The 57,671-nt window shown below is 69.4% G+C and carries 45 protein-coding genes and 1 pseudogene (1 of these 46 running past the window's edge); 13 read left to right on the forward strand and 33 right to left on the reverse strand.

The features are described 5' to 3' along the window. Positions 1-161 precede the first annotated feature (161 nt). The 7 genes from nagZ to MNY62_RS13785 form a co-directional block, all read right to left on the reverse strand. Positions 162-1,256, reverse strand: coding sequence for a beta-N-acetylhexosaminidase (nagZ, locus tag MNY62_RS13755; RefSeq protein ID WP_242344748.1), 1,095 nt, complete (start codon positions 1,254-1,256; stop codon positions 162-164). A 101-nt stretch (positions 1,257-1,357) separates the two neighbouring features. After that, entirely contained in the window at positions 1,358-3,511 is a 2,154-nt protein-coding gene (locus MNY62_RS13760; protein ID WP_242344749.1) for a BatA domain-containing protein, read from the reverse strand. Further along, on the reverse strand, positions 3,508-4,413 hold the full coding sequence (locus MNY62_RS13765; RefSeq protein ID WP_242344750.1) for a DUF58 domain-containing protein: 906 nt from the start codon (positions 4,411-4,413) through the stop codon (positions 3,508-3,510). Before MNY62_RS13765 ends, MNY62_RS13760 begins: the two co-directional genes overlap by 4 nt. Continuing rightward, positions 4,406-4,834, reverse strand: a complete 429-nt coding sequence (locus MNY62_RS13770; RefSeq protein WP_242344751.1) for a GIY-YIG nuclease family protein — start codon at positions 4,832-4,834, stop codon at positions 4,406-4,408. Before MNY62_RS13770 ends, MNY62_RS13765 begins: the two co-directional genes overlap by 8 nt. 77 nt (positions 4,835-4,911) lie before the next feature. Further along, on the reverse strand, positions 4,912-5,937 hold the full coding sequence (locus MNY62_RS13775) for an AAA family ATPase (protein ID WP_242344752.1): 1,026 nt from the start codon (positions 5,935-5,937) through the stop codon (positions 4,912-4,914). Positions 5,938-5,961: 24 nt separating this feature from the next. Then, a complete protein-coding gene (locus MNY62_RS13780; RefSeq protein WP_242344753.1) occupies positions 5,962-7,572 on the reverse strand; it encodes a tetratricopeptide repeat protein in 1,611 nt (536 codons plus the stop codon). Continuing rightward, positions 7,569-10,844, reverse strand: coding sequence for a DUF4175 family protein (locus tag MNY62_RS13785; protein WP_242344754.1), 3,276 nt, complete (start codon positions 10,842-10,844; stop codon positions 7,569-7,571). Before MNY62_RS13785 ends, MNY62_RS13780 begins: the two co-directional genes overlap by 4 nt. A gap of 190 nt (positions 10,845-11,034) precedes the next feature. Here MNY62_RS13785 and MNY62_RS13790 point away from each other — a divergent pair, with 190 nt between their 5' ends. From MNY62_RS13790 to MNY62_RS13800, 3 genes are read left to right on the forward strand one after another with little or no spacing between them, the layout of a single operon-like run. Next, positions 11,035-11,646: a sigma-70 family RNA polymerase sigma factor gene (locus MNY62_RS13790; protein WP_242344755.1), complete on the forward strand. Its 612-nt coding sequence runs from the start codon at positions 11,035-11,037 to the stop codon at positions 11,644-11,646. Next, on the forward strand, positions 11,643-12,119 hold the full coding sequence (locus MNY62_RS13795; RefSeq protein ID WP_242344756.1) for a zf-HC2 domain-containing protein: 477 nt from the start codon (positions 11,643-11,645) through the stop codon (positions 12,117-12,119). The genes MNY62_RS13790 and MNY62_RS13795 overlap by 4 nt, the downstream gene beginning before the upstream one ends. 20 nt (positions 12,120-12,139) lie before the next feature. Next, complete coding sequence (locus MNY62_RS13800) at positions 12,140-12,580, forward strand: hypothetical protein (RefSeq protein ID WP_242344757.1); 441 nt, start codon at positions 12,140-12,142, stop codon at positions 12,578-12,580. A 51-nt stretch (positions 12,581-12,631) separates the two neighbouring features. On the opposite strand, the gene MNY62_RS13805 is transcribed toward MNY62_RS13800, so the two are convergent. Continuing rightward, the gene (locus tag MNY62_RS13805) at positions 12,632-14,140 is read right to left on the reverse strand and encodes a glycosyltransferase family 4 protein (RefSeq protein WP_242344758.1); all 1,509 of its coding nucleotides are present in this window, start codon (positions 14,138-14,140) and stop codon (positions 12,632-12,634) included. An 826-nt stretch (positions 14,141-14,966) separates the two neighbouring features. On the opposite strand from MNY62_RS13805, the gene MNY62_RS13810 reads away from it, so the two are divergent. Continuing rightward, positions 14,967-16,622: an SLBB domain-containing protein gene (locus MNY62_RS13810; protein WP_242344759.1), complete on the forward strand. Its 1,656-nt coding sequence runs from the start codon at positions 14,967-14,969 to the stop codon at positions 16,620-16,622. 8 nt (positions 16,623-16,630) lie between these two features. Continuing rightward, a complete protein-coding gene (locus MNY62_RS13815) occupies positions 16,631-17,830 on the forward strand; it encodes a GumC domain-containing protein (protein ID WP_242344760.1) in 1,200 nt (399 codons plus the stop codon). 232 nt (positions 17,831-18,062) lie between these two features. Here the strand turns inward: MNY62_RS13815 and MNY62_RS25745 are convergent. The 11 genes and pseudogenes from MNY62_RS25745 to MNY62_RS13865 form a co-directional block, all read right to left on the reverse strand. Beyond that, a pseudogene (locus tag MNY62_RS25745) lies at positions 18,063-18,971 on the reverse strand (DUF1972 domain-containing protein); the annotation flags it as partial. Positions 18,972-18,981: 10 nt separating this feature from the next. Further along, positions 18,982-19,842: a glycosyltransferase family 2 protein gene (locus MNY62_RS13820; RefSeq protein WP_279426582.1), complete on the reverse strand. Its 861-nt coding sequence runs from the start codon at positions 19,840-19,842 to the stop codon at positions 18,982-18,984. Then, complete coding sequence (locus tag MNY62_RS13825) at positions 19,790-20,887, reverse strand: EpsG family protein (protein WP_242344762.1); 1,098 nt, start codon at positions 20,885-20,887, stop codon at positions 19,790-19,792. The genes MNY62_RS13820 and MNY62_RS13825 overlap by 53 nt, the downstream gene beginning before the upstream one ends. 36 nt (positions 20,888-20,923) lie before the next feature. Further along, a complete protein-coding gene (locus MNY62_RS13830) occupies positions 20,924-22,057 on the reverse strand; it encodes a glycosyltransferase WbsX family protein (RefSeq protein WP_242344763.1) in 1,134 nt (377 codons plus the stop codon). Further along, positions 22,054-23,373: a flippase gene (locus MNY62_RS13835; protein WP_242344764.1), complete on the reverse strand. Its 1,320-nt coding sequence runs from the start codon at positions 23,371-23,373 to the stop codon at positions 22,054-22,056. Before MNY62_RS13835 ends, MNY62_RS13830 begins: the two co-directional genes overlap by 4 nt. Positions 23,374-23,991: 618 nt before the next feature. Next, entirely contained in the window at positions 23,992-26,247 is a 2,256-nt protein-coding gene (locus MNY62_RS13840) for a polysaccharide biosynthesis tyrosine autokinase (protein WP_242344765.1), read from the reverse strand. Between the two features lie 4 nt (positions 26,248-26,251). Then, positions 26,252-27,358, reverse strand: coding sequence for a polysaccharide export protein (locus MNY62_RS13845; RefSeq protein ID WP_242344766.1), 1,107 nt, complete (start codon positions 27,356-27,358; stop codon positions 26,252-26,254). A gap of 74 nt (positions 27,359-27,432) precedes the next feature. Continuing rightward, positions 27,433-27,879: a low molecular weight protein-tyrosine-phosphatase gene (locus MNY62_RS13850; RefSeq protein WP_242344767.1), complete on the reverse strand. Its 447-nt coding sequence runs from the start codon at positions 27,877-27,879 to the stop codon at positions 27,433-27,435. A 132-nt stretch (positions 27,880-28,011) separates the two neighbouring features. After that, on the reverse strand, positions 28,012-29,757 hold the full coding sequence (locus MNY62_RS13855; RefSeq protein WP_242344768.1) for an ABC transporter ATP-binding protein: 1,746 nt from the start codon (positions 29,755-29,757) through the stop codon (positions 28,012-28,014). Between the two features lie 108 nt (positions 29,758-29,865). Beyond that, on the reverse strand, positions 29,866-31,359 hold the full coding sequence (locus MNY62_RS13860; RefSeq protein ID WP_242344769.1) for a glycosyltransferase family 4 protein: 1,494 nt from the start codon (positions 31,357-31,359) through the stop codon (positions 29,866-29,868). 222 nt (positions 31,360-31,581) lie between these two features. Further along, the gene (locus tag MNY62_RS13865) at positions 31,582-32,814 is read right to left on the reverse strand and encodes a glycosyltransferase family 4 protein (protein ID WP_242344770.1); all 1,233 of its coding nucleotides are present in this window, start codon (positions 32,812-32,814) and stop codon (positions 31,582-31,584) included. 417 nt (positions 32,815-33,231) lie between these two features. Here MNY62_RS13865 and MNY62_RS13870 point away from each other — a divergent pair, with 417 nt between their 5' ends. Further along, positions 33,232-34,638, forward strand: coding sequence for a glycerophosphodiester phosphodiesterase (locus MNY62_RS13870; RefSeq protein WP_242344771.1), 1,407 nt, complete (start codon positions 33,232-33,234; stop codon positions 34,636-34,638). Between the two features lie 108 nt (positions 34,639-34,746). Here the strand turns inward: MNY62_RS13870 and MNY62_RS13875 are convergent, their stop codons facing one another. The 8 genes from MNY62_RS13875 to MNY62_RS13910 form a co-directional block, all read right to left on the reverse strand. Continuing rightward, entirely contained in the window at positions 34,747-35,313 is a 567-nt protein-coding gene (locus tag MNY62_RS13875; RefSeq protein ID WP_242344772.1) for a WcaF family extracellular polysaccharide biosynthesis acetyltransferase, read from the reverse strand. Then, a complete protein-coding gene (locus tag MNY62_RS13880; RefSeq protein WP_242344773.1) occupies positions 35,310-36,485 on the reverse strand; it encodes a glycosyltransferase in 1,176 nt (391 codons plus the stop codon). The genes MNY62_RS13875 and MNY62_RS13880 overlap by 4 nt, the downstream gene beginning before the upstream one ends. 67 nt (positions 36,486-36,552) lie before the next feature. Continuing rightward, positions 36,553-37,716: a CDP-glycerol glycerophosphotransferase family protein gene (locus tag MNY62_RS13885; protein WP_242344774.1), complete on the reverse strand. Its 1,164-nt coding sequence runs from the start codon at positions 37,714-37,716 to the stop codon at positions 36,553-36,555. After that, positions 37,713-38,174 (reverse strand): adenylyltransferase/cytidyltransferase family protein, encoded by a 462-nt coding sequence (locus tag MNY62_RS13890; protein ID WP_332842175.1) that lies wholly within the window; start codon positions 38,172-38,174, stop codon positions 37,713-37,715. The genes MNY62_RS13885 and MNY62_RS13890 overlap by 4 nt, the downstream gene beginning before the upstream one ends. Positions 38,175-38,241: 67 nt before the next feature. After that, positions 38,242-39,435, reverse strand: a complete 1,194-nt coding sequence (locus MNY62_RS13895) for a CgeB family protein (protein ID WP_242344775.1) — start codon at positions 39,433-39,435, stop codon at positions 38,242-38,244. 17 nt (positions 39,436-39,452) lie between these two features. Beyond that, entirely contained in the window at positions 39,453-40,523 is a 1,071-nt protein-coding gene (locus MNY62_RS13900; protein ID WP_242344776.1) for a CgeB family protein, read from the reverse strand. A 5-nt stretch (positions 40,524-40,528) separates the two neighbouring features. Then, positions 40,529-41,917, reverse strand: coding sequence for a polysaccharide biosynthesis protein (locus tag MNY62_RS13905; protein WP_242344777.1), 1,389 nt, complete (start codon positions 41,915-41,917; stop codon positions 40,529-40,531). Between the two features lie 101 nt (positions 41,918-42,018). Then, the gene (locus MNY62_RS13910) at positions 42,019-43,257 is read right to left on the reverse strand and encodes a hypothetical protein (protein ID WP_242344778.1); all 1,239 of its coding nucleotides are present in this window, start codon (positions 43,255-43,257) and stop codon (positions 42,019-42,021) included. Between the two features lie 481 nt (positions 43,258-43,738). Here MNY62_RS13910 and MNY62_RS13915 point away from each other — a divergent pair, with 481 nt between their 5' ends. The 3 genes from MNY62_RS13915 (at position 43,739) to MNY62_RS13925 (ending at position 47,564) form a co-directional block, all read left to right on the forward strand. Then, positions 43,739-44,656, forward strand: a complete 918-nt coding sequence (locus tag MNY62_RS13915; protein WP_242344779.1) for a GDP-L-fucose synthase family protein — start codon at positions 43,739-43,741, stop codon at positions 44,654-44,656. Between the two features lie 128 nt (positions 44,657-44,784). After that, positions 44,785-45,807, forward strand: a complete 1,023-nt coding sequence (gene gmd, locus MNY62_RS13920; RefSeq protein ID WP_242344780.1) for a GDP-mannose 4,6-dehydratase — start codon at positions 44,785-44,787, stop codon at positions 45,805-45,807. A gap of 224 nt (positions 45,808-46,031) precedes the next feature. Continuing rightward, entirely contained in the window at positions 46,032-47,564 is a 1,533-nt protein-coding gene (locus tag MNY62_RS13925) for a glycerophosphodiester phosphodiesterase (RefSeq protein WP_242344781.1), read from the forward strand. Positions 47,565-47,583: 19 nt separating this feature from the next. Here MNY62_RS13925 and MNY62_RS13930 read toward each other — a convergent pair whose 3' ends face one another. The 6 genes from MNY62_RS13930 to MNY62_RS13955 all read right to left on the reverse strand — a co-directional run bounded on the left by MNY62_RS13930 (position 47,584) and on the right by MNY62_RS13955 (position 53,029). Next, positions 47,584-48,489, reverse strand: a complete 906-nt coding sequence (locus MNY62_RS13930; protein WP_242344782.1) for an SDR family oxidoreductase — start codon at positions 48,487-48,489, stop codon at positions 47,584-47,586. Continuing rightward, a complete protein-coding gene (gene rfbB / locus MNY62_RS13935; RefSeq protein ID WP_242344783.1) occupies positions 48,489-49,499 on the reverse strand; it encodes a dTDP-glucose 4,6-dehydratase in 1,011 nt (336 codons plus the stop codon). Before rfbB ends, MNY62_RS13930 begins: the two co-directional genes overlap by 1 nt. A gap of 103 nt (positions 49,500-49,602) precedes the next feature. Further along, on the reverse strand, positions 49,603-50,151 hold the full coding sequence (rfbC, locus tag MNY62_RS13940) for a dTDP-4-dehydrorhamnose 3,5-epimerase (RefSeq protein ID WP_242344784.1): 549 nt from the start codon (positions 50,149-50,151) through the stop codon (positions 49,603-49,605). After that, positions 50,151-51,038: a glucose-1-phosphate thymidylyltransferase RfbA gene (gene rfbA / locus MNY62_RS13945; RefSeq protein ID WP_242344785.1), complete on the reverse strand. Its 888-nt coding sequence runs from the start codon at positions 51,036-51,038 to the stop codon at positions 50,151-50,153. Before rfbA ends, rfbC begins: the two co-directional genes overlap by 1 nt. A gap of 255 nt (positions 51,039-51,293) precedes the next feature. Further along, positions 51,294-52,238: a glycoside hydrolase family 16 protein gene (locus MNY62_RS13950; protein WP_242344786.1), complete on the reverse strand. Its 945-nt coding sequence runs from the start codon at positions 52,236-52,238 to the stop codon at positions 51,294-51,296. 17 nt (positions 52,239-52,255) lie between these two features. Then, positions 52,256-53,029: a hypothetical protein gene (locus MNY62_RS13955; RefSeq protein WP_242344787.1), complete on the reverse strand. Its 774-nt coding sequence runs from the start codon at positions 53,027-53,029 to the stop codon at positions 52,256-52,258. A 214-nt stretch (positions 53,030-53,243) separates the two neighbouring features. On the opposite strand from MNY62_RS13955, the gene MNY62_RS13960 reads away from it, so the two are divergent. The 4 genes from MNY62_RS13960 to MNY62_RS13975 all read left to right on the forward strand — a co-directional run. Continuing rightward, entirely contained in the window at positions 53,244-53,894 is a 651-nt protein-coding gene (locus tag MNY62_RS13960; protein WP_242344788.1) for a hypothetical protein, read from the forward strand. 14 nt (positions 53,895-53,908) lie between these two features. Then, on the forward strand, positions 53,909-54,691 hold the full coding sequence (locus tag MNY62_RS13965; RefSeq protein ID WP_242344789.1) for a glycosyltransferase family 25 protein: 783 nt from the start codon (positions 53,909-53,911) through the stop codon (positions 54,689-54,691). Between the two features lie 52 nt (positions 54,692-54,743). Then, a complete protein-coding gene (locus MNY62_RS13970) occupies positions 54,744-56,366 on the forward strand; it encodes a capsule assembly Wzi family protein (protein ID WP_242344790.1) in 1,623 nt (540 codons plus the stop codon). A gap of 72 nt (positions 56,367-56,438) precedes the next feature. Further along, positions 56,439-57,671, forward strand: partial view of a glycosyltransferase gene (locus MNY62_RS13975; RefSeq protein ID WP_242344791.1) — the 5' portion only. 327 nt of this gene lie beyond the right edge of the window; 1,233 of the gene's 1,560 nt are visible here — the first part of the coding sequence; it begins with the start codon at positions 56,439-56,441; its stop codon lies beyond the right edge, outside the window.

A 57,671-nucleotide genomic window follows, 5' to 3' on the forward strand; every position in this document is an offset into this window, starting at 1 on the left:
GGGCCCCGTCGCGAAGCGACGGGGAGGGACGCAGTCCCTCCCGGCGGGGAACGGTCGCGAACCCGCGAAGCGGGCGCGACCGTTCACGGGCCCCGCCGCGCAGGGGTGGGGTCCCCGACGACGGCGGCCAGCCGTCGACGGGGCGGGGGCGCCAGCCCCCGTTAGATCGTCGGATCGTGCCCGGTGTCGAGCCGCGGAATGCGCGCGGCGAGGGAGAGGTGCGCGCCGGTGCGAAGGCGGGCGATCACGCCGCGCGGATCGGGGGCGGGGCCGGCGAAGGCGACGAGCCGCTCGACGCGCGCGCGCGCCTCGGCGAGCCGGGCACGCGGAATGCGACCCTCCTCGATCGCGGCGCGGACGAGGTCGATCGCGCGGTGCTGCACGCTGGCGGTGTGGCAGACGAGGAGCGCGTCCACCCCGGCGGCGACCGCGCCGGGCGCGGCCTCCTCGAGCGGGAAGTGCTCGGCGACGGCCTTCATCTCGAGGTCGTCCGAGATCGCGCAGCCCTGGAAGCCGACCCGCTCCCGCAACAGGCGCATCACCTCCGGCGAGAGCGTCGCGGGCCGGCGCGGGTCGAGCGCCTCGAACACCACGTGCGCGGTCATCACCGAGGCGACGCCCGCGCGCGCGAGCGCCCGGAACGGCAACAGCTCCACCTCCTCGAGGCGGGCGAGGGGATGCGGGAGGCGCGGCAGGTCCTTGTGCGAGTCCTGGCTCGTGTCGCCGTGGCCGGGGAAGTGCTTTGCGCAGGCGGCGACGCCCGCCGACTGGAGCCCCTCCGCGAGCGCCGCTCCGAGCCGGGCGACGGCGGCGGGCTCTCGGGAGAAGGCGCGATCGCCGATCACCGGGTTCGCCGGGTTCGTGTCCACGTCGACGACCGGCGCGTAGTCCTGGTCGATGCCGACGGCGCGCAGCTCCCGGCCGAGGAGCGCGCCGACCTCGCGCGCGAGCGCCGCGTCGCCCGCGTCGCCCAGCGCCCGCATCGGCGGGAGCTCGGTGAACCCTTGCGGCTCGCGCAGCCGCGCGACGCGGCCCCCCTCCTGGTCGATCGAGACGAGGAGCGGCCGGCCCGCGGCGGCCTTGAGCGCATGGACGAGCTCCGCCACCTGCTGCGCGCTCTCGACGTTCCGGCCAAAGAGGATGACGCCGTACACGCCGCGCCGGACGAGCTCCAGCACCTCGGGGGACGGGGTCTTGCCGTGGAAGCCGACGCAGAAGAGGCCGGCGACGTCGCGATCGAGCGTGGAGGCGGGCATCGGCCGCCATCCTAGCCACCCCCGGCCCCGGGGCAAGGTGCCCCGAGCGGCGGTCGCCCGTCGCCGCGGCGGCCGCTTTGGCGGGGCCCGCGCCGGCGGCGTCAGCTGATCAGCAGCCCCTCGAGGAAGAAGGCGGCGAGCGCGAGGACGAGGAGGATCGACCAGAGCGGGATCGTCCGCCCGGCCCCGGCCGCCTGCGCATCGCCCTCGATCTTGGCGTGCGACTCGCCGCCGAAGTAGGCGGTGAGCTCCCTCGGCTCGAGGCGCCGGGTGTCCGACTCGCGCGGATCGGGCGAGACGGCGAAGGCGAGGCGCGGCTCGAGCCGATCGCCCTTGCCCTGCGCCGCCACCTTCACCTGCCACAGGCCTGGCTCGCGCGGCGTCACGACGAGCCCTCCGTGCTCCCCCTCGCGCAGGCCCATCCGCTCGAGCTCGGCCCGCCCGCGCTCGCGCCCGCCGGGATCGACGAGCGCGACGAGCTTCTCGCCCGGCTCGAGCCGGATCGTCCGCTGCGCGCCGACGACGAGCGCGGGCTCGCGCCGCTCCTCGAGCCCGCCCGCGAGGAAGCCGGCGAAGCGCTGCATCGCCGGGAGGAAGCTCGTGCGGATGGGCCAGTCGGTCCAGTCGCGGTCGGCGCTCGAGGTGAAGAGCAGCACCCGCCCGCGGCCGCGCCGCGCCTCGACGAGCGCCGGCGCGCCGTCGTCGAAGCTCGCGAGCACCGTCGCGGGTGCGCCCTTCGGGCCGGGCTTCGCGAGGACGTAGCGGTAGGTGCGGGCGCCGAGGAACCCCTCGCGCGCCTCGCCCACGAAGATCGAGAGCGCGGGGTGATCCCAGGCCACGTCCGCGAAGCGCGCCGCCCGCGCCCCGCCCTCGGCGGGCGACGCAGCGGTCTTCACGACGTGGAGCGGCATCGGCAGGAGCTTGCCGAGCTCGCGGTCGTACGCCTCGGGATCGACCTCGTCGCCGAGCGCGAGGAAGAGTCCGCCGCCGTTCTCCACGAACCGCTCGAGCTCCGCCGCCTTCCCCCCCACGCTGCGCACGTTGAGGAGGAGCACGACGTCGTACTTGGAGAGGTCCTCGGCGGGGAAGGCGTCCGCGTCCACGAGCTTCGGCCGCACCGGCGAGGCGGGCGAGGCGAGCGCGGACTCGACGAAGTAGGCCTCGTCCCGGTAGCGCACCGGCGAGGGCGCGCCGTCGACCACGAGCGCCCTCACCTCGCGCGGCACGACGAGCGCCACGGCGCGCGCGTCGTCCATCGCGAGCGCGTCCTCCGGAAGCGCCACCTGCAGCACGGCCGGGCCGCCCTGGGGGAAGGCGTAGGAGAGCGCCTTGCGCACGGTGCCGCCGGCGGGGAGGTCCACGAAGGCGCGAATGGCGGTCTTCGCGCCGGGGCCGGCGCTGGCCGAGAGCCCGAGCGGAACGTCCTTCCGCGCCTCGCCCCCCGAGCTCGACACGGCGGCGGTGACGCGGTAGCCGCGCGGACCGGCGGCGGGATCGGGCTCGGCGTCGAGGCCGACGACCGCGAGGTTCGGCAGCGCCGCGCCGCGCGCGGCGTCCTGGACCTTGACCTCGGGGAGGACCTTCCCCTCCGGTCCGTCGATCGCGGGCGGCGGCACGTCGAGCCGCCAGGCGCTCGCGGCGAGATCGGTCGCGACGACGACGCGCTTGCCGAGCCGCGCCTGCGCCGGAGGGCTCGCGAGCGCGCGCACCGCCGCGCCGACGCAGGCGGTGAGATCCGAGTGGCCCGCCCACGCCTCGGCCTGCTCGAGCATCCGGCGCACCGTGGCGCGGTCGAAGCCGGGCGGCTCGGCGGCGGGCGTCTCGCCGCCGCACACGACCGCGGTGGCGGGCTCGTCGGGCCCGAGCGAGGCGAGGGCGCCGAGCGCGTCGGCGCGGGCACGCTCGAAGAGGGCGCGGCCGCCGAGCCGATAGCGCATGGAGCCGGAGGCGTCGAGCACGATGGCCGTCGCCTTCGGACCCTCAGCCACCGCGGCGGCCGCCTCGCCCGGCCGCTCCGCGCGCGGCCGCGCGATGGCGAGCGCGGCGGCGGCGAGGAGGAGGGTGCGCGCGGTGAAGAGGAGCACCTTGCGGATGCGCAGGCGCCGCTGCGTCTCCCGCCGGGCGCGGAGGATGAAGTCGATCGCCGGGAACGGCGTCGGCCGCGGGCGGCGGCGGAAGAAGAGGTGGATCGCGAGCGGGATCGCCGCGGCGAGGAGGCCCCAGAGGAGCCCGGGGTGGAGGAAGCCGATGCTCATGCGGCGCTGCGCTCGCGGCGGGCGAGGAACGGGACGAGCACCTCGTCGAGCGGGCGGTCGGTGCGGCAGAGCGCGTAGTCCACGTCCGCCTCGGCCGCGGTCCGCTTCGTCTCCTCGAGCCAGCGCCCGAGCACCTCGAGGTAGCCCTTGCGCACGTCGCGCCCGTGCGCCTCCACCTGCCGCCCGTCCTCCATGGAGAGGAACAGGGTCGGGTCGTCGAAGGGGAACTCGAGCTCGGCGGGATCGAGCACGTGGAAGATGGTGACCTCGTGCTTGCGCCGCCCGAGCTGGGCGAGCTTCTTCACGATCCGCTCGTCCTGGTCGAAGAGGTCCGAGAAGACGACGACCGAGGAGCGGCGCGGGGCGTTCTCGATGATCCAGTCCACCGCCGCCGCGAGCCGCGTCTCGCCCTGCGGCCTCGCGGCCTCGAGCGCCTCGACGACCGGCGTCACGTGGCTCGCCGAGGCGCGCGGCGGGATCGCTCCGGCGACCTGTCCCTGCACGAGCACGAGCCCGGCCGCGTCCTGCTGGCGCACGAGCAGGTAGCCGAGCGACGCGGCGAGCGCGCTCGCGTACTCGAGCTTCGTGAGCCGGCCGGGATCACCGCGGTAGCCCATCGAGCCGGAGGCGTCCACGACGAGGTAGGCGCGGAGGTTCGTCTCCTGCTCGAAGCGCTTCACGTAGTACTTGTCGAACTTCCCGTAGGCCTTCCAGTCGATGTGGCGGATCTCGTCGCCGGGCGCGTACTCCTTGTGCTCGGCGAACTCGACCGACTGGCCGTGGTGCGGCGACTTGTGGAGCCCGGAGAGCACGCCCTCCGTCACCGCGCGCACCCGGAGCTTCAGGGTGCCGAGCTTCGCGAGGACGGCGGGGTCGAGGAGGGGGCGCTTGGGGTCAGGCATCGGATCCCCGCCCGCCGCCCACTTCCGTGATTTGCGCGATCTCGTCGGGGACCCCCACATCCGTGACTTGTGCGTCCTCGTCGGGGACCCGCTCGTGCTGAGCCTGTCGAAGCACGAGCGGGGGCGAGGTGCCAGGCCCGGTCCGAGATCGAGAGAGCTCGGGCAGCGCGGCCCAGTCTCCGCGGATCAACGCCTCCTTCTTCGCTCGCGACCAGCCCTTCACCTGCATCTCCCGCTCGAATGCCTCATCGCGCGTCTCGAACTCACAGGAGTACACGAGCTCGACCGGCCGGCGCGAGGACGTGTGACCGCCGAGCGATCCTTCCTGGTGCTGTGCGACGCGCGTGTCGAGGTCGTCCGTGTGGCCGACGTAGTACGAGCCGTCGGCGCACCGCAGCATGTACAGGAAGAACGGTTTCATTCATCCATCCTCCGCTCGCCCTTCGACAGGCTCAGGGCGAGCGGATTCACTCACCACGCCGGCAGCCGCCCCCACGCTCACCCCTTCACCTTCTCGAGCAGCCTGCCCACGATCTCGGCGCTCGTCACGCCCTCGCTCTCGGCGCGGAAGTTCGCGATCACGCGGTGCACGAGGACGTTCTTCGCGAGCGCGCGCACGTCCTCCACGCTCGCCGCCATGCGGCCGTCGAGGATGGCGCGGCTCTTCGCGCCGAGCACGAGGTACTGGCTCGCGCGCGGGCCGGCGCCCCAGGAGACGTTCTCCTTCACGAAGTCGGGCGCGTCGGGCTCGCCGGGGCGCGTCGAGCGCACCAGGTCCACGGCATACTTGATGACGTGGTCGGCGGCGGGGACGCGCAGCACGAGGTCCTGCAGCTCGCGGATCTTGTGCGGCGAGAGGATGCGCCGCAGCGGCGGGCGGGTGGCGATGGTGGTGGAGCGGACGATCTCCCGCTCCTCCTGCGCGGTCGGATAGCTCACCGTCACGTAGAACATGAACCGGTCGAGCTGCGCCTCGGGCAGCGGGTAGGTGCCCTCCTGCTCGATGGGGTTCTGCGTCGCGAACACCAGGAACGGCAGCTCGAGCGGGTAGGTCTCGCCGCCGGCGGTGACGCGGTACTCCTGCATCGCCTGGAGCAGCGCGGCCTGGGTCTTCGGCGGCGTGCGGTTGATCTCGTCGGCGAGGAGCAGGTTCGCGAAGATCGGGCCGGCCACGAAGCGGAACGCGCGGCGGCCGGTGGTGTGATCCTCCTCGAGCACGTCGGTGCCCGTGATGTCGGAGGGCATGAGGTCCGGCGTGAACTGGATCCGGTTGAAGGAGAGGTCGAGGACGTCCGCGACCGTGGAGATGAGGAGCGTCTTCGCGAGCCCGGGGACGCCGACGAACAGGCAGTGCCCGCGCGCGAAGAGCGCGACGAGCAGCGAGTCCACGACGTCCTTCTGGCCGACGATACGCTTCTCGATCTCGGCGAGGAGCAGGCGCCGCGCCTCGTGCAGCTCGCGGACGGCCTGGAGGTCGGCGTCGGGGGTGGGCGGTGCGCTGGTGTCGACGGTCGTGGTGGCCATGGCCTCTTCCGATCCCTTCACTGGCTAGTGCTCCGCGAGTATCCGCGCAAAGCCGGCCTCCCGCGAGGCGCCGCCCGGGTCCCCGCTCGCCTCGAGGGCCTTCGCGAGGCCGGCGTGGATCTCCGGGTCGAACGGGTCCTGGCGGTTCGCGAGGAGGAGGTGCTCCCTCGCGCCCGCGAAGTCCTTGCGGGCGAGGAGGATGCGCGCGAGCCGCACGTGGAGCGCGGCGTAGTCGGGGCTCCAGCCGAGCGCCTCGCGGAGCACCCGCTCGGCCTCGGCGTCCGCGCCGGACATCATCGCGGCGAGCGCGTACTGGTTCGAGAGGATCGGCACCCGGGCGCCCACCCGCTGCACGGCCTTGCCGTACTCGATGCGCGCCGCCGTCCACTTGCCACGCGTGCGCATGATCTCGCCGAGCCGCGCGAAGCCGCGCGCGCGCTCGTCAGGGATCTCCGCCCACTCCGCCCACTGCCCCGCCTGCTTCGGGTCGTCCTTGAAGCGGAGCTTCGCGAGGGCGTGCTCGCCGCCGCGCGGGAGCGTCCGGCTCGCCATGTGGTGGCGCCACTCGCCGAGGAAGCGCGGGAACGGCGCGCCGAGGGCCGCCGAGACCGCCGCCTCGGTCGACTCGCCGCGCGCGAGCGCGTCGAGGATGCGCGGCAGCACTGGCGCGCCCCGCTGCTGCACGAGGTACTCGATCGCGAGCGCGACCTGGGCGTAGGCGAGCGCGGCGCGCTCCTGCGAGGGCAGCTTCGCAAGCGAGGGGTGCATCTCCTCGAAGGTGACGAGCTCGTTCTTCTGCACCGCCTCGCGCACGAGCGCGGCGGACACGGGCGAGATCGGCTCGCCGCCCCCGCGCCAGTCGTCCTCGAACCACTTCGCGAGCCCCTCCTGCAGCCAGATGGGCGCGCGGTTCCGCGACTTCAGGGTGAGGACGTGGTGCGTGTACTCGTGCGCCGCAGTGTCGAGCCAGTCGTAGCCCTTGAGGAGCGCCTTGGGCGAGAGGAGCATCAGCTTGTTGAACTTGCAGACCGCGACGGTGCCGGAGGTGCGGATCTCCTGCTCGGTGAGCGTCGAGACCTTGGCGAGCCCCTTCACGTCGTTCACGATCTCGACCGTGAGCCGGCCCTCCGGCGTGAAGGCGAGGCTCTTCGCGAGGGCGGCGCGCTGCCGCTCGAGCGCGTCCACGAGGTACGGCACGAGCACCTCGTCCTTGCCCTTCGGGTACGAGACGAGGAAGTGCTCGCTCTCGAAGCGCGCGTCGTCCTTCGTGACCTCGAGCGCGGCCTTGGCGAGGGCGAGGTAGCCGGCGGGATCGCCGAGGCCCGAGGACTCGACGAGCGGGACCGCCTCCGCGTAGCGCTGCTCGTAGAAGCGCAGGAGGCCGGCGGCGAGCCGGACCGCCGGCTCGCCGGGGCTCGCGGCGAGGAGCGGCTCGATCACCGCGCGGGCGCCGGCGACGTCCTCGTCGGCGAGCGTGCGCAGCGCCCCGGAGATCGCGTCGGGGAGCACCGCCTTCGGATGCGCGACGCGCGCCGCCGGCGCGTGAGGGGTGACGTTCTTGCCCGGCGGCGCGGCGGAGGCCGGGCCCGAGGACAGCGCCGCGAGCAGCGCGACGGCGAGCGCGAGCGGCCTCACTTCACGAGCTCCTCGTAGTAGCGCTGCACCTCGCCCTTGTAGCGCTCGGGGGCGCCCTGCCTCATCGCGTCGAGCAGGTCCTTGCGGAACTCCTCCGGCACCTTGTACGCCTCCGCGCCCGGGATCTTCACCTTCTCGCGCGACGCCTCGCGGCCGTCGCCCGACTCCTCGCCGCCTCCCTGCTCGCCGCCGAACGGGAATGGGAAGCCCATCCCGCCCCCGCCGCCGCCCTTGCCCTGGCGCTTCGCGGCCTCCTCGAGCCCCTTCTGGAAGCGCGAGAGCGCGTCCAGCGCGAGCGCCTGCTCCCCGTGGCCGCGCTGCGGGTTCCTGTTGCCGAGCTCCGCGGCCGCCTCGCCCATGTGGCCGCGCGACTCGCCGAGCTGCGCCTGCGCCTCCTGCGGGAAGATCGGCGCCTGCTGCATGAGCTCCCCGAGCTTCTGCTGGAGCCCCTGCGCCTTCTGCTCGAGCCCGCCCTGCTTCTTCGCGAGCTCGCCGAGCCGCTTCTGCGCCTCGGGGGGCAGGACCGAGCGAGGGTCGGGGAACATCTTCGAGAGCGCGTCGCGGATCTCGCGCGCCTTCGGCACCGCCTGCTCCACCGCCCGGTGCGCCTCGCCGGCCCTGCCCGCCTCGCGCGGCAGGCCCAGCCCCTGCTGCGGCGAGAGCGCGGCGTCCTCCTCGAGGTAGCGCGAGAGCCGCTCCACCGAGGGCGCCGCCCGCTGCGACGTCTCCCAGGCGGCCCCCATCTCCTTCATGCCGAGCGCGCGCTCGAGATCCGAGAGCGCCTCGCGCGACTGCTCGTACTCCATCTCGGAGCGGTAGGAGATCCCGGGCGCCGCGCGCTCCACGTCCTTGCGCGCCTCGCCGGCGAGCTCCGCGAGGCGCTTCACCTCCTGCTCGGAGGCCTTCGTCCGCTCCTGCAGCTTCTTGCGGTACTCCGCGCGGACCGCCTCGGTCTCGCCGGCGGTGGCCTCCTGCTCGGCCTTCACCTTCTCGAGCTCCTCCTTGAAGGCGAGCATCTCCTTCATGAGCGCCTGGGCCTTCTCGTCGGGGCGCCCGGCGGTGCGCTGGAGGCCGGCGAGCATCTGGTCCATGGACGACGCCATCTCGTCGAGCGCCTTCATCGCGGCCTCGACGTCGCCCTTCGCGAGCAGCTTCTCGACCTCGTCGAGCCCGCCCACGAGGTCCTTCGAGCGCGCGAGCTCGGCGAGCGCCTCGGCGTTCATGTGCTCGTCGTTGAAGCCCTTCGAGAGCTCGGCCATCTGCGAGAGCAGGTCCTTCACGCGTTCCTTCATCCGCCCGATCTCGGCGAGGAGCTCCTTCTTCGCCGCCTCGGAGGGCGAGGCGCGGTACTTCTCCATGAGCGAGGCGAGGTCGCGGCGGCGGCTCGCGAGGTCCTTCGCGAGCCGGAGGAGATCCTCGGCGCGGCGCTTGTCGAGGAGCTGCTCGAGGTAGAGGACGCCCTTCTCCAGCTCCTGGTCGAGCTGCGCGTCGAGCGCGGCCATCCCGCGGAGCAGCGAGACGTCGGGGCGGATGCGCACGCGGATCGCCTGCGCGACCGAGCCGCGCGGGCCCGCGACGCGCCCCGCGGCGGCGCGGATCGCGCCCGCGACATTGGTGAGCGCGTCGGCGACCTCCCGCGGGCCGGCGCGATCGCGGCGGATGTCCTGCGCCGCCTCGCGCATCCGCTCGTGCAGGTGGCGGGTGCGGACGTCGAGCGCCTGCACCTGCGCGAGCCGCTCGGCGCTCGTCACCGGCCCGGCCGCGAAGGTCTCGAGCCGATCGCCGAGGACGCCGACGAGCTCCTCGAACACCGCGCGCGAGTTCTCGAGCACCTGTCTGCGGTGCTCGGCCTCGGAGTAGATCTTGAGCGTGTGCGTCTCGGTGCGGGACTTCTTCGGGCCGGAGACGGTATCCGTGTCGAGCGCCTCGACCCAGTAATCGAGGCGGTCCCCTTCGGCGAGCTTCGCCGCGGCGAGGTCGAGCTCGTACACGCCGCCGTCGCGGCGCAGCCCCTGCTGCCGGCGCAGCACGCGACGCTCCTCCGCGCCGCCGGCGCGCTTCAGGACGAGCGCCGCCTCGGAGAGCCCGACGTCGTCCTCGGCCTGCCACTCGATCGCGACGCGCGCGTCCACGTCCACCTCGACCTCGCGCTCCGGCGCGGTGATGCGCACCTCCGGGAACGCGTCGGGCTCGACGACGATGGGGATGGGGGGACCCTCCGCGACGACCTTCTTGCCGTCCAGGTAGCGGAAGCGATAGCTGCCGCCGTCCGTCACGAGCAGCCGCCCGCGCAGGTCGCGCTTGCCGCCGACCGACAGGGCGTAGCGCTTCACCGGCTCGGCTGCGCCCGATTTAGTTCGCGGTTCGACAGGCTCACCGCGAGCGGCCTCTTGGGCGGTCGCGGACGATCCGCCCTTGGACTGCGCGCCGTTCCCACGCTGTCCGTCGCCGGCCGGCTCCGCGCCGCCCGGCTGCGCACCCCTCGCGTGCTGCGCCGCTGGATCGGCCTCGAACACGACGGCGAGCTCGGCCTGCTTGACGTCGCGGTCGGCGCGCGTCTCGAGCGTGACCTCCGTGCCCTTCGGCGCGCGGATCTCGCCGCCCGTGCCGGAGAGCGTGCGCGGCTCGCGCTTCATGTACGCCGGGTACTTGAAGGTGAGCTGGATGTCGCCGGTGATGGGATCGGCGGCGGGCGCGGGCGTGCCGGGCGGATCGCCGAGCAGCACGCGGCCGTAGGCGCGCGCGAGGGGGCCGCCGCCGAGGAGGAAGGCGGCCGCGTAGGCGCCGAGCGCCAGGACGAGCGCGAGCCCGCCCCGCCGCGCCCAGCGGTCCGGCACCGCGCGGGCGAGGTCCACCACCCGCGCCGCCTCGGCGGTGCGCGCGAGGTGGGCGTCCACGAGCGCGAGCGAGTACCGCCCGCTCGCCTGGATGGCCTCGCGCTCGCGCGCGAGCTCCACCGAGGAGAGGAGGTCGGAGCGGAGCGCCGGCGCGTCGCGCGCCACGGTGCGGGCGGCGGCCTCGGCGCTCCAGGCGGTACGCAGGAGCGCGCGGATGGCGAGCGCGGCGGCGGCGACGATCACCGTGACCGCCGCGGCGAGCGTCAGGGACCGCACACCGATGCGCGCCCCGAGGAAGAGGGCCACCGCGCCGGCGAGCAGCACGGTGAGCCCCGCCGCGAGCCCGAAGCCGAGCGCGGCGAGGAGGACCACGCGGAGCTGTCGGCGCCGCGCCCCGTCGAGGACGCGCGCGATGTCACCGTACGCGACGGTCATCGGCCCTTTCGAGAGTAGCCCCCGCCCTCGGCCGGCGGGTCCAAGGAGGATAACGCGGGTAGGTCCGAGGTGCCCCCGCGGTGTTACGCACGGGGCAGGTGTTGCGCGCACCTCGCGCAGGGCGCGCCGTCCAGGGTGTGCTAGTTTTCGCCTCCGCTTGAATTTTCGCCCCGGAGCAGCCGTCCGACCGATGGAAGCAGACGACCTCGCGCTGGTCACGAAGGCCCAGGCTGGCGATCCCGCCGCCTTCCGCGCGCTCGTCGTCCGCTACCAGAGGAAGGTCTACGCCGTGGCGCTCGGTATCGTGAAAGACTCGGACCTCGCCTGGGATGTCGCCCAGGAGGCGTTCGTGCGGGTCCACGGACACCTGGGCGCGTTCGAGGGCAAGTCGTCGTTCTCGACGTGGCTCTTCCGCATCGCGACCCACCTCTCCATCGACGCCGTCCGCCGCGAGCGCGTCTCGCAGAAGGAGGACGTGGACGAGGTTCGGGAGAGCGACCTGACCGGCGGCGGCGAGGGCATCCTCGCGACCACGCTCGGCGACGATCCCGCCGAGAACCTGCTCCGGCGCGAGATGGCGGAGAAGATCCAGGACGCCCTTCAGACCCTGCCCGAGAAGCACCGGACCATCCTCGTCCTGCGCGAGGTCGAGGGGCTCTCCTACGAGGAGCTCGCCGAGCGGCTCGGGATCCACAAGGGCACGGTGATGAGCCGGCTCTTCCACGCGCGGAAGAAGATGCAGGCTGCGCTGCGCGGCTACGCGGAGCGCAGCGCACGGGACGACGAGGAGTCGGCGCCATGAAGGACTGCGTCCGCTACGCCCCGATGCTCGGCGCCCGCGAGGGCGAGCTCACGGAGGAGGAGCAGCACGCGCTCGACCTCCACCTCCAGGGCTGCGCCGGCTGCCGCGCCACCGCCGCGGAGCTCGCCGCGCTCGACGGGCTCGTGGGCGAGTCGCTCATGGCGCGCGCGAACGCCCGCGACTTCGCGCCGTTCGTGGACGAGGTGATGGCGCGGGTGGGCGCGCCGGGACTCGCGCCCGCGCGCGGCCGGCGCGGCTTCCTCGGGTGGTTCCGGACGCACCCGCGCGCCGCGCTCGCCTCGCTCGTGCCCTTTGTGGCGGCGGTCGCCCTCGTCGTGTACGTTCGCCTCGAACGCGGCGGTGAGTCCGGCCCGATGGCCTCCCTCGAGATCGCGACCGAGGGTGAGGTGACGATGGTGCTGCAGACGTCCGACGGCCCCGTGGTGCTGCTCGACGACGGGGAGCACTCGTGAGCCGCCGCCCAGGAGACCCGGTGATCCGCACGCTCTTCGCCGCGACGCTCTGCACCTTCCTCGCGCTCGTCGCCGCCCTTCCCACCGCCGCCCACGCCGAGGTGCCGGTCAGGGTCCGCGTCATCAAGGGCTCGCGGCAGGGCCCGGCCAAGGTCGACCCCCGCCTCGAGGACCTGCGTCGCCAGCTCTCGCCGCTCGCCTACGTCCGCTGGGAGCAGGTGAGCGAGCACCGCATGGACCTCGAGCGCGGCCGGACGCAGTTCGTCGAGCTGCCGGACGGCGACAGCGCGGCACTCACGCTGCAGGAGCGGCACGGCGACACGGTGACGTTCGAGGTGGCGCTCACCTCGCGGAACACGCAGTCGCGCCTCACCGTGCAGAAGGGGCAGCGCATCGTGCACCAGGTCACCGGGGAGAAGAAGGGCGAGGCCCTCTTCCTCACCGTGAACGCCTGGCCGTAGGCGCGGTTCCCTCTCGCGCCACAACGGAACGACCGCCTTCGGCTCGCGCGCTCACCGCGCAGGCGCGACGGCCCGCCGGTGGAGTGGGCCGAGCGCGCGCGAACCGCGCTTCTCGAGCGGGCTCCCCGTGAGCATCCCGAGCCGGCTCACCGCGCGAGCGAGCTCGACCGAGAGCAGCTCGAGGAGCAGCGCCTCCTCGGGATCGACCGAGGTGCGGCCATCGTCCCAGCCGAGCTCGAGGTCCGCGCACCCCGGCCGTCCGCACGGGAGGCCGAAGCGGGCCCGGAACAGGCCCGGAGTGGCGAGGTCGCCGCACGCGAGTGACCGGAAAGCCGCGCCAGCGCCGGAGAGGTGCAGCTCCACGGTGCATGCGCCGAGCCCGCGCGCGGCCGCGCTCACGGCCGACCACAGGTCGCGGACGCTGCGCGCGCCGTGCAGCTCCAGGCCGAGGCGGCGAACCATCGCGCGCCGCTCGACGTTGCGACGCCGCTCGTCGATGAGGCGAGGCAGGTCCTGGATCTTCAGATCGAGATAGCCGAGCCACCGCAGGGCGAGGAGGGCGGCGAGCGCCACCGCGCCGAGCGTGAGCGCGGAGCGTGCCGGCGTCGCAGCAACCAGGACCAGCGCGGCTGCGCCGAGCAGCGCACACGCGCCGTAGATCACCACGACGGCGCGACCCTGCGTGAGACCGCGGTCGAGCAGCCGGTGATGGATGTGGCCGCGATCGGCGGAGAACAGCGGCGCGCCGCGCAGGGTCCGGCGTGCGATCGCGAGGAGCGTGTCGGCGATAGGGACGCCGAGGAGGACGATCGGGACGAGGAGCGCCACCGCCGAGGACGACACCCGGTTCACCCGGAGCGCGGTCGTCGCGAGCACGAACCCGAGGAACATGGACCCCGTGTCGCCCATGAAGATCGAGGCGGGGTTGAAGTTGTAGAAGAGGAAGCCGAGCACGCCTCCCGCGACCGCGGCGGTGAGCAGCATGGCAGGAGCGTCCCCGCGGCTCGCTGCGACCGCGAAGATCACCGCCAGCGCGAGGAACGCGACCCCGCCGGCGAGCCCGTCCAGCCCGTCGACGAGGTTCAGCGCGTTGATGACGCCGGAGATCCAGAGGACGGTGATCGGGAGGCCGAGGATCCCGAGCTCGATGGGCTCGCCGAACGGGGTCGCGATCTCGTCGATGCCGAAGCCGAGCCCGTACATGCCCGCCGCGACCGCGATCTGAACCGTGAACTTGCTCCTCGCGGTCGCGCCCCTGAGGTCATCGAAGATCCCCAGTGCAGCGATCGCGAGGCCGCCGGCGAGGAACGCGAGCGCCTGCCACCCCGACTCGAGTCCCCAGCGCACCTCGTCCCCGAGGGCGGCGATCATGGCGAGCGGCACCACACAGGCGAGTACGATGGCGATCCCGCCGAGCCGCGGGACCGGCTTGCCATGGATCTTGCGCGCGCTGAGCCGGTCGTCGAGCGCGCCTCGCCGCGAGGCAACGGCCCGCACGACTGGCGTCAGGAACAGGCCCGTCACGGTGGCGGCGAAGAACGCGAGGCAAGCTGATCTCATCCAACCTCACGGGGAGCGGCGTCGTCTGCAGGCAGGCGTGCGACACGGACACCGCGCGGCCGGCTCCTCGCGTGCCCACACGATCCGTGCAGTGACGGCCTACGGGTATCACCGGGGGCCGGCGCGGAACAGTCGCCCCGAGCGTCTGCCTAGAACGTGCGCGACCGTTGCTGGGGGCGGCCTTGCGAGCCGTCTCGCTCCACCCGCTCGCCGGAGGGCCGAGCCGCCCGCGGCTCCACGACCGCCGCGCGATCGACATCGGGTCTCGAAACATCGGCACGGATTGCGCGATCGAAGCGAGGCTTCGGGCAGCCGCCCGCACTCGCGTTGCTGTCGGTGCACCTTCGCCGCCGGTGCGCGTCCGTGCACGGGCGCGGTGAGCATGCGACTGCGACTCGCCTCGACATGCAGCGACTACTGCCGCAGCGGCAAGCGCGTGCACACCACCGACGCGTCCAGCCGTCCGCCTGTCGTGCTCCGAGGTAGACCGCGCCGTGCCCACCACCGGGGGCAACACATTCGCGCCGCGCTCTTTTGTCCAGGGCTGGGCGTCCGCACTCTCGCCGCGTCTCCTCTTGATCGATCGCGAATCCACTTCTGCCCCTATTGGTTTCTCTGGCGCCCTGATCAGGTAGCCGCCGTGGGTCCGGCTCTGGATCGCGGAATGAAGGCGGCGCTATGGTCCGCAGGGGTTCAATGCGCCTGGGGTCAGCACCGGGGGTGTCTGACATGCTCTCCTCTCGAAGAAGCCGGACCTGTGCGGCCGCCGATGCTGCGCCTGCACTGCAACCGGCCAGCGGCACCCCGCTCGCTCGGGACGCCTGACATGCACAGCACACCACTCCGCCGCGCCGTCGCGATGCTGCTCTGCTGCCAGCCGGTGTTCTGGATGAGCAACGCGGTGCTTGCGCAGACGATCCAGCAGGGCGCGCGGCCGGACACGACGCCGAGGCAACCGGGGGCGTTCGAGGCGGCGCCGGAAGACGATTTCGGGGCGGCGCCGGGTGCCTTCGGAACACTGGCGCCGCCTGACGCTCCCTCGTCGCGCGGCGACCTGGACGCAGCTCAGGCGGAGCGCTCCGCGCTCATCCCGCGCACCCGGACTCAGGCCCCGGTGGACGAGCCTGTCGATCCGGACAGGTACCTGTGCGGCGCCGGCGATGTCCTCGAGCTGAACTTCTGGGGCCTGCGGAACTCCAGGCTGAGGGTGACCATCGATCTCGAGGGGCGCGCGTTCGTGCCGAAGATCGGCTACCTGACGCTGCAGGGGAAGACGCTCACGGAAGCCCGCGACGCGATCCGCGGAGCGGTCTCCCGTTTCTACCCGCGCCTCAACTTCGACGTGGCGCTCGCCGAGCCGCGCACCTTCCTCGTCCAGGTCGTCGCGGGCGTGCGCGAGCCGGGCACGTATGCCGCTCGCGCCGTGGAGCGCGTCGCGACGGTCGTCGCCCGCGCCGGCGGGGCGGCACCGAGGGCCTCCCGGCGCGTGGTCGAGATCCGGCGCCGAGACGGCAGCACGGCCGCGGCGGACCTGGCCCTATTCGCGCTCACGGGCGACGTGATGCACAACCCGTATCTCCTCGACGGTGACGTGGTGCGCGTCCCCTTCGAGGAGCTCGCGGTGACGGTGGACGGCGCGGTCAATCGTCCGGGGCGGTACGAGCTCATCGGCACGCGGGACCTCGCCGAGGTGGTGCAGGTCGCCGGCGGCCTCGCCGCGACAGCGACCCGGCAGCTCCCGGTGAGCATCGTCCGCCGGCTCCCGGACGACCGCCAGGACCAGCAGCTCCTGCCGTTCACCGCCGGCGGCCAGGTCCCGTCCGCGAAGCTCCAGCACGACGACGCCGTTCACCTCCCGGACTATCTCGAGCTGCAGCGCTCCGTGATGGTCGTCGGGGCCATCAAGGGCGTGACGCCTCCGTCTGCCACGGGGGGAGCGATTCCCGACGAGGCGGCCTCGACGCGACGCCTGCCGTTCGTGGAGGGCGACTCGGTCCGCACGTTGCTCGAGCGCGTCGGCGGCGTCGGACCGCTCGCGGATCTCACCGGCTCGTACGTGCTGCGGAGCGGGAAGGCGCTGCCCGTGGACCTCTACTCGCTCGTCATGCTCCGCAACCTGAAGGCGGACCGGCCGGTCGAGCTCGGCGACACGCTCGTCATCCCGTTCAAGCGCCGGAACATCCTGGTGCAGGGGGCCGTGTTCACCCCCGGCTCGTACCCCTACAACCCGACTTTCGGGATCGAGCAATACCTCGCGCTCGCGGGCGGCCGGAACCGATTCGCGCAATCCCTGTCGGACGTGCGGATCATCACGCCCAACGGCGAGACGCGAAAGTTCAGCCGTGACCTCCCGATCGACCCGGGATCGTCCCTGGTCGTTCCCGAGCGCAACTTCTCGCGGTCCGAGATCGTTCAGATCGTCCTGGGCGCGGCGAGCGTCCTCGTCAGCGGCGTCGCGGTGGTGCTGGCGGCGAAGAAGTGACTTCGATCATGGTCTCATCCGTCGACTTATCGTTTCTTCGCAACCCGCGCGCGGTGAAGCGGATCGCCCTCACCACGCTCGCGTGCCTGATCCTGGCAACGGCATACGGGCTCTTCGCGCCCAAGTGGTACCGCTCCGTACTCACTGTCGTCCCCGCTAGGCCGCAGAGAGGGGGCAGCATCTCCAGCCTGCTCGGCGGAGAACTCGCGGGGCTCGCTGCCGGTTTTGATACCTCCATGGCGGGCTCCGATGCGCCCCGAATAGCTGCCGTCCTCGAAAGCATTGCCGTATCGGACGCAGTCATCCAGAGGTTCGACTTGCGCACCCGCTACCGCGCGGGCAGCCAAGAGAGCGCGCGTGATGCGCTCTGGCGTCATTGCGCCGTCAGGGCTCTTCCGAAGCCCAACCTCGTGCAACTGACGTGCGAGGACAAGGAGCCGCGCTTCGTTCAGCGGATGCTCGAGTTTTTTGCCGAGTACGGAAACGCGGTCTTCCGCAGTGTCAGCGTCAGCTCCGCCTCGGAGGAGGTTCGCTTCCTCGAGAAGCGCGTGGCGGATCTACGACAACAGGCAAGCGATGCGTCTGCACGAATGCGCGAGTTTCAGGAAAGGCACCGAATCGTCGATCTCGAGACGCAGAGCCGGGCAGTCGTATCCGCGCTCGCCGCCCTCAACAGCCAGCTCATCACCAAACAACTCGAGCTAGACTATGCGCGCACCTTCTCGACACGTGACGAATCCACGACCCAACAACTCGAGTCTCAGCTATCCCTCTTGACCGAAAAGCTGCGTGACTTGGAGGAGCCGGCGGCCCCGCTCACCTCGACGGCGCAGACCCAAGGCCGCAAGGGAAAGGGGCGCTCATCCGGCATGTTCCCTGCCGCACTTGAGGTCCCGAAGCTGCGCGCCGAGTTCGAGGCCCTTTACCGCGACCGCAAGGTGTCGGAAACGACGCTGGTGTTCGCGTTGGAGAGGCTCGAATCCGCGAGGGCCAACGAGGCGCGCGAGGTCTCTACATTTCTGGTGCTTGATCCCCCGACGCTTCCGACGCGCCACTCTCGTCCGCGGCTGCTTCAGGCCGTCGGCCTCCTGACTGGGCTGGCGTTGGCCGGGTCACTCTTCTTCGAGTGGTGGTGGAACAAGGGAGGGCGTCTCGTTCTCCTTGCGCCTCCGACTTCGGAGCGCGGCCGCGGGCGAACCGCGGAGTGACGATGCACCGCCGCACCGCCTCAGCGGTCGCTTTCGTCCCTCCGCGCCCCGCAACCTCGAGCGTTTGGACCACCTCCTCGTAACGTAACAGGATGCGGCTCCACTCGAACTCGTGAGCGCATCGCAGGCGAGCGGCGGCCCGGATGGCCTCACATCGGTGCGAGTCGACCGGACCGTCCAATATCGCGGTCAAGTCTTTGGCCCCCCGGAAGAACAGACTTCCCGACCCCGCGACCCATCGATTGAACGGGTTGTCGTGAGCGGCTATGAACGCTCCGGCTGCCATAGCCTCGACGAGAGACGGATTCGTTCCTCCAACAGAGTGACCGTGAATGTACAGCTCCGCAAGCCGACGTAGCCTATCGAGGACTACCTTGTCGTAAACGGCGCCAGGGAACTCAACGTAGGGATGCGCTGCCTTGAGCGCTCTTCCGTATGCGTTTGTGTCGAAATCGCCGATCACGACCACCAAGGCGCGCCGTGAGCTGCGAGCGTAGGCATCCAGCACGACATGAATCTGGTTCTCGGGTTCGGCCCTCGCGATGACCAAAAAGAATGGCTTACTGTCGTACTTGCGCACCAGGGCGTGCTCAGATGGTGCGATGTCGCCAAGAAGGTCGGCGCCATATGGGATCATCCGCGACGGTCGCCGGAACTTAGCGTCTAGGTATTTCTGAATGGCCGGGTGGTCCGCTATCAACACGTCCGCCAACGTGGCGGCTATGCGCTCGTTAAGCCTCAGCCAGAGCTTCACGGACCGACTCCATTTCGCCCGTTTCCACTCCATGCCGTCCATGTTCACGGCATGTCGGATCTTTCGGCCCTTTAGAATCGTCTGAAAGAGCGCAGTACCGTAGCCAAAGACAAGCGCCAGCGCTCCGGACTCGACCTCCGCGTACGAGCGCAGATCGTACTCGAGCGTCCCAAGTCCCTGGTTGGCGGATGGGCTAATGTAGCGACGCCGCACTCCGTGCCACTCATCATCGTGTGGGTCCCGACCACCGGCTCGCGCTGCTTCGCAGAAGACCGTGACTCGATGTCCCTTCGCAGCGAGATGAGGTGCCAGCACCTCGACCAATCGCTCGAATCCGCCATATCTGTTCGGTATTCCGCGCGTCCCGAGGATGTAGATGGTCGACATGACTCCGCTCTCACCCGAAATAACGGCCACGAATCAGGTCGCTTGCGACCCGCGCAACGCCGACCGCAGTTCCAACAAGAAATCGTGTGCAGTTCGAGAACCTCCGTTCTTTCAATAGGGCTCGTCGAGCTGCGAACTCGCCGACGCGCATACGCCAGGCACTTTCAGAAAGGCCCCCGCCCGTCCCCGGAGCGCGGCACACGGACGAGAGTTCGTCATGGATGTACCGCACTCTGATTTCGGACGACGCGTACCGCAGCAGGAAGAAGTAGTCCTCACAATGGGTGAGGCGCGGAGCACCAAGGCGGCGCATGCGGCGGATTACCAGTCCTGGCGTGGGAGCCGGATTGTACACAGCCGCAAGCCATCGAAACGGGATCGCGAACGATAGGTACCGGCTCCAGAGCGCACCAAGGACGTTGTAACTCTTCATGCCCGAAACGGCATGAAACAAGAGGTCGATGCGTCCCGACGCCAGTTCGGCCATCACACGGTCGACCTTGTCCGCTCGAAATGTATCGTCCGAATCGAGAAACGCGACGTACGGATACCTGGCACGCCGAATCCCGAGGTTGCGCGCGGCCTGAGGGCCCCGATTCCGCTGCTGCCGGAAGCACCGAACAGGGATCCCATGCGCATTCACCAAGCGGACGAACGACCTCGCGTCGATGGCAGAGCCGTCATCAACCACCACGATCTCGACGCGGGAAGGGTCGGCGGTAGCGACAGAGTCGATGGCGCGGAGCAATGACTCACGACGGTTGTATGTTGGGATGACGACGGAGATGCCGAGCGCGTCCCCCTGGTTGCCAGTTAGGTCACTCAAAGAACGGCACCGATCGCATGTAATGGGAACCGAGACTCCAGCCAAGCAGGACGACCGCGTTCGAGAGCAGGACCCAGGCGAACGCCCTCGCTCCGACGGCGCGAGATTCGTTGGCCGGAGCAAGGACCCTCCACAGAACGATCGGGAACACCCCATACACGTAGCGGTAGCCGAAGTATGGGATCACGAGGAAAGGAAGACACGTCGCCGCGAGACGCACCGCCGAGAGAAACCTCTCGTCCTTCAGCAGCTGGAGTCTCAGCTGTTGAGTTGGCATGGCCAGCAGCGCCGCGACCATCGTGAGCAGCGTGGAAGAGAAGGAGAGAACTCGCACCCATATCTCGTCGCCTTCAAGGCCTTGGTACTTCTCGACATAGTAGAGAAGCCGCTGCAGCGGTACGACGTCCGCTACGAACGTCGGCTCAAACTTCAGCGAGATAGCGACGACGGCGCAGGCTGCTCCAAGGACCGCGAGGAAGCGGGCCCACGGAAGCGTCGCGGCGGCGAGGCCGACGAATACCAAAGCTGCGCTAGCGTGAAGCGCGACGGCACCGGCTCCGAACGCGACCGCCGCGACGCGTCGCGTCGGCCAGTGTGACACGGCCGCGATCGCGAGCCCTACCGAGAACCCCTGCCGGAGAGCATTCGTCGTGAGCTCGATGCCGACCATCGACACGAGCAGGAGGGCTGTAAACCGGGACTTGTCTTGCGCCGCCCCAGTGGCCAGCAGGATGCCCATTGTGACGATAACTGCCCATGCTGCGCACAGCATGCGCACGTCGCACGCTCCGAGCATTGCTCCGTTCAGGAGAAGCGCGGACAAACGGAAGCCGCCGTCCATGTCTCGCAGCGCATCGCCGTGGCAATACGCGTGAAACATCTCGGCGTACGCAGCGGTATCGACTCCGAACGATAGGCTCCGGAACGCTAGGAGGACCAGCATGACCACCAGCAATCCCGCAGCGAGCCGGTCGACGACCCAGGCGCCTTCCTCGTTCTCTGAGACGTGGAGATGCGCCACCGCCCGAAGAGCCGCGACCACCAGTGCGACCCCACCGAGCACAGCAAGGATGACGTGGCTCAGAAGCATCGGCTTGTCACGTCACGGCTTCCGCCCGCATCGCCATCATGGAGACAGGTCCATGTCCGCAAATGCGCCGGAGATCGCCTCCAAGAACCCTCGCCTGTTCACCTGGTCCGGCTCGACGTAGTTTCCTTCCGCCCACTCATTCCATGACTTCAGGAACAGAAATTCACCGGTCTCGGGGCGCCGGGGACGCGCGGCGAGATTGGCGAACGCGATGCGGAGCGCTGACCGGAAGGCTTCGGGCGACGAACCGGTTAGAACGAGCCCCCTTCGGCCGGACCGCGGTGTGTTGTCCCAGTTGGCGATCACGCAGTTATACGCTGGGAAGGCGAAGCGATTGAGATCAGGGAGCATCGGTCCCACCGCGGCAGCGTAGGGCATGCGCTTGGGACCGCGCTGAACGCACAGGACCCTCGACATCTTCGCGGTCACCGCGTCTACCCAGTGGACGCGCGAGAACGAATCTCTCCCCGTGATGTTTGTAATTACCGCCGCATCGATCCCCACCTCCGCGGTTGATTCGAAGCGCCCTCGTAGATTCGGCGACCATGTACCCAGGATATAGAGCCCGGGATAGCCGTCGGAGTGCGCCAGCCTTCGGAGGATATCGGTGTATCGTCGCTCCTTCGGCAGATGTCGCGGCTTGTACACGAACAGCAATGGCTTGCCCTCGTGCTTTATGTATCGCGGATCCACGAAGAACCTTCGAAGCAGCGCGTAGTGCCGCTCGGCGTCACGATAGGGGTAAGTTTGCTCGATCAGCACTCTCTTCGGGGAGCCGTGCCAAACACCCGTCCACGACTCGTTCGCCCATCCGACGCAGAAGGGGAAGTCGGGCTCCTTACTGCGCAGGACCGCCTCGAGAGGGGTCTCCAGAAGGCGCTTCCCTCCGAACCAGTAGTGCCAATAGCAGAATCCATGAACGCCATATTGCTTCGCCAGCGCCACCTGCTCCGCGCGCGTCTGACTCAGACGGAGGTCGTAGAAGCCGAGCTCTCCCGGAAGGTTCGGTTGCCGATGGTCACGAAACAAAGGACGGGCCTTGGCAACGTTGTGCCATTCCGTGAAACCGGGTCCCCACCACGCATTGTTCTCCTCGATGGGGTGGAACTGCGGCAGGTAGAAGGCGATGATCTTGGGCGCACTCAACGTGATGGGCGCGTAGCGGTTCACGGGAGCGCTCCCGGCAGAGGCTGCGTTGCTTCACGGCGCTCGGCGCCGGTCCCGGCATCCCAGCGCGCGAGAATGGCGAGAACGAAGTAGTCCGCGGCTACACGGATCGTCCAGGCCCACGCGACGCCATACGCGCCGAACCGTGTTCCTAGCGCCAAAAGCAGCGCGAAGTATGGCAGCAGCTCAGCGGCATGAACGACAGCTGTCGCTTTAGACCTCCCGCGCGCTTGGAGTGCCGAAAATGGGATCTGGGCGAGCGCGCTCAGGAGATAGCCGATCGCTAGAACCTGAAGGACCCGGGAGCCGCCGCTGGCGATCTCCGGTCCGAGCCACACCGTGACGAGCGGGCGCGCGAAGGCGAGAAACGCCGCAGCGACAGGGCCGGAGGTCAGAAGCACCAGGAGCGTCGCCTTCCGCCTTGCGGACGACCGCTGTTGCGCACCTACCGTCGCGTCTGAAATCGCGGGGAACAACGCCCTCGAAATCGCCACCGGAACGCTCGTGGCGCGCGCCACTATTTCGGCCGGACCGGTGTAGATCGCCACGTTACCGGCACCGACCCGGTTCGAAAGCCAGAAGCGATCCATATATCCCATGAGCGGGTAGATGAAATTGGACAGCGCGATCCAGCCGCTGAATCGGAACATCTGGCCGAAGATGTTACGGTCGAAAGCTGATACACGAAGCGATGTCAACGACGTAAGGCGCCGATAGGCAATGATGACGCTTACCGCTCGAGCAACGACGAGCCCCCAGACGGCCATTTCGAGCGAGGGCGTCATCGCCGTGAGCGCGACTGGGACCGCCGCGATGAGCACGCCCGTCACGATCCGTTGCAGGCTTACGTCCTTGAATTGCTGAAGCCCCTCGAGGAAGGCCTGCAAGATCGTCGTAATCACCAGCAGGGGTAGAGTGAGGACGAGCGCCCTCGTGCCGGCAACGGCGTCGTGAGAGTTGGTGGGCGTGACGTTTAGTAAACCCGTCAATTCTTCGGCGAACCAGAAGCCGAGGAATCCGATCCCGACGGTGAAAGCAAGGGAGGCCCATACGGAGGTCCCGAGCACCGCCTGGTGCCGACGGGCGTTTCGCGGTTCCTGCGCGACGAGCCAGCAGACCGAACGCGCAATCCCGAGGTCCATGATGGCGAAGTAGCCTACGAGTGCCCAGGCGAGAGTGAGAAGCCCGAACTTCTCCGTTCCCAGAACCCTCGCCAACCACCCCATCGCCGGAATCGCGACGACAGCAGGTGCTGCCGAACCGAGCGTATTCCAGATCGAGTTGCCCAGCAGGGGTCCGAATTTCGCGTTGGTCGCCATCCAATTGGTGCTCGAGGTGAGTCGCCATTTCACGCGCGTGGCTTACACCGCGCACCCCTTTTCGTACTTCACGCCGGCGCTCGACGTCACCAGCGCACTGTCTTGGCAAACGGGTAACGGTCGTAATTGCTCCGGCAGCGTATGACGCCCACCGGCAGGCTGAACGTGGGCGCAGGCGACCAAGAGCACATGTCCCCTCACGCCCTAACGGATTTCGTCTCACAAGCCGCTTCGTCGCGACGACCCTACCTCAGCGACGCAACGGTCATCCATGGCGCTGACGGGACGTCGGCTGCCCGGGCGCCTAGGGCGCGCCCGTCCGCAGGTGCCCTGCCAGTCATCTGCGGCGCATGCCCAGCTCGCTAGACGTGTCGCGCCGTGGCGCGAGTGCGGCCACCGTGACGTCAGGGCGGAACTCGTGCACCACGCGCGCCCGCGCCGGAGCGCAAACCTTCATTTCCGCCCCGGCGGCCGCGAGCCCGATCGAGGGTAGTGCGCAGGGTGCGTACGCTTCCCAGCTCGCGGTCTTGGATCTCCGCGCCGGCACGCCTCGTGTCACCGCCGCGCGGTGGTGGTATCGCCCGAGGTGTCCGCGGAACGACGGCAGGCGCTTCCGGGCTACTCCTCGTCACTCGACGCCGCCGCATACCGGTACTGGTAATGGTACGCGCTGCCGCGCCCGAGCCCCCGCTCGACCGAGACGCCGTTCAGGACGATCCCGTGCACCCGCGCGCCGCCGCGGCCGAACGCGCGCAGCGCCGCCACCACTTCGCGGAGGGGATGGGCGCCCCACTTCAGGACGAGGAGGTTCACGCCGGCGTGGCGCGCGACGAGCGCCGCGTCGGTGACCGCGAGGATGGGCGGCGTGTCGATGAGCACCACGTCGAAGCGGCCGGCGAGCTCGGCGAGGAGCCGCTGGAAGCGCTCGCTCCCGAGAAGCTCCGCCGGGTTCGGAGGGATGCGGCCGGTCGAGAGGAAGCGGACTTTCTCGCTCCCCGTCTCGCGCAGCGCCTCGTCGAGCGAGACCTGCCCGCCGAGGACGTCCGAGACCCCGGGCGCGCGGCGGAGGCCGAGGTGCCGGTGCAGGTAGCCGCGGCGCAGGTCCGCGTCCACCACCACGACCCGCTTGCCGGACTCGCCGAGCAGGTGGGCGAGGTTCACCGCCACGAACGACTTGCCGACACCCGGCGCTGGACCGCCGATGGTGACGATCGGATTGCGCGCCTCGAACAGCGCGAACTGGAGGCTCGTCCGCAGGCTGCGCAGCGCCTCGACGGTCATGCTGGCTGGATCCGTGGCGGCCAGCACGGGCACCGGCCGGCGCTCCTTGATCGCGCGACGCTCGCCCTCCGCGTGCCCCTCGCAGCGTGGGATGTTCGCGTGCACGCCGAGGCCAGTGGCCCGCTCGATCGCCTCCGGGTCCTCCATCCCCTGATCGAGGGCGCGGCGCGCGAAGGCGATCGCGACGCCCGCGGCGGCGCCGAGGAAGAGGGCGAGGAGCAGCACCACCGCCTTGCGGGGCGCGACGGGCTTCGCGGGGACGATGGCCGCGTCGAGGATGCGGACGTTGCCGATCGTCCCCTCCTTCACGACCTTCAGCTCCTGGGCGCGGTTGAGCAGGGTGAGGTAGAGCTCGTTCGCGACCTTCACGTCGCGCAGCCGCCGGGCCGACTCGAGCTCCGCCTCGGGCAGGTCCTTCATGCGCCGGTCGATGCGCGCGCGCTCCTCCGCGAGCCGGGAGAGCTTGTCTCGCATCGCGACCAGCACCGGGTGGCTCTCCGTGAACTTCTGCCGGAGCGCCGCGTACTCCACCTGCAGCTCGGAGATGCCCTTCTCGACCTCGACGACGCGCTGCAGGGCGGCCTGGGTGGCGAGCGTGACGTCCACGGCGCCGTCACGCGCGCGGTACCGCTCGAGCTCGACCTCCGCACCCTCCAGCTTGGAGCGCAGCGCGGGCAGCTGCTCGTCCAGGAACTCGAGCGTCTTCTGCGCCTCCGCGCTCTTCCGCTCCACGTTCTGCCGGAGGTACTTGCGCGAGAGCGAGTCGAGGATCGCGGCGATCCCGGCGCGGTCGGGCCCTTCGAGGGCGAGCTGCAGCACGCCCGTCTTCTTGCCCTTCTCGGAGATGCGCAGGTCCTGCTGCAGCTCCTCCACGACCTCGTCGCGCGGGCGGCGCGAGATGCGGAACTCCGTCCCCGGTCGCGCGCGCAGGTCGGCCACGAAGAGCTCGAGCCCGCCGCTCGAGACCTGCTCGCCCACCTTGCTCTCGGCGAGCGCGCTCCCGTCCTCGTCCTTCACGCGGTAGGCGCCGCCCTCGCCCGCGACGAGCGTCAGCTTGTGGCCGGCGAGCGCTGGCGAGAGCTCCAGCCGGCCGAGCGCGATCCGCTCGCCGCCCCAGCCGAACGCGCCGAGCCCGAGGACGGCGCCGCGGGGCTCCTCGCCCTGATAGGCGCGAGCGACGGGGCCCCCGACGAGCGGGAAGCGGCGCGGTCGCGCGACGAGATCGAGCCGGAGCTCGTCCACCACAGCGCCCACCAGCGCGCGCGAGCGGAGGATCTCGATCTCCGTCTCCGCGGGCGTGCTATCGCCGAGCATGTCGCTGAGGTCGCCGAGGCCGAGGCCCCCCTTCTTCTGCTCGACCTGAACGAGCACGTCGGAGCGGTAGACGGGCGTCGCGAGGAAAGCGTACGCGCCGCCGAGCACGAGCGCGCCCGCGGTGGCCGCCGCGATGAGCCAGCGGTTCGCGAGGACGACGTCGAGGTACTCGCGGAGCGAGACCTCGTCCTCGTCGCCCACCTCGGCGGGCGGCAGCTCCTCCGGCGTCCGCGCCGACCCGGGAACGACCTCGAGCGCCACGTCTCCCCGCTTCGACATTGGACTATTTCCCCTGCACCGCGTTCACGCCGCGGTTGGCGAGATCGACGCTCTGCCAGATGCCCTGGATGGTCGGGAGGATCTGCGTCACGACGCGGTTCCAGTTGGCGAGCCCGTACGGCGCCACGTAGACGACGTCGAGCGGCTCGAGCTGGAACTGGGTGGCGAGCAGCATCGCGTCGGCGTTCGACGCGTTCAGCCGGTAGACGCGCGGCGCGTCGTAGCGGCCGCGGAACACGTACACCTCGCCCGGGTTCGAGGTCGCCGGAACGAAGCCCTCCGAGTCGCCGATCGCCTCGGCGAGGCTCATCCGGCCGCGCACCATGAGCTTCGAGGACTGGCGCGTCACCTCGCCGAGCACGAAGACCTTGTTCTCCTCGCGCGACGGCACGTGCACCACGTCGCCGTCCTGGAGGAGCCAGTTCTGCGAGCGATCGCCTTCGTCGTAGAAGGCCTGCAGGTCGAGCCGGTAGGTGCGGCCCTCGCGCGTGAGGGCGACGCCGCGCGTCCAGGCGTTCGGTCCGAGCCCGCGGCAGGCGGCGATGGCGTCCTGCACGCGGAGCGGTACATCGGTGATGGGCAGCGTCGTCGGCTGCACCACCTCACCCGTCACCTCGACGCGCTGCCCGCGGAACGCCGCGATGCGCACGTCGAGCTGGGGGTTCTCGATGTACTTGCGGAGCCGATCGGCGATGAGGACACGGACCTCGGGGAGCGTCTTGCCGCCCACCGCGAGGACGCCGACATGCGGGTAGAACATCGTCCCATCCGCCTGCACGGCGTTGCCAAACGTCTCCGCCGCACGGAACTCGCCTGCGGGGATCGTCAGCTCGGGGTGATCCCAGACGATGACCGAGACGACGTCGTAAGGGGCGATCCGGTACTGCCAGCTCGCGGCCTGGTCCGCGAGCGGGTCCTTCGGGCGGGCGCCAGCGGCGCGAACACGCGCGTCGGCCTGCTCGACGAGGACCTTCGGGGAGATGGGGACGACTTCGATGGGCTGCTCGGCGGTACCGCGTGATTCGAGCGCGCCCTGCTGGAACTGGAGGCCGGGGTAGACGGAGCGGCAGCCCGTGGCGAGCAGGGCAAGAGCGGCCAGGGCGATGCCCATCCGATTCCCGTTCGTCCCGAGCGTGCTCCCGCTGGCGGGGCTCGGTCGAGGAACGAGCACGTGACGCGCGACGCTCACGGCGCCCTCCAGAACGCACGGTCGAAGTCCTCGAGGCCGCGCTCGATGAGCGCGAGGGCCGCCTCGAAGGAGGCGCGGGGCAGGCGATACGGATCCGGCACGTCGAACCCTCCGAACTTTCCGATGCGGTGCACGCGACCGCGCGCCGAGGGCGCGATCGCCTCGATCTTCCGCTGATGGCCGGACTCCATCACGAGGACGAGGTCGGCCGCCGCAAGCATCTCGGGGGTGAGCTGCCTCGCCCGGTGGGAAGTGAGGTCGAGCCCCCGCTCAGCCATGAGGGCGACCGCGATCGGGTCGGCACCCCGTCCCTCGAGCGCGCCGAGCCCCGCTGACTCCACCTGGCCGCGGCCCCGCGCCGCAAACTTCGCGCGCAGGAGCGCCTCCGCCATGGGGCTCCGGCAGATGTTGCCCACGCACACGATCAGGACTCGGTCGAGCATCACGTACTGGAGAGCACCCGCGTATTCCGCTCGTGCTGAGCCTGTCGAAGCACGAGCGGGATCGCCGCGCCAGAAGCCCGTCCGGCACCCCCCGAACTGGATGTGCAGGGTACCGGCCCTTCCGCCCCGAGTCTACCCCGCGCGGAGCTGTCGCTCCACGAGCCGCTGGTACAGGCCGCCACGGGCCACGAGCTCGCGATGGGGGCCCGACTCCACAATCAGTCCGCCCTCGATCACCACCACGCGATCGGCGCTCGCCACCGTCGAGAGCCGGTGGGCGATGATCACCGTGGTGCGGCCGGTCATGAGGCGCGCGAGCGCGTCCTTCACGAGCGCCTCGGACTCCGCATCGAGCGCGCTCGTCGCCTCGTCCAGGAGAAGGATGCGCGGGTCCTTGAGGACGGCGCGCGCGATGGCGAGCCGCTGGCGCTGCCCGCCGGAGAGCTGCTGGCCGCGCTCGCCGACGCGCGTCGCGTAGCCCTCCGGGAACCCGCGCACGAACGCGTCCGCGTGGGCTGCGCGGCAGGCGGCCACCACCTCCTCGTGCGTTGCGGCCGGCCGGCCGTAGCGCACGTTCTCCTCCACCGACGCGGAGAAGAGCGTGGGCTCCTGCGGGACGACGCCGATCTGCGCCCGCAGCCAGGTGGGATCGAGGGTGCGCAGGTCATGGCCGTCGAGCGTGAGCCGGCCCTGGCCCGGGTCGTAGAGCCGGCCGAGGAGCGCCGCGACGGTGGACTTGCCCGAGCCGGAGGGGCCGACGAGCGCGACCACCTCGCCCGGAGCGATGTGCAGGTCGATCCCGCCCAGCACCTCGACGTCCGGGCGCGCGGGGTAGGAGAACCGCACCCCCTCGAGCGCGATGCGCCCCTCGCAGCGCGCCGGCCGGAGCCCGCCCGCGACCGGCATCTCCGGCACTCGGTCCATGAGCGCGAACACCCGCTCCGCCGCGCCGATGCCCTTCATCGCCTCCGCCCACAGGTCGGCGAGGCCGCCGAGGCTCATGGCGATGAGGAGCGTGTAGACGAGGAACGCGGTGAGCGCGCCAGCGGTGAGGTCGCCGCGCGCGACGAGCTGGCCGCCGTAGCCGAGCACCGCGGCGATGGCGAGGTAGACGCCCGCCGAGGCGCCGCCCATGAAGAGCGAGCCCGCCCTCGCGCGCCGGCGCGCGGCGTCGTAGGAGGCGGCGATGGCGGCGTCGTAGCGACCGCGCTCGGCGGGCTCGGCGTTGAAGGCACGCACGGTGCGCATCGCGGAGAGCGACTCCTCCGCGACGTGGGAGGCGTCGGCGAGCGCGTCCTGGTAGTGGCGCGCGAGCGCGCGGACCTTGCGGCCGTAGAACACTGAGCCGACCGCGATGGGCGGCACGACGAGCAGCATCACCACGGTGAGGCGCGGGGAGGTGACGAAGAGGAGCCCGATGCCGCCGAGCGCGGTGATGGCGTGGCGGAAGACCATCGACACGTTCGCGGCGACGAGGCTCTGGATGGTGGCGGAGTCGGTGCCGAGCCGGGAGATGAGCTCGCCGGTGCGGGAGGAGTCGAAGAAGCCGATCTCCTGATCGAGGAGGCTCTGGTAGAGGCGCTCGCGCACGCGCCGCACGCCGCGCTCGCCCGCGAGCGAGAAGAGGATATGCCGGCCGGCGACGGCGAGGCCCTGCACGATCGCGATGACCGCGAGCACGCCCGCCGCCCGGGTGACCGCGCGCGGATCCTTGCCGGCGATGGCGCCGTCCACGATGAGCCGGATGCCCTGCGGGTAGACGAGCGCGAGCCCCGCGCCGGCGATGAGGAGGACGGTGCCGAGCGAGAGCGCCGGCAGCTCCTCGCGGAGGAGGCCGCCGAGGCGGCGGAGGACGGGGGTGGGCGGGCGGGCGGCCATCGAGCGGGTGTCTTAACCCGGGGCGCAGCCGCTCGCCCTCGCGACGCGGTCGAGGTCCGACCGCGAGCCGAAGAGAATCCGCTCACTCGAAGGGTGAGCGGAGGACGGTCAGCGCCTGAAGCCCACGACCCGTCGGAGCCCGTCCAGCGGCGTCACCGTCGCCGGCCGGTCGATGCGCTCGAGCGCGTCGGCGAGGTGCTCGCAGAGGAGCTCGAGGGCGATCTCGGTGTCCCGGTCGATGGAGGCCCGCCCGTCGTCCCAGCCCAGCTCGACGTGCCTGTCGCCCGGCCGCTCGGGCAGGACACCGTAGCGCGCGCGGAAGAGCTCGTCCGCAGCCGGCGCGTCGAACCCGCGCGTGTACGCGTCCGCGTTCGCCGCGTCGTCAGCGAGGTGCAGCGCGACCGCGCGTGCGCCCAGGACCGCCGCCCCGAGCTGCAGCGCGGTCCAGACGTCGTCCAGCCCGCGCGCCTCCCGGAGCGTCGCGCCCAGCCGGCGGATGGCCCCGCGGAGCTCGAGGTTACGCCTGCGGTCCACGAGCATCCGCTGCGTGTCCTCGAGCTTCACGTTCACGAAGCCGAGGCGCCGCAGCGCGAGGTAGCCGACCGCGGCGAGCGCGAGGAGGAACCAGATCGCCTGCGACGCCGACGCGTAGGTGACCGAGATGGCCGCGGCGCCGAGCAGAGCGGAGGCGCCGTAGATGACGAGCACCGTCTGCCGGTGGCCGAGGCCGAGGGCGAGGAGCCGGTGGTGGATGTGGCCGCGGTCCGCCGAGAACAGCGGCGCGCCGCGCGCGGCCCGCCGGGCCATGGCGAGGAGCGTGTCGGCGATGGGGATGCCGAGGGCGATGATGGGGACTAGGAGCGCGACCGCGCTGGAGGACGCGCGGTTCGTCTGGATGGCGGTCGTCGCGAGCACGAACCCCAGGAACATCGACCCCGTGTCGCCCATGAAGATGGTGGCCGGGTTGAAGTTGTAGAAGAGGAACCCGAGCACCGCGCCGGCGAGCGCGGCGGTGAAGAGCACCATGAGCGGCGCGCCGCCCCGCAGGGCGATGGCGCAAGTGGTGAGGACCGCGATGAGCGCCACCCCGCCCGCGAGGCCGTCGAGGCCGTCGATGAGGTTGAGCGCGTTGATGACGCCGGCGATCCAGAGCAGCGTGAACGGGAGCCCGAGGAGGCCGAGCGGGATGTCCGCGCCGAACGGGTTCGCGATGACGTCGATGCGGTAGCCGAGCCAGTACATGAGCCCGGCGACCGCGAACTGGACCGCGAACTTGGTCTTCGCGTTCGCGCCCTTGAGGTCGTCAAGGACGCCGAGCAGGGCGATGGCGAGCCCGCCTGCGAAGAGGCCGAACGCGCGGCGCGGCATCGCGTAGAACTGGCGGCCCACCTCGCTGTTCACGAAGAGGAGCGCGAGGAGCGGCGCGAAGAACGCCAGGACGATGGCGATCCCCCCGAGCCGCGGAACGGGCTTGCCGTGGATCTTGCGGGAGGTGATGGCGTGATCGAGCAGGCCACGGCGGTGCGCGAACTCGCGAACGAACGGCGTGAGGACCGCGCCCGTGGCGGTGGATGCGACAAAGGCGAGGGCGGCGGCTCTCATGTCCGCCTCCAACGCGCGTCCCTGACCGCGGACAGAGCGTCCGCGTAATGATTCCTGATCCGGATCATGTGCTGCGGCCCCCCGGCCTTGCTGCCGCTCCCGCTCAGTGCACCTGCACCAGCGGTGCAAGCGCCCTTCTAGCATGCGGGCAGACGAGCGCCATAGGGGGTCCGGGGGACACGGTACGAAAAGCGAGCGAGGGTGAAGGCGGTGCTCGCCGCGTCAGGCCGTCGCCGCCCCAGCGACGCCCGGCACAGTGCACAACTCCTCGAGAAGTCCCTTGAAACGCGCGGTTGCCACCCGGCGCGCGTAGCGCTGCTCGAGCACTGCCCGCGCGCGTTCGCCCATGGCGATGCGCAGATCGTGATCGTCCGCCAGCTCGGCGATGGCCGACGCTAGCCCTTCGGCGTCCCCATTTCGCAGGACACGCCCGCAATCGTGCCGCACGATCGTGCGCGCGACTTCACTCCCTTCCGGCCCGACGAAGAGCGCGGGCCGGCCCGCTGCCATGATCCCGTAGAGCTTCGACGGCTCGATGAGCCCCTCGATCTCGGGCGAGAGACCGATGAGGTGCAGGTCGCCCGCGGAGAGCGATTCCGCGAGCCGCTCGCGCGCCTGGTAGGGCTCGAGCCGCAGGTTCGGCAGCTCCCGCGCCGCGGCCTCGACGTCGCGCTTCCTGGCGCCGTCGCCGATGAAGACGAACGCGACGTCCCGCCTGTCCCTCAGCCGTCGCGCGGCGCCGAGGAGCGTCGCGATGTCGTGCGCCAGGCCCATGTTCCCCGAGTACATGACGACCGTGCGCGCCCCGTTCGCGAGGCCGTCCCGGAGCGAGTTGCGCCCGTGCTCGACGGGATGGACCGCAGCGGCGTCCGCCCAGTTCGGGATGACGCTGATGCGGGCCGGATCGGCACCGGACGCGACGCATCGCTCGCCCATGACTTCCCCGAGCACGACGACGCGGTCCGCGCGGCGCATCACCGCACGCGAGGCCGCTGCCATCATGCGCGTGAGCGGCGAACGTGGCCCGAGCGCGCCGAAGGCGACCGCAACGTCGGGATAGAGATCCTGGACCCAGTACACGAGCCGGCTTCGCTTCGGCCCCTTCAGCGCGGCGGCCGCCGCCGCAATCAGCGGCGGCGTCGTCATCGCAATCATGACGTCGTGCCGGGGAAGCCTCGCGAGCGCAGCGCCCGCCGTCGCGTAGAAGCTCGCGTAGTCCATGCCGCGATGCAGGAGAGTTCGCTTTCCGAGGGACGTCGCGGACGCTCGAACGATCTGGACCCCACGATGCTCGTCTCGCGCACCGAGCTGCTTTCCGCCCAGGTAACTCCCGCGTCCTGAGAGCGCAGTCACCTCGACACCCGAGGCTGCGAGATCCTCCGCGAGGTCGGTCGCGATCTGGGATGTGGCGGAGAGGTCGGGGTGGAAGAACTGGTTCAGGAGCAGGACGCGCACATTTTCCCCAGCGGCAACTCACCCGGCGTGATGGGGACTCACGCCGCACGCGCGCGTAGCGCGGTAGGCAATGAGGGCGAGCGTGTTCGCGCCAGTGCGCAATCGACCCAACGGCAGCGCTCGATTCCCGTTCTCCCGAAGGCCATATATCACGGGCGCGGAACGTTCACCAGGCAGGGACCGAGCGCATGAAGCGAGAGCGACGCTAAGGGATTGTCCGCGAAATGCGGGAGCGCCTGATCTCCGACACGTGCACCGCCGCCAAAGACCTTGTGAACGTCTCAGGGGTGGAATGGCGGCACCTTCGCGACACTTTCCTGCAGATGACCGAGGCCCGGAAGGCACGAGCAGCTTGCTCATGATCATCCTTTCTGCCCTGCCTGGAATCCGGTTCCCATGCGGTAGCATGCGGGCGCCATGAAGATTCCGCTGACGATCGCCTCGTTGGTGCTCCTCGCTTGCAGCGGTGCCGAGCCGTTACCGCACACAGCATGGGACGATGCGCCGCGCCCGCTCATCATCGGCCACCGTGGGTCAGGGAACGTATCCGCGCCCGAAAATACCTTCGCTGCCTTCGAAGCCGCGGCCGCCGCACGGACAGCCATCGAGACGGACGTCCAGCGCACCGCGGACGGCGCGCTCGTCCTGATGCACGACGATTCCGTAGATCGAACGACCGGCGTGACCCTCGGGAACGTTTCGAGCCTCACGCTCGCGCAGATCGCCACCCTGGATGCCTCCCAGGTCTACCGTCCCGACATCTTCTCGCCTCAGCGCGTTCCGCTGTTCGACGAGTATCTCCAGCGATACGGAGCCGAGAGCCTGCTCGCTCCCGAGATCAAGCCATCGACGGGCCCGGCCGGCACCGAGGCGGCGAGGCTGATCAGGAAATATGCGCTTCAATCTCGCGTGATCGGCTATTCGTTCGCCGCGGAGCAGCTCATCGCCATGCGGCGCGTCGATGCGGGCATCCCGCTCGTGCTCATCGCCACGGGCACCGTGACCCCTGCGACCGTCCTATCGCTCAGGCTGTGGGGCGTGTCGGTCGGTCGCAATGCGCTGACGCAGCAATACGTCGCCGACATGCACGCGATCCGGGCGAACGTGCTGACGTGGACCGTGTCCTCCCTCACGGAAGCCGAGCGGCTCGCGGCATGGGGCGTCGACGGTTTCGTGACCGACGATCCCGAGTATCTGGCGATGCTCATGAACAAGCGCACGCCCCCGGGAACCACAACCGTCCCGATTCCGTCCAGACTCCTGGGGTCTGGCTGGCTGAGCCACGCGACCACGTCGGGCTGGACGAAGGCAATCGTGGACGGGTTCGCGACGTTCGCGGGCCCGGGTACCGTCTCCGATGGAGCTTATTCGCACATCCAGGTTTCCGGCATCCGCACCGCGGACTCTCCCGCGACCCAGAAGATCAGCACCACGATCCGAGTGCAAAACGGGCCCACGAGCGGGGACGCGAGCCGTTACGTCGGCCTCAGGTTCGCGTGGACGACCGACAACGACACCGGGCTGCTCGGCACGACAGGGACGAACGGGTATTACGTCGCCTTGCGGCTGAGTGGCGCAGTCGAGCTGGTACGGGCGAAGGACGGCGCGATCGAGATCATCGCAAGAGGCACCTGGCCAGCACTCGTGCAGGGACAGGTCATCCCTCTGCGCGTCGATCTCGACGCCGCGAACGTCACCGTCACGCGCACCGACACGGGGGACGCCGTCTCTGCTACCGATACAACTCATGCGCGGGGCGGCTTCCTGAGCGTCTTCGGCGTCGGCGTCGTGCCGGCCGTCGGCGAGACATCGGTAACCTACTGAGCAGCTGCCCTGACGCTCGTCACGCTTCAGCGCTCACCACGGCGCTGATGGTGTCCTCGAACGGCGCACCGCAACCCGACTCCCAGGGAGAGGCTCACGAGCGGACGTTCATCCCGCCGCGTCGATATTGCGCTCCTTCACTTTGCGAGCGGGAACGCCGACGTAAATGCCGTAAGGCTCGGTGTCACCGGACAAGACGGAGCCAGCACCGAGGATCGCGTGCGACGCAAGCCTGCTCCCAGGCAAGAGCACCGATTTCACCGCAGCCCACGCGCCGTCCTCGACGACGACTTCACGCACGATCAGATCGAAAGCTGGCTTCGACCAGTCGTGGTTGCCCGTTTCAATCATGCAGCCCTGCGAGAGGCATGCATTAGAGCCAATCGTCACGTTGGCAAGGGAGTCGATCCAGGCGCCCTCGCCGATCCAGCTGTCATTCCCGATTGTCAAATTCCACGGGTATTTGACGCTGATGTGGTTCTTGAGCACCACTCCCTTTCCGATTCGCGCCCCAAACCAGCGAAGCAATCCCGCCTTGACCGTGGACGGCCACGGCATCCACGTCTGTAGAAACACCCTGTTCAAAGCCATCCAGGCGAGCCGGACCCCGAGAGATCGTCCCGGGTCGTACCAGGCATTGTCGAACGCTGAAAGGTTCGTTACGGGACGACTCATGCGACCTCCACCATCGAAGGCGGCGATCCGCCACCGAGAATCCAACGATACACGGAGAGCAGCTCCGCCCCGATCTTCGGCCAGGTGTATCGAGACTCTACGAGGGCACGTCCACGTTCGCCCATCTCCTCGAGCCTCATCCGAGGCGCAGAGAACAACTCGCACAGCACGCGCGCCAGGGACTCCGGTGTACCTTCGAAGACCCAGCCCGCACCGTGCTGGTCGACCGGGAAATTGCATCCCGCGCTCACGACCGCCGGCAGCTTCGCGGCCATCGCTTCGAGGAGCGCCACCGAAAACGCCTCATGCTGGGAAGGCAGAACGAACGCATCCGCCGCACGCAGCGCCGCCGACTTCACGAAGCCCTGGAGCGGGCCCGTGAACAATACGCGCTCACCGATCCCGAGATCGTGTACTCGGCGCGCCATCGTCGCCCCGAACCCGAGCTGATCAGGGCCAGCGACGACGAGGATCCATTCCGAATGGCCGGCCGCCTTATCCCGCTGCACGAGAGCCCAGGCGTCTATCAGTCGATCGAGACCCTTTACGGGATGCAATCGCGCCATGTAGAGGAGGATGCGCCGCGACCGCGTCGCCGGGAATGCGTCATCGAACGCGCTCCGACCGGGAGACGAATGTTCGAGCTGCGCGTCGACCCCGTTCGGAATGATGGCGATCGGATTGCGATATCCGGCGCGGCGAATGTCCGACGCTTCTGCCATCGTAAGCGCGTGCAGGCAAGGCGCGTTCCGCAGATTGGCATCCTCGATCGCCAACCGGAACAGCCTCTTCTTCCATGCCGAGCGGGTGAGAGCCATCGGGTGCAGCATCCCGTGAGGACTGACCAAGAGCGCACCGGCCGTGCGGCGGCGCCACGCACGAGCCACCTGAGATGGCCAGGTGAACAAGCCATGGAGATGCATCACATCAGGCCCGAAGGCTGCGAGCGAACCGCGAAGGCGGGGCGCATATCCCAGCGCGGTTGGTCCGAGCACTAGGCACTCGGTCGTGGGAACGCCGCCCCAGGACACCGTCGCAGCCGACGAGTGGCGCACACCGAAAACCTGGGCGTCAGCGCCCTCGCTTCGTTGCGCCTGGGCCACAGCAAAGGCAACGGGGGGAATCCCGCCCCCCGCCTGCGATAAGACCCATGAAAGATGTCCAACCTTCATCCAGGCTCTCCAAGGTTTCGCGGCTCCTGGGCGAGGCGCGATCGGCCCTACCCACACCGGCCTGGCTCTAGCCAGTCCTCGGCTCGAGCAGTTCTGGCGCGATCGACTCCAGGAGCGCCCGCGTGCGAGGAAACCCGCTCGGTCCAGGACGACATCCGTCGCGGATTTTCGGGTCCGACAAGATGCGATTCAGCTCCTTGGCCAGCTCTCCAACGTTACGACATGTAGCGCCGCCGACGACCTCCTGCGGGGAGACGAGAAGGCCCCGCGTCTGCGAGTACTCCTCAAAATCCCCCATGAACAGGACCAAAGGGCGCCGCGTGCCCTGCCAATCTACGACGACCGACGATACGTCAGAGATCAGTACGTCGGCGAGTCCGAGAAACCCATAGGTCGTCGCGCCTGCCGCGCGCAGATCATCGTCAGCCAGTACGCGAATCCGCCGGTACGCCTTCAAGGCGTCAGGGTCATAGCTCGCCATCGGATGCGGCTTCACGATGCAGAGTGCATCATGGCGATCGAGAACCTCGTCGACCGGAGCGAGGTCGACCAGCCCGGAGAGGATGTCCTGGCTCACATCGCCATCGATCCGAACGTCCCCAACGACGGAACGTCGATACGTCGGCAGCCACGCGATCACTCTTCTCGCCCCCCCAATCTCGTTCGCGAGTCCATCGGCGTGGGCGCCCAGCAAGTCATTTCGAGGATGGTCTGAGAGCAGGACATCCGCTTCGCTGAGGCCGAAGGCGCGTGCCATGAGACCTCGGAACCTCTCGCTCGACGCGATGGTCTTATGGCACCGCGGTATGAGCGCGTCTGCCTGCGAGGGATCCAGGCGAGCGATCCGCTTGAACGGCATTCCGTGCCACAAGTTCACAATCAACTGGCGCGAAGAGAGACATGGATATGAGAAGCACCCGTGCGTGAAGAACACCCACCTGGCCGTCAGGTAATTCCATATTCCCGCGGGGCTTCGCTTCCGTACGCACCGAGCCCTGGCATGCGCCATCCATTCGGGCGCAGCACGGTCGTCGTCAACGAGAACCACGAGATCGGCGCGCCGATCCTCCAGGAACTCCACGAACGCTCGCGTCGTATCGTCGTAGTCTGGAAACGTGTTCAGGACGACACGGTTCAGCTTCTTGGGCGTGACCGCTTTCGCAGCGAAGAAAGCGATCCCGGCGGCCCACCGCGCCGCGCTTCCTGGGAACTTCCGCAGCCTTGACCTCACTCGAAGTTCCTGACCATCTGATCGAGAACGGCATGGACCTCCCGGAGGCGCTCGATCATCTCCGGGTCCAATGCGCGGGCCATTCTACGAAGCGCGGAGCTCGAAACGTCCGGCGTTCGCGGGAGGTACACGACTTCACAGTGGACCTTCAGATGATCGAACTTGCCTGACCAGTCATCGCCAATCCCGAACACCGAGATATCGTACTTCTTGATGTCCGCCGCTTTCTGGTCCCAGCTATGTTCGGGAATCACCTGATCGACGATCTTCAGGCTCCCGACGATCTCCGCGCGCCCCTCGTAAGGGATGATTGCCTTCTTGTTCTTCGCGGCGTTGAACTCATCGGTGGACACCGCCACGATGAGCCGGTCGCCGAGATTCCGAAGCCGCTGAAGCAGCCGAAGGTGGCCTACGTGGAACATGTCGAAGGTTCCGTAGGTGATTACATTGCGCGCCATTCGTGTACTCGCCCTCTTGGCCCTTCGTGTCTACGAGATGGTGATTCTCCCGATACAAGAACCAGCTTCAGCCACCCTCTGCTTCCCTTGCGCGCACCTGCGGTTGCGGTGGGAGGATCCCTAGAATCCCGAGCGCCTCGGCGAACCGATGCATCCACCGGTGCTCACGAACGCATCTCGCTCGCGCGCGCTCAGCAACATGCCGGGCTTCCCGATCATTCGACAGCACCCATCGGACGCGCTCCAGAAGCTCGCGATCACTTCGATAGAAGAGTATCTCCCGGCCTTCCTCGAAGTGCAGCGCGAGGTCGGGGTTGTGGGTCGTGATGTAGACGCCCCCGCCGGCAGCCGGGAAGTCGAAGTCGCGTCCCTTGACGTTGCGGAGCGTCTCCGAATAGCCGATGCCGCCGTGACCCAGCACGATGCGGCTTTCGTTGACGACACGCACCATGTCTTGCTCCGACAGACATGAGTCCTTTCGCCACCCTGGGCCAAACACCGTCACGTCGAGGCCCGCCGCGCGAAGCCGCTGGATGAACCGTGGCCGAAATCCATACGCCGCGCCAACGAACGCGACGTCGTACCGCTTCGGGACAGCGACCGGCCTGTAGAAGTGGGGATCGCAGCCTTCCGGCATGTAGTGCGGCCGCCCTCCGACCGCCCGCACCCAGGGCACGCACTCCCGCGCGCTCGTCCAGTAGAGGTCCACGTCGGCGGCAATATCGACCAGGCCGCGGTCCTGATCTCCGATTGGTCCGAGTTCCCAGGACTGTTTGTCGTCGAGGCACATCAGCACGGTAGGAATGCCGAGTTCCTGCCGGATTCGGCGGAGCGTCTGCCGGAGGAGGTGGGTTCCCTCCGTGTAGATGAAGACCCAATCGACGCCGTTAGCGCGATGCTCGGCGCTGATGCGCTCGAACAGTTCCTCGTTGACCTCATTCCGACGTCTTTCCCAGCCGTTCCGTCCGTGCCGGGACACGTGCCGGTCATCGGCGAAATCGAAGAGCGCGACCGGCCCGAGTTCGTGAAGCTCCGGCAGCATCGCCATGTGCCAGGAGATGTTGGGGATGACCGCGAATGTGCGTACCTCCCCGATCACCCTTGGCGGCCTCGGACCGACGCGCTGCCGGATCTCTCCGGCCGTCTCCCGCTCGTCCACGAGGCACGCGTAGCGCCTTGCCCGTCGCGCGAAGGCTCGCTCGAGCTGCCCCGCCCGATAGGCGGCCCAAAGTCCAGTCTTGGTGACGAAGTGCTTCATCATGGAAACGTGCGCGTCCCTCAGCCCGTTATGGCAAGCGGGGGCCGACCCACATCGCCGCCGGTTCGAACGCGCTCGATCTCGTCGACCACGACTGCCATGCGAGCTTCAACGCGGTGCTCGCCCTTCGCGGCCCACGCGAGCCCCGCACCACCAATCCGGTCGCGAAGCGCGGGGTCGCGCAGAACTCGGATGTGCTCGATCATCTCCTCAGGTGAGTCGAAGAAGAGCGCCTCCTCGCCATGGACGTGGACATTCATTGCCGCCTCGGTTCGTTCGGCAACCAGCACCGAGCCGCAGGCTGGGATCTCCATGTTGCGCGTCGTGAGAGCATCACGGTTTCCGTGATCGTAGAAGCACAGGCAGACCCGCGCTGCATTGATGGCCTTCACGTACTCCTCTCCGAACACGCCCCCACGCACTTCGATGCCCCCGAGCCGCTTTGGAGCTGCGGGACCGCTCCAGTGGGGGCCAAACACCTTGATACGACACCCTGCCTCGGCCGCCTTCCGCAGAAATGCGACGCGGTGATCGACCGCTCCGTGTCCAATGAAGATCGCGTCGCAACCGTACCGCGCCCGGTCTTCTTCTGTCACCGCGAGGCGCCGGTGCAGCTCCGGAACGAAATAGGGCAACAACACGCGACAGCGTCGCGCTCCGTGCGCATGAAATTCTGGAACGTTCACCTCCCGAAATACCAGGTGGACGTCATACTCAGGGATCGCCTCGACGAACGCACGCCACATCGGATGACCGCGCCGAAAGCCAAACGGGTCGTCGTTCATATACGACACGAGCACCGCCCCCGCGTCCGCCCGAATCGTGCGCAGCGTGTCAGCCGAGATCTCGATCGAGCGTCGACAGTAGACGGCGTCAGGACGTTCCTTGCGTACCGCAGCGACGAGATCGCGATTGGCCCTGGCAAACGCGAGACGTGGCTGCAGGCGCCTGACTACGCGGGACGCGTAGTCCTTCCCCCAATACCGCGCCATATCGAAGCCGACGACATGGTGGCCCAACCGCGCCAACGCCTCGACGGACGCGGGCTCCCAGTGCGCTGAGTGAAAGTATCCGACCACCATGATCTTCATGCGGCTCACTCCGGGCGGGGCATGACGAGGCGACGTTTCATGTCCGCCTCAGAACCCTGAGGCGCCAAGGCGAACGTGCGTGCCCACCGCGCGGCGAGCATCGCCATGAGCACTGCGTACCCCACGTACGCACCCGCGTATACTCGGGCAAATGCCGATGCAGCATCTCCAGCGGGCCGATACTGCGACAGTGCCACCGCGTAGGCAACCTGCGACACGCCCAAGGCGACGTTCGGACCTATGGCGTCACGTGCGGCGTAAGGAAACATGGCCAGGGCCTGACCCATCGCGAATGCGGTCGCCCCGATCACCGCACTTGGCAACACGCCCGCGACGGCAGCGTAACGACTTCCGAACAGCAACTGGGTTGCGAACTCACTAAACACGAGCGCCACGACGATCGCACCGGCCATCGCTACCCCGGTGATCGTCACCAGCTTGCGCAACAGACTCAGAAGCCTCGAATCCTGAGCGGTCGCAGCCTGAGTGATGAGTGGCTGGTAATAGCTCAAGAGCGGCGCCGCGACGGCGTTGGTGCCTGCCGTCGCTATCCCAACGGCCAGGACGAACATCGCGGTCGATGACGGGCTTCCGATGCGGGCGAGCCCCCATCGCTCGGCGGACGTGCACACCTGGGCGAGAGCCGCGCTCAGGAGGTACGGCAGTGAATACGACATCACTTGCCGCGTGAGCCCGGAGTCGAAGACGGCATCGAGCGTCGAGTGCCGAGTCGCATCGACGGCGCTTCGCAGCACCATCCATCCAACGACCGCGAGTGCAGCCGAGTAACCGGCCTGTACCCATAGAAGTGCTTCTGCCGAGCTCAATCCCGCTGCCACTCCTGCTGCGAGCACGAAGTATCGCGAGGGCGTGCTCGCGAACGCCATGAGGCCAGCGGTGATACGTCGACGCTCCGCCGCTGCTACTGGAGCGGCAGCCTGAGCCGCGGCCTGCGCGGCGCCAGTTATCCACAGGGGGATCATCGCCCGGACGGGAACCGGAACACCCACCGCCCGCATGCCGGCCACCACGATCGCGGCAATCACGAACTCCGCCGCGATGCCCTTCGCGAGCACCAGGGCGACGGCGCGCGAGGCGCCTTCCCGCTTTGCCAGCGGCCAGAACCGGAACACGAGCGTGTAAGCTCCCGCCCCCGGCAGCGCGAGCCACAACGCGAGATTCATGTACATGTAGAACGTGCCCAGCTCGCGCGGCGCGGCCCATTCCGTCAGCAACCGGTTCCCAGCGAGTGCGGCGAGGGCATTTGCGACTGAGAACGTGAGGACAATCCGCGCCTCGCGGTTTCGCGCGAGCCGCTCAACGGTTCGAAAGCACGGGATCATCCAACGCCCCCAACCGAAAATGCCGTTCTTGCCTGCGTCACTCTCGTACATTCAGCGCACCCAACACCGCCCGCACCGCTTCACCAACCAGTCACCAGTTGTGCGGCCCCGGAGCGAGCGACTGAGCGCCGCGATGGAAATGCAGAGCATCATCAGATCACTTCCAGGGCGACATGCGCACCGGCAATCAGTACAACGCTCACAAGGAGGGCAGGGCGCCACTTGCGGAGGAGCGCATGCCCACCCCCCAGCATGACCATAGGCAGAGCAACCTGCGCGTATCTCTGGTGAAGCTCCTGAGCCAGCAACGCAAGACCGAAAATCGCACACCCGTACATCAATGCGCTAACGCACGGGTTCCTCTCGACGGAGGAATATGCCGACAGAACAATCGCCACGACTACGGTGAGCGACAGCACCGTTTGTGCATAGTCAAATACTTGGTAGACGAGAAGTGACTGGGCGACACTCTGGTACCATGGCATCGGAGTCAGCAGGAGAAACACGGACTTCCCTAAGATACCGCCGCCAAATGCTGCCGCGGCCTTCCCTGCCTGTTCCCGGCCGTAAGAATCAGAGATCCTTTCGGCGATTGCCATGTGCCATTCAGCCGGCAGCACCGAGAAGAGGGCATAGATTAGCACTCCTGCCGACACGAGCCCGACCAGGGCCACCTTGCCACGTCCCTGAAGCGCAGGCGCCAGCAACGCAGCGGCGAGCGCAACGGCAGGCAGCAGAACATACGGGTCTCGGAGCGCCCACAGCATCGCTCCGGACAAACCGAGTACAGCCGTAGATGCCGCAGACGGGTGCTTGGCGACATGAACGGCCGCATAGCCCGCCAACGCGATCAGCATAATCATGAACTGGTCGCGATAGAGGGGCGGTCCCACAAAGAAACTTGGCATGAGCACCGTCGCAAATGCTGCTAGCTGCGATGCCCGCCTGTCGGCCTCCAGCGCGCAGCCAGTCGCGTTCACAAGCAAGGCGGCCACGCCCATTGCGAGAGCGTTCCACGGGATCGCGACGGTCGCGTAATGGCCAAACGCGCCGTAGAGCAACCCATATATAACCCCGACTCCAGGGTTGTTTATCGCTCGGTCGAATTCTCCAAACAGCGCAGATCCGAGACCGTGCAGAGACCGCTCAAGCGCGAACGCCCTTGCGGCGTAATCGAGCACTGGCATGTCACCCGTGTAATGCGCCTTCGCAATGTCGGACGCAGACGAGATCGCCGCCGCGGGTGCAAATAGCAGGTAGAAATGCGCCAGGCCCGCGAGCGTCTTCACCGCGAGAATCACGTCGAGCGCTCGACCGAGGCGTGACCCCGAGCGGCGGGTTATCCACCGCAGGCCTGCCCAGATCAACGCCGCCCAACCGGCGGAAGCCAAGATCCCCCCGACCTCTCCTAGCCGGGACTCGGGCTCCCCGAAAATGGTCCACACGCCGAGCGCAGTAGCGGGAACCGCGCAAAAGAGCAGCGGCGCTGGCACCCTCCGGCGAACCGAAGGTCGCGCGCCAGGCACCGTCGGAATTTCGCTCACGCCATGATTCTCGTTGGGTACGACCGTACGCATCTTCAGCGACCTCAGACGGAACCTCGGAATGGCGACTCAGCCAGCCCGGACTCGGGGGCCGCCCGGTGGCGTTATCCTGCGGACTTGGACCGAGGGAGATCAGCGACCGAACGCGATGGGCAAGGCATTCTAGGTCATGCCGCGTCGCGTGGGCTAGATGTCCTCGGTTCTTCGGCAAAGGAGCCTGGCCCTGACTTAGCGCCACGTCATCTGGATGATCACGTGAGCCGGTTTGACTCGAGGTCCCGCTGTGTCTAGTGTCCGCGCCATGGTCAGTAGTTGGTCGCGTCAGCGCTTGGTCGTCACCGGCGGCGCCGGCTTCCTTGGCAGCTTCGTCATCGAGGAGCTGCGCCGGCGCGGAGTGCGCGAGATCTTCGTCCCCCGCTCGCGGGACTACGATCTCGTCCAGATGGAGGACGTGCGGCGCCTCTACGCCGACGCGAAGCCGACGCTGGTCCTCCACCTTGCGGCGCGGGTGGGCGGCATCGGCGCGAACCGGGACAACCCGGGGAAGTTCTTCTACGACAACCTCATGATGGGTGTTCAGCTCATCGAGGTGGGCCGGCAGGTGGGCCTTCGGAAGCTCGTCGCCCTCGGCACCATCTGCGCCTACCCCAAGTTCTGTCCGGTGCCGTTCAAGGAAGACGACATCTGGAACGGCTATCCGGAGGAGACGAACGCACCGTACGGGCTCGCGAAGAAGATGCTGCTCGTGCAGAGCCAGGCCTACCGTCAGCAGTACGGCTTCAACTCCTCGGTCTTGTTCCCCGTCAACCTCTACGGCCCGCGCGACAACTTCGACCTCCACACCTCGCACGTCATCCCTGCCCTCATCCGCAAGTGCGTCGAAGCGCGGGAGCGGGGAGACGAGCAGATCGTCGTGTGGGGTACCGGCGAGGCCTCGCGCGAGTTCCTCCACGTCCGGGACGCCGCCGAGGGGATCGTCGAGGCGGCGGAGAAGTATGACAAGAGCGACCCGGTGAACCTGGGCGCGGGGTTCGAGATCAAGATCCGGGACCTCGTGCCCCTGGTCGCCCGCCTGTGCCGGTTCGACGGCGAGATCGTGTGGGATACGTCGAAGCCCGACGGGCAGCCGCGGCGGATGCTTGACACCTCGCGCGCGGAGCGCGAGTTCGGGTGGAAGGCGCGGATCCCGTTCGAGGACGGACTGCGCGAGACGGTGGAGTGGTACGAGAAGAACCGCGGTCCGTGACCGCTCGCCCTTCGACTTTCAAGGCGGCGAGACATTCGGCAACGCAATCGCCTCGTGCTTCGACACGCTCAGCACGAGCGGGTATGAGGCCTGCGAGGCAAGCCGCGATCACAACGGGGGAAGGTTCAGTGAAGAAGGCGCTCATCACCGGCATCACCGGGCAGGACGGCAGCTACCTCGCCGAGCTGCTCCTCGACAAGGGCTACGAGGTCCACGGGATCATCCGCCGCTCGTCGTCGTTCAACACGACGCGGATCGACCACATCTACCAGGACCCGCACACCCCGGACTGCCGGCTCTTCCTGCACTACGGCGACCTCAACGACTCGTCGTCGCTGAACCTGCTGCTCAAGAAGCTTCGCCCGGACGAGATCTACAACCTCGGCGCGCAGAGCCACGTGAAGGTCTCGTTCGACGTGCCCGAGTACACGGGCGAGGTGACCGGCCTCGGCGCGGTGCGGCTGCTCGAGTCGATCCGCGAGCTGGGCCTGAACGACACGCGCGTGTACCAGGCGTCGTCATCCGAGATGTTCGGCGCCTCGCCGCCGCCGCAGAACGAGAAGACGCCGTTCTACCCGCGCAGCCCCTACGGTTGCGCCAAGGTCTACGCCTACTGGATCGGCGTGAACTACCGCGAGGCGTACAAGATCCCGGTCTCGAACGGCATCCTCTTCAACCACGAGTCGGAGCGGCGCGGCGAGACCTTCGTCACCCGCAAGGTGACGCGGGCCGCATCGCGCATCAAGCTCGGCCTGCAGAAGAAGCTCTATCTCGGCAACCTCGAGGCCCGCCGCGACTGGGGGTACGCCAAGGACTACGTCGAGGCGATGTGGCTCATGCTCCAGCGGCCTGAAGGCGACGACTACGTCATCGGCACGGGCGAGTCGCACTCGGTGCGCGAGCTGTGCGAGGAGGCGTTCGGGCACGTCGGCCTCGACTACCGCGAGTTCGTCGAGATCGACCCGCGCTACCACCGGCCCACCGAGGTGGACTTCCTCCTCGCCGACGCCTCCAAGGCCGAGAAGAAGCTCGGCTGGAAGCCGCGGACGACCTTCAAGGAGCTCGTCCGGCTCATGATGGTGTCGGACCTCGAGCTCGCCGCGCGCGAGCAGCGCGCGGGCGCGGGACCGGCGGTGTCGCGCCACGGGTAGGGACTCCGGCCGCGGCCGGCTCACTCCCGTGGTCGGGCAGTTCACCCTACGGTGAACAGCGGGTCGCACGCGCGGTCGCACCCATGAGCCATCCCGCTCGAGGGCTTGCGGACATCGCGCGGTGCTGGAATCCCCGCCGTGACTAATGCGATTGCCGCACCACACTAAGGCTCGGACCCTTTGGCAGGCTCACGACCATCGATCCCCGGATCGATGGTCGTTGCGTGATTGCGCTCGCTCGCTTCTCGCCCCTGCTTCCGCTCGCCTCGCTGCTGTGGATCGTCTCCGCTACCGGGTGCGGCCGCCCCGAGCTGGCGCCGATACTCGGACGGATTCGTGAGCCGCCGAGCGAGCCCCCCGCGCTCCCCCCTCTGGTCGGCACGGAGCCTCCTCCCGCGGTTCTCGACTGGAACGAGGCAGCCTTCCCGGTGATCATCGGGCATCGCGGCTCGGGGAACATCCGCGCTCCGGAGAACACGTACGCCGCGTTCGATCACGCGGCCGGCCTCGGCGCTCCCATCGAGACGGACGTCCTCGAAAGCTTGGATGGCGAGTACGTCATATCGCATGACGACACGACGGACCGGATGTGCGGCACGACCGGCCAGCGTCGGATCGATCAGATGACGCTCGATGAGCTGCTCGCGCTGGACTGCGCGCAGGGCTATCGGCCTGAAGTCTTCTCGCCGCAGCGGATGCCGCGCTTCGAGGACTTCCTGCAGCGTTATGGGTCCTCGAATCTCCTCCTCCCCGAGCTCAAGCCGACCACACGCACCGATGCGGGCACCGTGGCGGCGAGCCTGATCGTTCAGCACGGGCTGCAGCGAAGCGCCCTGGCGTACTCGTTCTCTGCCGCGTACCTGGCGGAGATGAGGGCCGTCGATCCCACGATCCCGCGCGTCCTCATCTGCGGGTGCGAGATCAGCGCGAGCCAGGTGCTATCCGACGGCCTCTGGGGCGTCGCAGTTTCGCGCCCGTACGCCACGAAGGAGTACATCGACGGCATTCACGCGACCGGAGCCCGGGTCTTCGTCTGGACGGTGAATGACGTGACCTCGGCCGAGCCGCTCGTGGCGAGTGGCGCAGACGGCATCATCACCGACGACCCTGGCTACCTGCGCGCGTTCACGAACGCCCGTACCCCCAAGGGCACGACCACCGTGAGCCCGCCCGCGTCGCTGCTGGCCTCGACGTGGCGATGGCACACGTCCTCGACCGGGCTCGGGCCGCCGATCGTGGCGGACGACCACTTCGTCACGTGGGCAGCGACGTCTCCGCCTGACCCGGGCACGTTCTTCCGGATCGATCCTGGGATCCGGACGGCAGACGTTCCGGCGGCTCAGACGATCCAGACCACGCTCAAGGTGACCAAGGTAAATACGGACCTGACGCGGCACTTCGGGATTCGCTTCGCGTGGGCCACCGACAACGATGGGGATTGGTTCGGAAACGGCACCCCAAACGCTCGTCAGGGCTATCACTTCGCGTATCGGCTGAACGGAGCGGTCGAGCTGGTGCGCGACGATGGAACGCGCGCGGGTTACGTGATCCTCTCGCGCCAGCAGTGCACCCCCGTCGCGGAAAGCGACACCGTACCGCTCCGCCTCGATGTCACCGAGGGGACCCTCACCGTCACGCGCACCGATACGGGCTGCTCCGTCACCGCTGCCGACGCCACCTACCCGCGCGGCGGCTTCGTCGACGTCTATGGAAGCGGAGTCGTCCCCGGGGTGGGCACTACAACCGTCCTCTACTAGCTGTCCCGCTTGTGACGCCTCAGGCGCCGCTGCGCCTCCGCCACTCCGCGTGAAAACGCCGCAGCGCCTCGTCGATCGCGAGCGGCTTCGTCCGCAGCAGCGCCGCGGCCCGCTCGGTGCGCAGCCCTCCCCGGAGCGGTCGGGGCGCGAGCAGCTTCACGTCGGCGGTCTTCACCGGGATGATCTCCCCCGCAAGACCGAACTCGCTCGCCACGCGCCGTGCGAAGTCCACCCGGTCGAGGACCGTCGCGTCGCTCGTGTGCAGGACGCCGCGGTAGCTCGTCTCGAGTAGTAGCTCGAGGCACATCGCGGCGCCGTTCGCGGCGAGGGTCGTCGAGACGAGCTGATCCGAGAACGCGTGGACCTTCTCGCCGCGCGAGAGCTTCTCCACCACCTGCGTCGCGAAGGTGGCCTTCGCGCCCGGCCGCCCGCTGTACACCACCGCGACGCGCGCCACGGCGCAGTCCGGCACGAGCACGAGCGCCGCCTCCTCGCCGCAGCGCTTCGTGCGCGCATAGACTCCGCGCGGGTTCGGCAGGTCGTCCTCCCCGTAGGGACCGGCGGCGCCGTCGAACACGTAGTCGGTCGAGACTGCGACGAGCCGCGCGCCCAGGGCGCGGCAGGCGCGGGCGACCTGCTCGGTCCCGCCGACGTTCACGCGCCAGGCGAGCTCCGGCTCGCGCTCGCACCCATCCACGTCGGTCGACGCGCCGGCGTGCAGCACCGCCTCCGCGCCGAGGTCGCGCAGCGCCCGCTCCACGGAGACGCCGTCGCCTAGGTCGGCCTCGGCCCAGCGGTAGGCGCCCGGCGCGAGGCGGCACGCGCCGCGGCCGATCGCGAGCACCTCGTGGCGGCCGCTCGCCGCGAGCTGGGCCACCGCCTCGCCGCCGAGGAGCCCGTTCGCCCCGGTGACCGCGACGCGCACTACCGGCCCCCGTACTGCTTCTCGTAGTACTTGAGGTACTCGCCCGAGATGATCCGCTCCCACCACTGGCGGCGCTCCACGTACCAGCGCACGGTCGCGGCGAGCGCGTCCTCGAAGCCGTGACGCGGCGCCCAGCCGAGCTGCGTGCGGGCCTTGGTCGAGTCGATGGCGTAGCGCCGGTCGTGGCCCGGCCGATCGGTCACGTACTTGATGAGCGACTCGGGCTTCCCCACGAGCCGGAGCACCTGCTTCACGATGTCGATGTTGTGCCGCTCGCTCGAGGCGCCGAAGTTGTAGACCTGCCCGTCCTCGCCCTTCTCCAGCGCGGCGAGGAGCCCGCGGCCGTGGTCCTCGACGTGGATCCAGTCGCGCACGTTCATGCCGTCGCCGTAGACCGGCAGGGGCAGGTCGCGGAGCGCGTTCGCGATCATGAGCGGGATGAGCTTCTCGGGGAACTGATACGGGCCGTAGTTGTTCGAGCAGCGCGTGACCACCACCGGCAGCTTGAACGTGTGCGCGTAGGCGAGGGCGAGCAGATCGCTCGAGGCCTTGGAGGCGGAGTACGGCGACGAGGGATCGAGCGGCGTCTGCTCCGTGAAGAGGCCGGTCGGGCCGAGGGAGCCGTAGACCTCGTCGGTGGAGACGTGGACGAAGCGCCTCACGCCGAACTCGCGCGCGGCCTCGAGGAGCACCTGCGTGCCGCGCACGTTCGTCTCGATGAAGATCGACGGCGAGAGGATCGAGCGGTCGACGTGGCTCTCGGCCGCGAGGTGCAGCACCGCGTGGATCTTCTCGGTCCGGAAGACGTCGGCGATGAGCTCGCCGTTGCAGATGTCGCCGCGCACGAAGCGGTAGCGCGGGTTGCCCTCGAGATCGGCGAGGTTCTCGGCGTTCCCGGCGTAGGTGAGCTTGTCGAGGTTGACGATGCGCCACTCGGGCCGCTCGGCGAGGAGGAGGCGCACCAGGTTCGAGCCGATGAAGCCCGAGCCGCCGGTGACGAGGACGTTCATTCGATGCTCCAGGGAGAGCCGCGCTCGCGCTTCGACAGGCTCAGCGCGAGCGGTCGGGAGGTTGCCTCGGCGGTCGGGCACATGGCGCGCGCGGTCCGAGCAGTCAGTCGAACAGGGGGGCCTCGGTGAGCCGCAGCCCGGCCGCGTCCTTCGCGGAGACGACCGGTGCGGCGCCGCCGGTCTGCCAGTCGATGGCGAGGTCCGGATCGTTCCAGCGAATGCAGCGCTCGTGCTCCGGGTGCCAGTAGTCGGTGGTCTTGTAGAGGAACTCCGCCTCGTCGGAGCGGACGAGGAACCCGTGGGCGAAGCCCTCCGGGATCCAGAGCTGCCGCTTGTTCTCGGCGGACAGCAGCTCGCCCACCCATCGGCCGCAGGTCGGCGAGCCGCGGCGGAGGTCCACCGCCACGTCGAGCACCTCACCGCGCACCACGCGCACGAGCTTTCCCTGCGGGCGCGGGAGCTGGTAGTGGAGGCCGCGCAGGACGTCGCGCGCCGAGAGGCTGTGGTTGTCCTGCACGAAGTCGACGGGCCGCCCCACCGCGGCCTCGAACGCCTTGCGGTTGAAGCTCTCGAAGAAGAAGCCCCGCGCGTCCCCGAACACCCTCGGCTCGAGGACGAGCACGTCAGGGATGCGTGTCTGCCGGACGTGCATCAGAAGACCCGCGTCCCGACCAGCGCGCGGACGTACTGGCCGTAGCTCGACTTGCCGAGGGCGGCGGCGCAGCGCTCGAGCTTCGCGTCGTCGATCCAGCCCTGGCGCCAGGCCACCTCCTCCGGACAGGCCACCTTGAGCCCCTGCCGCTTCTCGATGGTGGCGATGAACTGCCCCGCCTCGAGGAGCGAGTCGTGCGTGCCCGTGTCGAGCCAGGCGTAGCCGCGTCCCATGATCTCGACCGCGAGCTTCCCCTCCTCGAGGTAGAGCCGATTGAGGTCGGTGATCTCGAGCTCCCCGCGGGCTGAGGGGCGCACGGCCCGCGCCTTCTCGACGACCTCCTCGTCGTAGAAGTAGAGACCGGTGACCGCGTAGCGCGACTTCGGCCGCGCCGGCTTCTCCTCGATGCTCACGGCCCGCCGCTTCTCGTCGAACTCGACGACGCCGTAGCGCTCCGGATCGTTCACCGCGTAGGCGAAGACGGTCGCGCCCTCCTGCCTCTCGTCGGCGGCCCGCAGCACCTGCTGCAGCTCGTGGCCGTAGAAGATGTTGTCCCCGAGCACGAGCGCGGACGGTCCGTTCCGTACGAACTCGGCGCCGAGGATGAAGGCCTGGGCGAGGCCGTCCGGGCTCGGCTGCACCTTGTACTCGAGGTGCATGCCCCAGGCGCTGCCGTCGCCGAGGAGGTCCGCGAAGCGCGGCGTGTCCTGCGGCGTGGAGATGACGAGCACGTCCCGGATCCCGGCGAGCATCAGCGCCGTGAGCGGGTAGTAGATCATCGGCTTGTCGTAGACCGGCAAGAGCTGCTTCGAGACCGACAACGTGGCGGGGTAGAGCCGGGTTCCGGCACCGCCAGCGAGGATGATGCCCTTGCGCCTGGTCGTCATGGGATCCGTCGTGCCTTCGAGCCGATGGAACAGCGCCGCGCCACCGCGCGCGGTGGAAACCGCCGGAGCCCCCGCCTCCACGCGCCGCAGCGTCGAAGCGCTCGAGTGCCCGGCCGCCGACGAGACTGCGAGCCCGAGAACTTCTACGACGCCGCACGCGACGGGTGCAAGCGCGGGCAGGTCTCGCGCGAGCCGGCCTGGCGCTGCCTCGCGCGCCCGCGCTGCGCGGCGACGGCCGCCGCCGCGGCCGCGGCGTCAACGCGCAGCCTCATCGCTCGGCACCCACACCCGCACCCAGTCGATGTCCATCCGCGTGGTGCTCGTGTCGCGGGACCCATAGCCACCCGCGGGCACGTCGCCCGCCCAGCTGTGATCCAGCACCTCACAGGTGAGGTAGATGTTCTGGGAGACGTTCGAGACCGCTGCGCTCGTCTGGAACACCGGCTTCTCGTCGATGTAGAAGGAGTAGCCGTCGCGGGTCCAGAGCAGTGAGTACGTGTGCCACTCGCCCTTGAGCGGCGAGCCGTCGGGATCCGCGACGGTGCGGTTGACCTTCTTCCACTCCTTGCCGAACCCGTCCCAGTTGATGCCGACCTGGACGTAGTTGGGCATCATCCACCCGCTGCCGTCGATCTCGCGGTGCTCGTAGATGTCCACCTCCACGCCGGCGTTGCCAGGGTCGCCAATGGGGTTGCCGTAGTTGTCGGGCCACAGGAAGAACGAGCACCACTGACCGTAGCTGTCTCCGAACCGGGCGCGCGCCTCGTAGTAGCCGTAGCGCGCCTTGAACTTGTCGCCCGTGGTGATGTGGCCGGCGTGGTGGACGCCGTTCTCGTCGGTGAAGGTGACGAACGTGAGGACACCTCCGCCCAGCACGAGCGCCTCCGGACCCCTCACCCCGCCCTTCCAGTCCCCGCTGTTCACGACCCACTTGCTGTCGTCCATCGCCGTCCCGGCGAACTCGTCGCGCCAGGCGAGCGTGTAGCCGGGGAACGGAGGATCCGGCACCGGCTCCCCCGGAGCCGACGGGTCCTGCGGCGGGGCAGCGGGATCCTGCGGGCGCGGCAGCGGCGCGTCCGGTGGCGGCGCCCCTGGGACGGGACCCACGGTCCTCGCCGGCGGCCCCTGGGGCTCGAGGAGGCCGCACGCGGAGAGCGCGAGCGCCGCGGCGGCGAGCATCCCGATCTCGTGGCGCATCATCCCTCGCCTCCCTCGCCCTAGTACGACCAGTTGACGCCCGCCGCGACGACGCCGTTGCCTCTTCTCTCCTCGGTGTCCCAGGTGCGGAGACGATCGAGCTGCATGTCGTCGCGATACGTGAGGTAGAGCCCCCCCGGCCGCCAGTCCCACCGGCCGAGCGCGAACGACACTCGCCACTCCGGCGGAGTCGTCGAGCCCTCCAGCGCCCCCGGCGTCCAGCCGAGCCCACCGGTGGCGAACCAGGTGCGCCCCACCAGCAAGGTGGTGCGGGCGCCCAGGTACGGGCCGCCCGAGAACGGCAGCGTGGCGAACGCGCTGGGGGCGAGGCAGAACACCCACCCGCACAGGGCCGGGAGCTTGTAGCCGAGGCTCGCCTCCGCGTGCTTCAGCGTGAACGACGCGTCCGGACGAACGGGCCCCCAGTCGTGCACGTGCAGGAAGAAGGAGTTGTCGCGCCAGTCCTCGAACCCGAGCCCCCACAGGAAGCGAACCTCACCCTCCCGCGAGCGCGGCGTGACCTCCGCTCCGAGGCGCACGAACGACTTCCACCAGGGCGCGGCGGTCACGATCCCGCCGGTGGTCTGCCGGTCGGTGCCGCGGTAGCCGATGAACGCGGTTCCGCTGAGGTGCTGGCCCGGGAGCACCGGCGGGAGCACCTGCACCGGGCCGCTCGTCGTCTCGGGTACCACCCTCAGGGCGGGCTCGACGAAGGCGTCCGCGTCTCCACGCGCCGCGAGCGGTGCCGCCCAACAGGCGACCGTGAGCGCGACGGTGGCGCGGCGCGACCTCATCCACCGAAGCTAGCGGCGCCCCGGCGGGCGGCAATCGGCCGGCACGCGGCACGCCGGGGTGCTCCGTTCTTCGCCACGAGTGGAGAGGCGCACGCTCGTTCGCCCGCCGGGGTGGCTCGAGGCGCCTCGCGGGGACTCCGAGGGCGGCCTTGCCCTCGGCGCTCGGACGCTCGACGTTGGAGCGCTGGGACCTCGCTTGCGCACTTTACCTTTCGTGTTGCTCCTCGCGGCGCAGGCCGCGGCCGGGCAGGAGCCCCCCGGCTCGCGGGGGGTGAGGCCCACGCCGGAGGTCGAGGTCGCGCCGGCGAGCAGCGCGCCCGAGCGGGCCCGCGCGAGCGACAACGGCCTCGTGCTCGAGCTGCACAGCGACTTCGGGTTCGAGCGGCTCGTGCCGATCGAGTACACGGACGCGAGCCGCACCACCCTGCACCTCAACGACGGCTTCGCCATCGCGCTCGGCTGGAGCTTCCTGCCGCTCTCCGAGGGCCGCCTCGGGACCCGCGTCGCCGTCGGGTTCAAGCTCGACATGCTGCGGGCGTCGAACGGGGACGCGCTCTTCACCGGCGTCCCCGTCGACGTGATGGAGTTCGCGTACGTGGGCCCGCTCCGGCTCGGGGCCGGCGCGTCGGTGCTGCTGTGGGGGCGGACGAGCGGCAGCGGGTTCCTCGAGGAGGCACGGCTCCGGTTCGATCCCTCGCCGGGGGTGGTGCTCGACGCGGAGTGGATCGTGGCGCCCCGGACCCGGACCGGCCTCGGCGTCCGGGCGAGCTGGTACCGATTCTCCTGGAACGGAGTGGCGCGCGGCGGGCCCTCGATCGGCCTCGTCATCCGCGCGGATCTCCCGGTCGGACGGCGAGTGCGATAACATCGCGCGGCCCCATGGATCCCGCGCTCGACCGCTCTTACCGAGCCCTGAACGGCTACTTCGATCGCATCTTCGTCCTCACCCTGCGGCGATCGACGGAGCGCCATGCGACGATCGAGCGCTCGCTCGCCGGCCTCCGGTACGAGCTCGTCTACGGCCAGGACAAGGCCGACCTCGATCTCGCCGACCTGGAGGCGCGCGGCGTCTACGACGACCGGGCGGCGCGCCGCGCCCACCGGTACGGCCGCGGAGTCACGCTCGGTCACATCGCCTGCGTCCTCTCCCATGCGCGGATCTGGAGGCGGATGCTCGACGAGGGGCTCGAGCGCGTGCTCGTCTTCGAGGACGACGCCGAGCCCATCCCCGAGGCCATCGCCCTCGCGCCCGCCGTGCTGGAGCAGCTCCCCCCGACGTTCGAGTTCGTGTACCTCGGCTACAAGGGGCGCGAGACCGTCACGCCGCGCCGGCGTCTCGACCAGGCCGCCTACGTCGCGCTCGGCGCGCTGCGGCTGATCCGCTGGAGCGCTCGCGAGGCGCTGAACCTCTTGCCGCGCCCCTACTCGGAGAACCTCCGACGGGCGGGGCGTCACGATCACACCCACGCGTACGCCCTGACGCGCTCCGCGGCCCGCAAGCTCCTCGCCTCGCAGCAACCGGTCGTCCTCAACGTGGACACGGGCATCGGCCGGCTCATCCTGCGCGGGGCGCTCGAGGCCTACGTGACGGAGCCGAAGCTGTTCCGACAGCGCGGCGACAGCTCGTACATCCTCGAGGGGCCGTCGGCGGTGCGGCGGTAGGGAAAGGGTTCTCCCTTCGCGCGATCCGTTCGCGTAGAGTCGCGCGAACTCCATGCGTTCGCGCCCGCTCGCCCTCGCCCTCGCCCTCGCGCTCCCCTGTGCCACTCGCGCGGCCGACGACACGCGCTGCTCGCCCGGCGCGAGCTTCGCGGTGGACGGCTTCCGGGACCCCGTCGACGACCTCGCCCGCGTCGGCGAGCTGGTCGGCGCGGTCGCCCCCGAGCCGCGGCTCATCCGCCGCGGCGGTTTCCACCTGGAGCAGGCCTGCGAAGGAGACGTCGCGCTCCCGTGGGCGCTCCCCGCCGCGCCCGCGGACGGCGAGCACTTCCTCACGGCGCGGCCGTTCCGCCTCGAGGGAACGTTCAACTCCCACTTCCCCGAGGGCGCGAACGACGGTCTCCTCTGGGCGGGCCGCGGCGTCTCCTCGTTCGCGACGGTGGGCCTGGCCGGGCGCTACGGACCGCTCTCGTTCGCGCTCGCGCCCGAGGTCGCGGTCTCGCAGAACCGGGCCTTCACGCTCGTCCCGAACGGCCAGACCGGCGATCTCCGCTTCATGAATGGCTGGTACGGCGATTCGCTCGACTATCCCCAGCGCTTCGGGTCTGGGACCGCGACCTTCTGGGCGCCCGGCCAGAGCTATCTCCGCCTGGACCTCTGGAACGTCGCCGCCGGGATCTCGAGCGAGAACCTGTGGTTCGGGCCGGGCATCCGAAACGCCATCGCGATGTCCAGCGCCGCCGCCGGCTTCCCCCACGCCTTTCTCGGGACCTCGCGCCCGGCCGACATCTGGATCGGCACGGTGGAGGCGAAGGTGATCTGGGGGCGGCTCGATCGCACGAAGTACCTGCCCGCGCCGACCCACCCGCTCCTCACCGCGCTCGTCGTGGACTACACCCCCCGCTGGCTCCCGCGCCTGTCGCTCGGCCTCGCGCGCGTGCAGCTGCAGGTGTGGGACGACCTGGGGGTCCGCGACTGGTTCCCGTTCCTCCAGAGCTTCGAGAAGAAGAACCTGAAGTCGTGGTACGGCGGCCCGCAGGGCGACAACCCGCGCGACAACCAGCTCGCCTCGGTCTTCGGGCGGTGGGCGTTCCCCGAGAGCGGCCTCGAGATCTACTTCGAGTGGGCGCGCGAGGATCACGAGAACTCGTGGGAGGGCTTCATCCGCGAGCCGGACCACTCGCAGGCGTACCTGCTCGGCCTCCAGAAGGTCGCCCGCCTCGGGGAGCGCTGGGTGCGCTTCCACGCCGAGTACATCGACCTGCAGGAGTTCCGTCCCCTGAGCAGCTCGCGGGGCCAGCCCGTTTACTACATCCACGGGAACGACCTCTCCTACACCTACCAGGGCCAGCTGCTCGGCGCGTGGATCGGGCCGGGCGCCGACGCACAGCTCGTCTCCCTCGACGTGTTCAACAAGCGCGGCCGGATCGGCGGCTACCTGGAGCGGGTGCGCCGGAACGAGGCGGTGTTCTGGCTCGTGATCGATCCGAACAATCCCAAGGAGCTCTCTCACGACACGGAGGTCACCGCGGCGGTGCGCCAGGTCCTCTTCGCGGGGCCGGTGGACGTGTCCTGGGAAGCCGCGGCCTCGTGGCGCTGGGACCGCGACTTCCTCCGCAACGAGCCGAACTTCCGGCTCGGCGTGCAGGTGGCGGTGCCTTTCTCCCGCCCCCGCTGACCTGCCGAGGCAGCGCCGAACGCCCGCCCGCTCGTTCCGGGGGCAGCCGGGGTCTGATAGAACCGGGCGGTCATGACGTCCCTGACCGTCCTCGTCCCCGTCTACAACGAGCAGCACCTCGTCCAGACCTCGCTCGCGCGGCTCGAGATCCTCGAGACCTCGCCGCACCTCGAGCGCGTGCAGGTGATCGTCGTGAACGACGCCTCGAAGGACGGCACGGCGGCGGCGCTCGCGGCGTTCGCCGCGGAGCGGGGCATCGAGTGGCAGGAGAACGGGCCGCTCGCGGAGGGCGTGCGGCTCCGCGGCCACGGGCGGACGGGGCGGATCGAGTGGGTGTTCCTCGAGCACCTCGTGAACGGCGGCAAGGGCGCGGCGATCCGCACCGCGCTCGCCGACGCCGACTGCGAGCTCTCCGTCATCCACGACGCCGACCTCGAGTACCACCCGAAGGACCTCCTCCGCATCGTGAAGGTCTTCGTGGAGGAGCAGGCCGACGCGGTGTTCGGGTCGCGCTTCGCGGGCGGCGAGGCCCGGCGCGCGCTCCTCTTCCGCCACGAGCTCGGCAACCGCCTCCTCACGTTCCTCACCAACTGGGTGACGAACGTGAACCTGACGGACATGGAGACCTGCTACAAGGCCGTCCGCACGGACCTCCTCAAGTCGCTGCCGCTCCGCTCGAACGACTTCCGCCTCGAGCCCGAGCTGACCATCAAGCTCGCGAAGCGCGAGGCGCGCATCTTCGAGGTCCCGATCAGCTACTCGGGGCGCACCTACCAGGAAGGCAAGAAGATCAACTGGCGCGACGGCGTGAAGGCGCTCCTCGCGATCCTGCGCTTCTGGCTCTCCGACGAGATCTACGCGAAGGACGCCCACGGCTCGCAGATCCTCGGGCGGCTCGCGCGCGCGCCGCGCTTCAACGCCTGGATGGCCGACACCATCCGCCCGTTCTGCGGTCAGCGGGTCCTCGAGATCGGCAGCGGCACCGGCAACCTGACCCGGGAGCTCATCCCGCGCAGCCGCTACGTCGCGTCCGACATCAACCCGCTCTACCTCCAGACCCTGCGCGGCCTCACCGCCGACCGGCCCTACCTCGACGTCACCCTCACCGACGTCACCGAGGGCGCCTCGTTCCCCAGGGTCGAGGGCGGGTTCGACACGGTGGTGTGCCTCAACGTCATCGAGCACGTGGACGACGACAAGGGCGCGCTCGAGAACATCCGCGCGGCGCTCTCCGAGAAGGGCCGCGCCATCGTGCTCGTGCCCCAGGGGCCCGAGCTGCTCGGCACGCTCGACGAGGTGCTCGGC

The organism is Anaeromyxobacter terrae (assembly GCF_022690685.1).
GTDB classification, from domain to species: Bacteria; Myxococcota; Myxococcia; order Myxococcales; family Anaeromyxobacteraceae; genus Anaeromyxobacter; species Anaeromyxobacter terrae.

What these genes read in the sequence shown, in the direction of transcription:
- nagZ (WP_242344748.1), bottom strand. Translation starts at nt 1,256, where the DNA reads ATGCCCGCCTCCACGCTCGATCGCGACGTCGCCGGCCTCTTCTGCGTC.
- MNY62_RS13760 (WP_242344749.1), bottom strand. Translation starts at nt 3,511, where the DNA reads ATGAGCATCGGCTTCCTCCACCCCGGGCTCCTCTGGGGCCTCCTCGCC.
- MNY62_RS13765 (WP_242344750.1), bottom strand. Translation starts at nt 4,413, where the DNA reads ATGCCTGACCCCAAGCGCCCCCTCCTCGACCCCGCCGTCCTCGCGAAG.
- MNY62_RS13770 (WP_242344751.1), bottom strand. Translation starts at nt 4,834, where the DNA reads ATGAAACCGTTCTTCCTGTACATGCTGCGGTGCGCCGACGGCTCGTAC.
- MNY62_RS13775 (WP_242344752.1), bottom strand. Translation starts at nt 5,937, where the DNA reads ATGGCCACCACGACCGTCGACACCAGCGCACCGCCCACCCCCGACGCC.
- MNY62_RS13785 (WP_242344754.1), bottom strand. Translation starts at nt 10,844, where the DNA reads ATGACCGTCGCGTACGGTGACATCGCGCGCGTCCTCGACGGGGCGCGG.
- MNY62_RS13790 (WP_242344755.1), top strand. Translation starts at nt 11,035, where the DNA reads ATGGAAGCAGACGACCTCGCGCTGGTCACGAAGGCCCAGGCTGGCGAT.
- MNY62_RS13795 (WP_242344756.1), top strand. Translation starts at nt 11,643, where the DNA reads ATGAAGGACTGCGTCCGCTACGCCCCGATGCTCGGCGCCCGCGAGGGC.
- MNY62_RS13805 (WP_242344758.1), bottom strand. Translation starts at nt 14,140, where the DNA reads ATGAGATCAGCTTGCCTCGCGTTCTTCGCCGCCACCGTGACGGGCCTG.
- MNY62_RS13810 (WP_242344759.1), top strand. Translation starts at nt 14,967, where the DNA reads ATGCACAGCACACCACTCCGCCGCGCCGTCGCGATGCTGCTCTGCTGC.
- MNY62_RS13815 (WP_242344760.1), top strand. Translation starts at nt 16,631, where the DNA reads ATGGTCTCATCCGTCGACTTATCGTTTCTTCGCAACCCGCGCGCGGTG.
- MNY62_RS13825 (WP_242344762.1), bottom strand. Translation starts at nt 20,887, where the DNA reads ATGCTTCTGAGCCACGTCATCCTTGCTGTGCTCGGTGGGGTCGCACTG.
- MNY62_RS13835 (WP_242344764.1), bottom strand. Translation starts at nt 23,373, where the DNA reads ATGGCGACCAACGCGAAATTCGGACCCCTGCTGGGCAACTCGATCTGG.
- MNY62_RS13840 (WP_242344765.1), bottom strand. Translation starts at nt 26,247, where the DNA reads ATGTCGAAGCGGGGAGACGTGGCGCTCGAGGTCGTTCCCGGGTCGGCG.
- MNY62_RS13845 (WP_242344766.1), bottom strand. Translation starts at nt 27,358, where the DNA reads ATGGGCATCGCCCTGGCCGCTCTTGCCCTGCTCGCCACGGGCTGCCGC.
- MNY62_RS13850 (WP_242344767.1), bottom strand. Translation starts at nt 27,879, where the DNA reads ATGCTCGACCGAGTCCTGATCGTGTGCGTGGGCAACATCTGCCGGAGC.
- MNY62_RS13855 (WP_242344768.1), bottom strand. Translation starts at nt 29,757, where the DNA reads ATGGCCGCCCGCCCGCCCACCCCCGTCCTCCGCCGCCTCGGCGGCCTC.
- MNY62_RS13860 (WP_242344769.1), bottom strand. Translation starts at nt 31,359, where the DNA reads ATGAGAGCCGCCGCCCTCGCCTTTGTCGCATCCACCGCCACGGGCGCG.
- MNY62_RS13870 (WP_242344771.1), top strand. Translation starts at nt 33,232, where the DNA reads ATGAAGATTCCGCTGACGATCGCCTCGTTGGTGCTCCTCGCTTGCAGC.
- MNY62_RS13875 (WP_242344772.1), bottom strand. Translation starts at nt 35,313, where the DNA reads ATGAGTCGTCCCGTAACGAACCTTTCAGCGTTCGACAATGCCTGGTAC.
- MNY62_RS13880 (WP_242344773.1), bottom strand. Translation starts at nt 36,485, where the DNA reads ATGAAGGTTGGACATCTTTCATGGGTCTTATCGCAGGCGGGGGGCGGG.
- MNY62_RS13890 (WP_332842175.1), bottom strand. Translation starts at nt 38,174, where the DNA reads ATGGCGCGCAATGTAATCACCTACGGAACCTTCGACATGTTCCACGTA.
- MNY62_RS13895 (WP_242344775.1), bottom strand. Translation starts at nt 39,435, where the DNA reads ATGATGAAGCACTTCGTCACCAAGACTGGACTTTGGGCCGCCTATCGG.
- MNY62_RS13900 (WP_242344776.1), bottom strand. Translation starts at nt 40,523, where the DNA reads ATGAAGATCATGGTGGTCGGATACTTTCACTCAGCGCACTGGGAGCCC.
- MNY62_RS13905 (WP_242344777.1), bottom strand. Translation starts at nt 41,917, where the DNA reads ATGTACGAGAGTGACGCAGGCAAGAACGGCATTTTCGGTTGGGGGCGT.
- rfbB (WP_242344783.1), bottom strand. Translation starts at nt 49,499, where the DNA reads ATGAACGTCCTCGTCACCGGCGGCTCGGGCTTCATCGGCTCGAACCTG.
- rfbC (WP_242344784.1), bottom strand. Translation starts at nt 50,151, where the DNA reads ATGCACGTCCGGCAGACACGCATCCCTGACGTGCTCGTCCTCGAGCCG.
- rfbA (WP_242344785.1), bottom strand. Translation starts at nt 51,038, where the DNA reads ATGACGACCAGGCGCAAGGGCATCATCCTCGCTGGCGGTGCCGGAACC.
- MNY62_RS13950 (WP_242344786.1), bottom strand. Translation starts at nt 52,238, where the DNA reads ATGATGCGCCACGAGATCGGGATGCTCGCCGCCGCGGCGCTCGCGCTC.
- MNY62_RS13955 (WP_242344787.1), bottom strand. Translation starts at nt 53,029, where the DNA reads ATGAGGTCGCGCCGCGCCACCGTCGCGCTCACGGTCGCCTGTTGGGCG.
- MNY62_RS13965 (WP_242344789.1), top strand. Translation starts at nt 53,909, where the DNA reads ATGGATCCCGCGCTCGACCGCTCTTACCGAGCCCTGAACGGCTACTTC.
- MNY62_RS13970 (WP_242344790.1), top strand. Translation starts at nt 54,744, where the DNA reads ATGCGTTCGCGCCCGCTCGCCCTCGCCCTCGCCCTCGCGCTCCCCTGT.